At 71.3% G+C, this 57,297-nt stretch carries 49 protein-coding genes; 24 read left to right on the top strand and 25 right to left on the bottom strand.

The genetic code is table 11. From position 1 onward, the window contains the following. Positions 1-28: 28 nt before the first annotated feature. Positions 29-1,057, bottom strand: coding sequence for an LLM class flavin-dependent oxidoreductase (locus tag ABZ876_RS00245; RefSeq protein ID WP_361772153.1), 1,029 nt, complete (start codon positions 1,055-1,057; stop codon positions 29-31). Between the two features lie 221 nt (positions 1,058-1,278). Between ABZ876_RS00245 and ABZ876_RS00240 the strand changes: the two genes are divergently transcribed. Continuing rightward, positions 1,279-1,611: an ATP/GTP-binding protein gene (locus ABZ876_RS00240; RefSeq protein ID WP_361772151.1), complete on the top strand. Its 333-nt coding sequence runs from the start codon at positions 1,279-1,281 to the stop codon at positions 1,609-1,611. 16 nt (positions 1,612-1,627) lie between these two features. Here the strand turns inward: ABZ876_RS00240 and ABZ876_RS00235 are convergent, their stop codons facing one another. The 7 genes from ABZ876_RS00235 to mce all read right to left on the bottom strand — a co-directional run bounded on the left by ABZ876_RS00235 (position 1,628) and on the right by mce (position 11,358). Then, positions 1,628-2,497 carry an ABC transporter permease gene (locus ABZ876_RS00235; protein ID WP_361772149.1) on the bottom strand — a complete coding sequence of 290 codons (870 nt, stop codon included), beginning with the start codon at positions 2,495-2,497 and terminating at the stop codon, positions 1,628-1,630. Then, complete coding sequence (locus tag ABZ876_RS00230; RefSeq protein ID WP_361772147.1) at positions 2,494-3,759, bottom strand: ABC transporter ATP-binding protein; 1,266 nt, start codon at positions 3,757-3,759, stop codon at positions 2,494-2,496. The genes ABZ876_RS00235 and ABZ876_RS00230 overlap by 4 nt, the downstream gene beginning before the upstream one ends. A gap of 127 nt (positions 3,760-3,886) precedes the next feature. After that, positions 3,887-4,660, bottom strand: a complete 774-nt coding sequence (locus tag ABZ876_RS00225; protein ID WP_361772145.1) for an ABC transporter permease — start codon at positions 4,658-4,660, stop codon at positions 3,887-3,889. 3 nt (positions 4,661-4,663) lie between these two features. After that, positions 4,664-5,641 (bottom strand): ATP-binding cassette domain-containing protein, encoded by a 978-nt coding sequence (locus ABZ876_RS00220; RefSeq protein ID WP_361772143.1) that lies wholly within the window; start codon positions 5,639-5,641, stop codon positions 4,664-4,666. Between the two features lie 77 nt (positions 5,642-5,718). Continuing rightward, the gene (locus ABZ876_RS00215; RefSeq protein WP_361772141.1) at positions 5,719-6,654 is read right to left on the bottom strand and encodes a cellulose-binding protein; all 936 of its coding nucleotides are present in this window, start codon (positions 6,652-6,654) and stop codon (positions 5,719-5,721) included. A 180-nt stretch (positions 6,655-6,834) separates the two neighbouring features. Continuing rightward, positions 6,835-10,683 (bottom strand): polarized growth protein Scy, encoded by a 3,849-nt coding sequence (scy, locus tag ABZ876_RS00210; RefSeq protein WP_361772139.1) that lies wholly within the window; start codon positions 10,681-10,683, stop codon positions 6,835-6,837. Positions 10,684-10,917: 234 nt separating this feature from the next. Continuing rightward, the gene (mce, locus tag ABZ876_RS00205) at positions 10,918-11,358 is read right to left on the bottom strand and encodes a methylmalonyl-CoA epimerase (protein WP_361772137.1); all 441 of its coding nucleotides are present in this window, start codon (positions 11,356-11,358) and stop codon (positions 10,918-10,920) included. Positions 11,359-11,506: 148 nt separating this feature from the next. On the opposite strand from mce, the gene ABZ876_RS00200 reads away from it, so the two are divergent. From ABZ876_RS00200 to ABZ876_RS00190, 3 genes are all read left to right on the top strand, one after another. Next, entirely contained in the window at positions 11,507-12,709 is a 1,203-nt protein-coding gene (locus tag ABZ876_RS00200; RefSeq protein ID WP_361772135.1) for an acetyl-CoA C-acetyltransferase, read from the top strand. 47 nt (positions 12,710-12,756) lie between these two features. After that, entirely contained in the window at positions 12,757-13,713 is a 957-nt protein-coding gene (gene meaB, locus ABZ876_RS00195; RefSeq protein WP_361772133.1) for a methylmalonyl Co-A mutase-associated GTPase MeaB, read from the top strand. Between the two features lie 249 nt (positions 13,714-13,962). Then, positions 13,963-15,213, top strand: coding sequence for an MFS transporter (locus ABZ876_RS00190; RefSeq protein ID WP_361772131.1), 1,251 nt, complete (start codon positions 13,963-13,965; stop codon positions 15,211-15,213). Between the two features lie 24 nt (positions 15,214-15,237). Here ABZ876_RS00190 and ABZ876_RS00185 read toward each other — a convergent pair whose 3' ends face one another. The 4 genes from ABZ876_RS00185 to ABZ876_RS00170 form a co-directional block, all read right to left on the bottom strand. Further along, positions 15,238-15,714: a MarR family transcriptional regulator gene (locus ABZ876_RS00185; RefSeq protein WP_361772129.1), complete on the bottom strand. Its 477-nt coding sequence runs from the start codon at positions 15,712-15,714 to the stop codon at positions 15,238-15,240. Positions 15,715-15,806: 92 nt separating this feature from the next. Beyond that, positions 15,807-16,601 carry an AIM24 family protein gene (locus ABZ876_RS00180; protein ID WP_361772127.1) on the bottom strand — a complete coding sequence of 265 codons (795 nt, stop codon included), beginning with the start codon at positions 16,599-16,601 and terminating at the stop codon, positions 15,807-15,809. After that, positions 16,598-17,248, bottom strand: a complete 651-nt coding sequence (locus tag ABZ876_RS00175) for an AIM24 family protein (RefSeq protein WP_361772125.1) — start codon at positions 17,246-17,248, stop codon at positions 16,598-16,600. The genes ABZ876_RS00180 and ABZ876_RS00175 overlap by 4 nt, the downstream gene beginning before the upstream one ends. A 1-nt stretch (position 17,249) precedes the next feature. Then, positions 17,250-17,882, bottom strand: coding sequence for an AIM24 family protein (locus ABZ876_RS00170; protein ID WP_234514336.1), 633 nt, complete (start codon positions 17,880-17,882; stop codon positions 17,250-17,252). Positions 17,883-18,093: 211 nt separating this feature from the next. On the opposite strand from ABZ876_RS00170, the gene ABZ876_RS00165 reads away from it, so the two are divergent. The 5 genes from ABZ876_RS00165 to ABZ876_RS00145 all read left to right on the top strand — a co-directional run bounded on the left by ABZ876_RS00165 (position 18,094) and on the right by ABZ876_RS00145 (position 20,937). Then, a complete protein-coding gene (locus ABZ876_RS00165) occupies positions 18,094-18,438 on the top strand; it encodes a DUF3817 domain-containing protein (protein WP_361772123.1) in 345 nt (114 codons plus the stop codon). Further along, entirely contained in the window at positions 18,435-18,731 is a 297-nt protein-coding gene (locus tag ABZ876_RS00160) for an MTH1187 family thiamine-binding protein (protein ID WP_361772121.1), read from the top strand. The genes ABZ876_RS00165 and ABZ876_RS00160 overlap by 4 nt, the downstream gene beginning before the upstream one ends. A gap of 147 nt (positions 18,732-18,878) precedes the next feature. Beyond that, on the top strand, positions 18,879-19,631 hold the full coding sequence (locus ABZ876_RS00155) for a hypothetical protein (protein ID WP_361772119.1): 753 nt from the start codon (positions 18,879-18,881) through the stop codon (positions 19,629-19,631). After that, on the top strand, positions 19,628-20,308 hold the full coding sequence (locus ABZ876_RS00150; protein ID WP_361772117.1) for a DUF4166 domain-containing protein: 681 nt from the start codon (positions 19,628-19,630) through the stop codon (positions 20,306-20,308). Before ABZ876_RS00155 ends, ABZ876_RS00150 begins: the two co-directional genes overlap by 4 nt. After that, on the top strand, positions 20,305-20,937 hold the full coding sequence (locus tag ABZ876_RS00145; protein WP_361772115.1) for a TetR/AcrR family transcriptional regulator: 633 nt from the start codon (positions 20,305-20,307) through the stop codon (positions 20,935-20,937). The genes ABZ876_RS00150 and ABZ876_RS00145 overlap by 4 nt, the downstream gene beginning before the upstream one ends. Before the next feature lie 730 nt (positions 20,938-21,667). Here ABZ876_RS00145 and ABZ876_RS00140 read toward each other — a convergent pair. Further along, complete coding sequence (locus ABZ876_RS00140; RefSeq protein ID WP_361772113.1) at positions 21,668-22,099, bottom strand: SRPBCC family protein; 432 nt, start codon at positions 22,097-22,099, stop codon at positions 21,668-21,670. A 125-nt stretch (positions 22,100-22,224) separates the two neighbouring features. Here ABZ876_RS00140 and ABZ876_RS00135 point away from each other — a divergent pair, with 125 nt between their 5' ends. The 3 genes from ABZ876_RS00135 (at position 22,225) to ABZ876_RS00125 (ending at position 24,913) form a co-directional block, all read left to right on the top strand. Then, complete coding sequence (locus ABZ876_RS00135) at positions 22,225-22,734, top strand: MarR family transcriptional regulator (RefSeq protein WP_361772111.1); 510 nt, start codon at positions 22,225-22,227, stop codon at positions 22,732-22,734. 64 nt (positions 22,735-22,798) lie between these two features. Next, positions 22,799-23,137: a DUF3817 domain-containing protein gene (locus tag ABZ876_RS00130; RefSeq protein WP_361772109.1), complete on the top strand. Its 339-nt coding sequence runs from the start codon at positions 22,799-22,801 to the stop codon at positions 23,135-23,137. 75 nt (positions 23,138-23,212) lie between these two features. Beyond that, positions 23,213-24,913, top strand: coding sequence for a methylmalonyl-CoA mutase family protein (locus ABZ876_RS00125; protein ID WP_361772107.1), 1,701 nt, complete (start codon positions 23,213-23,215; stop codon positions 24,911-24,913). Here the strand turns inward: ABZ876_RS00125 and ABZ876_RS00120 are convergent. From ABZ876_RS00120 to ABZ876_RS00110, 3 genes are all read right to left on the bottom strand, one after another. Then, the gene (locus tag ABZ876_RS00120; RefSeq protein ID WP_361772105.1) at positions 24,889-29,196 is read right to left on the bottom strand and encodes a caspase family protein; all 4,308 of its coding nucleotides are present in this window, start codon (positions 29,194-29,196) and stop codon (positions 24,889-24,891) included. The genes ABZ876_RS00125 and ABZ876_RS00120 overlap by 25 nt on opposite strands. Continuing rightward, complete coding sequence (locus ABZ876_RS00115; RefSeq protein WP_361772103.1) at positions 29,193-30,095, bottom strand: antibiotic ABC transporter ATP-binding protein; 903 nt, start codon at positions 30,093-30,095, stop codon at positions 29,193-29,195. Before ABZ876_RS00115 ends, ABZ876_RS00120 begins: the two co-directional genes overlap by 4 nt. 130 nt (positions 30,096-30,225) lie before the next feature. Beyond that, positions 30,226-30,846 (bottom strand): TetR/AcrR family transcriptional regulator, encoded by a 621-nt coding sequence (locus ABZ876_RS00110; protein WP_361772101.1) that lies wholly within the window; start codon positions 30,844-30,846, stop codon positions 30,226-30,228. A gap of 260 nt (positions 30,847-31,106) precedes the next feature. On the opposite strand from ABZ876_RS00110, the gene ABZ876_RS00105 reads away from it, so the two are divergent. From ABZ876_RS00105 to ABZ876_RS00090, 4 genes are all read left to right on the top strand, one after another. Continuing rightward, a complete protein-coding gene (locus tag ABZ876_RS00105; RefSeq protein ID WP_361772099.1) occupies positions 31,107-32,081 on the top strand; it encodes a tetratricopeptide repeat protein in 975 nt (324 codons plus the stop codon). 622 nt (positions 32,082-32,703) lie between these two features. Further along, a complete protein-coding gene (locus ABZ876_RS00100) occupies positions 32,704-33,363 on the top strand; it encodes a DUF6230 family protein (RefSeq protein WP_361772097.1) in 660 nt (219 codons plus the stop codon). A gap of 127 nt (positions 33,364-33,490) precedes the next feature. After that, entirely contained in the window at positions 33,491-34,024 is a 534-nt protein-coding gene (locus ABZ876_RS00095) for a DUF6114 domain-containing protein (RefSeq protein WP_361772095.1), read from the top strand. Continuing rightward, the gene (locus tag ABZ876_RS00090) at positions 34,014-35,378 is read left to right on the top strand and encodes a hypothetical protein (RefSeq protein WP_361772093.1); all 1,365 of its coding nucleotides are present in this window, start codon (positions 34,014-34,016) and stop codon (positions 35,376-35,378) included. The genes ABZ876_RS00095 and ABZ876_RS00090 overlap by 11 nt, the downstream gene beginning before the upstream one ends. 90 nt (positions 35,379-35,468) lie before the next feature. On the opposite strand, the gene pyk is transcribed toward ABZ876_RS00090, so the two are convergent. The 3 genes from pyk to pta all read right to left on the bottom strand — a co-directional run bounded on the left by pyk (position 35,469) and on the right by pta (position 40,290). Next, positions 35,469-36,899, bottom strand: coding sequence for a pyruvate kinase (gene pyk / locus ABZ876_RS00085; RefSeq protein ID WP_361772091.1), 1,431 nt, complete (start codon positions 36,897-36,899; stop codon positions 35,469-35,471). A gap of 95 nt (positions 36,900-36,994) precedes the next feature. Continuing rightward, the gene (locus tag ABZ876_RS00080; protein ID WP_361772089.1) at positions 36,995-38,203 is read right to left on the bottom strand and encodes an acetate kinase; all 1,209 of its coding nucleotides are present in this window, start codon (positions 38,201-38,203) and stop codon (positions 36,995-36,997) included. Then, entirely contained in the window at positions 38,200-40,290 is a 2,091-nt protein-coding gene (gene pta / locus ABZ876_RS00075; RefSeq protein ID WP_361772087.1) for a phosphate acetyltransferase, read from the bottom strand. Before pta ends, ABZ876_RS00080 begins: the two co-directional genes overlap by 4 nt. Positions 40,291-40,554: 264 nt before the next feature. Here pta and ABZ876_RS00070 point away from each other — a divergent pair, with 264 nt between their 5' ends. After that, positions 40,555-41,580 (top strand): ATP-dependent 6-phosphofructokinase, encoded by a 1,026-nt coding sequence (locus tag ABZ876_RS00070; RefSeq protein ID WP_361772085.1) that lies wholly within the window; start codon positions 40,555-40,557, stop codon positions 41,578-41,580. 13 nt (positions 41,581-41,593) lie between these two features. Here the strand turns inward: ABZ876_RS00070 and ABZ876_RS00065 are convergent, their stop codons facing one another. From ABZ876_RS00065 to ABZ876_RS00055, 3 genes are all read right to left on the bottom strand, one after another. Continuing rightward, positions 41,594-42,316 carry a helix-turn-helix transcriptional regulator gene (locus tag ABZ876_RS00065; RefSeq protein ID WP_361772083.1) on the bottom strand — a complete coding sequence of 241 codons (723 nt, stop codon included), beginning with the start codon at positions 42,314-42,316 and terminating at the stop codon, positions 41,594-41,596. Positions 42,317-42,974: 658 nt separating this feature from the next. Then, on the bottom strand, positions 42,975-43,667 hold the full coding sequence (locus tag ABZ876_RS00060) for a response regulator (protein ID WP_361772081.1): 693 nt from the start codon (positions 43,665-43,667) through the stop codon (positions 42,975-42,977). Then, positions 43,664-45,337 (bottom strand): sensor histidine kinase, encoded by a 1,674-nt coding sequence (locus ABZ876_RS00055; protein ID WP_361772079.1) that lies wholly within the window; start codon positions 45,335-45,337, stop codon positions 43,664-43,666. The genes ABZ876_RS00060 and ABZ876_RS00055 overlap by 4 nt, the downstream gene beginning before the upstream one ends. A gap of 342 nt (positions 45,338-45,679) precedes the next feature. On the opposite strand from ABZ876_RS00055, the gene ABZ876_RS00050 reads away from it, so the two are divergent. Beyond that, positions 45,680-47,059, top strand: coding sequence for a cation:dicarboxylase symporter family transporter (locus ABZ876_RS00050; RefSeq protein ID WP_361772077.1), 1,380 nt, complete (start codon positions 45,680-45,682; stop codon positions 47,057-47,059). Positions 47,060-47,220: 161 nt separating this feature from the next. On the opposite strand, the gene ABZ876_RS00045 is transcribed toward ABZ876_RS00050, so the two are convergent. After that, entirely contained in the window at positions 47,221-47,829 is a 609-nt protein-coding gene (locus tag ABZ876_RS00045; protein WP_361772075.1) for a TetR/AcrR family transcriptional regulator, read from the bottom strand. A gap of 197 nt (positions 47,830-48,026) precedes the next feature. Here ABZ876_RS00045 and ABZ876_RS00040 point away from each other — a divergent pair, with 197 nt between their 5' ends. Both ABZ876_RS00040 and ABZ876_RS00035 read left to right on the top strand, forming a co-directional pair. Beyond that, positions 48,027-49,703, top strand: a complete 1,677-nt coding sequence (locus ABZ876_RS00040) for an MFS transporter (RefSeq protein WP_361772073.1) — start codon at positions 48,027-48,029, stop codon at positions 49,701-49,703. A 113-nt stretch (positions 49,704-49,816) separates the two neighbouring features. Further along, positions 49,817-50,587: a DUF2127 domain-containing protein gene (locus ABZ876_RS00035; protein WP_361772071.1), complete on the top strand. Its 771-nt coding sequence runs from the start codon at positions 49,817-49,819 to the stop codon at positions 50,585-50,587. On the opposite strand, the gene ABZ876_RS00030 is transcribed toward ABZ876_RS00035, so the two are convergent. Beyond that, positions 50,577-51,551 carry an AsnC family transcriptional regulator gene (locus ABZ876_RS00030; protein WP_361772069.1) on the bottom strand — a complete coding sequence of 325 codons (975 nt, stop codon included), beginning with the start codon at positions 51,549-51,551 and terminating at the stop codon, positions 50,577-50,579. The two genes, ABZ876_RS00035 and ABZ876_RS00030, sit on opposite strands and share 11 nt — an antisense overlap. Positions 51,552-51,606: 55 nt before the next feature. Between ABZ876_RS00030 and ABZ876_RS00025 the strand changes: the two genes are divergently transcribed. The 4 genes from ABZ876_RS00025 (at position 51,607) to ABZ876_RS00010 (ending at position 56,283) form a co-directional block, all read left to right on the top strand. Further along, positions 51,607-53,043 carry an MFS transporter gene (locus ABZ876_RS00025; protein WP_361772067.1) on the top strand — a complete coding sequence of 479 codons (1,437 nt, stop codon included), beginning with the start codon at positions 51,607-51,609 and terminating at the stop codon, positions 53,041-53,043. Between the two features lie 81 nt (positions 53,044-53,124). After that, positions 53,125-53,553 (top strand): MerR family transcriptional regulator, encoded by a 429-nt coding sequence (locus tag ABZ876_RS00020; protein WP_361772065.1) that lies wholly within the window; start codon positions 53,125-53,127, stop codon positions 53,551-53,553. After that, on the top strand, positions 53,550-53,882 hold the full coding sequence (locus tag ABZ876_RS00015) for a thioredoxin domain-containing protein (RefSeq protein ID WP_361772063.1): 333 nt from the start codon (positions 53,550-53,552) through the stop codon (positions 53,880-53,882). Before ABZ876_RS00020 ends, ABZ876_RS00015 begins: the two co-directional genes overlap by 4 nt. A gap of 118 nt (positions 53,883-54,000) precedes the next feature. Beyond that, positions 54,001-56,283, top strand: a complete 2,283-nt coding sequence (locus tag ABZ876_RS00010) for an ATP-dependent DNA helicase (protein ID WP_361773828.1) — start codon at positions 54,001-54,003, stop codon at positions 56,281-56,283. Between the two features lie 55 nt (positions 56,284-56,338). Here the strand turns inward: ABZ876_RS00010 and ABZ876_RS00005 are convergent. Continuing rightward, the coding region (locus ABZ876_RS00005) for an alpha amylase C-terminal domain-containing protein (RefSeq protein WP_361772061.1) at positions 56,339-57,297 on the bottom strand (959 nt) is incomplete at its 5' end.

The following is a 57,297-nucleotide window of genomic DNA, read 5'->3' as shown; positions in this document are numbered from 1 at the left end:
CCCGGGTGACGGGCCCGGCCCGGCGGGCTCAGCGGAGCTGGGGGAGCACCTCGGCACCCAGCCTGCGCACGTTCTCCTCCGTCGCCGCGAGGTCCCCGGAGCCCTCGACGAGCAGAGCGAAGCGGTTGATGCCCGTCCGCTCGCAGGTCGCGGCGAGCCGGTCGGCGCACAGCCGCGGGGTGCCCACCGGGTGCAGCCCGCAGAGCAGTTCGGTGTACACCAGCGGGTCCCGCATCGTCCGTGCCCGGCCGTCGACCGTCACATGCGCGTCGAGCCCCTGTTTCAGCCAGCCTGGCATCGCCTTCGTCAGCGTCTCGACCGCGTCGGTGCGGCGGTCGGCGATCTGGCAGACGCCGGCCGAGACATGAGCGGCACGGGCGATCGCGTCCCCGCCGACCCCGGCCGCGTGCGCGCAACTCCGCCACAGCGCGACCATGTCCGCCTTCTCCTCGTCGCCGACATGCATGCCGAGGAGCATCGGCAGCCCCCGCTCGGCCGCCAGCCGTACGCTCGCGGGCGAGGTGCAGGCGACGACGACCTCGGGGCCCTCGGTGTCGGTGAGCGACTCCGAGGGGCGGGGGACGACCGGGACCTCACGGAAGGTGAATCGTTCCCCCTGAGTGGCGACGGACGGTTCGCGCAGCCAGCGCACCAGCAGATCGAGTGATTCGGGGAAGTCCGTCTCGTAGGCCCGAAGACCCGTGCCGAAGACCTCCAGGTCGACCCAGGGGCCGCCGCGCCCCACCCCGAGGGAGAAGCGCCCGCCCGTGGTGAGGTGCAGCAGCGCGGCCTGCTCGCCGAGCGCCACGGGGTGGGAGGTGGGCAGGACGCTCACCGCCGTGCCGACCCGGATCCGGCGGGTACGGCCCAGCAGGAGGGCCGCCAGGGTGAGCGCGGACGGGCATGTCCCGTACGGCACGAAGTGGTGCTCGGCCAGCCACACCGCGTCCAGGCCCGCCTCCTCGGCGACCTCGGCCGACCGCACCGCGCGGTGCAGCGCCTCCCCCTGGCCCTGGCCCGGAAACTGGGCCGCCAGTACAAAACTTCCTACCTGCATGGCACTTCCTGCTTTCCTGGCTCCGACGCGGAGCTCCCCCACCCGGCATAACTGCCTGACATGTGCCCAAGTCACGGCCCCGGGGAGAGATTTGCGGATTGTCTTCAGAATCGGCCGGTGGGAGGGGGTTCTGTCAGGGTTGGAGACGTACGCGTACCCCCGTCTGCGCCGCGTAGGCTGGATAGGGCCCCTGCTCCCTGCATAGCCCTGTGAGGTGTTCCGTGTCCCCGCGTCGCAACCGCCCCAAGGGCGCAGGCTCGTCCGGCCGGAGCGCGGAGGAGGACGACAGCTCCCGCTACGGCGGCCGGCAGACCACCGAGAGCTGGCGCGGCGAGGCGTGGAGCGTGCGCCATGTCGCGGGCGCCGCGGCCGAGGGCAAGACCTACCGCTGCCCGGGCTGCGACCAGGTGATCCCCTCCGGTGTCCCGCATGTGGTGGCCTGGCCCGAGCACGCGGGCGTGGACGACCGCCGGCACTGGCACAGGGCGTGCTGGAACGCGAAGGACCGCCGCACCACGCGGGTGCAGCGGTCCCGTAACGCGCCGAGGTACTGAGGCCGGGGCAGGCGGCCTACACGTCCCGCCGCTCCAGCAGCAGCCAGGCGCCGGCGAAGACGACGGCGGTCACCACCGCCATGATCCACAGCGGGTCCCAGCCGGACGGGCCCGACCGGGTCAGGGAGTTGGAGTAGAAGACGCTGAGCTGGTTCGGGATCGAGTACTCGAACAGCGCCGTGCGCACGCCGTCGAGCGACTCCGAGAACATGAACAGCGCGATGACCAGTGGGGCCAGCACAAGGCCGATCATGATGGTGATGGCGCCGGCCGAGTGCCGGATGACCGAGCCGATGGCGAGCGACAGCAGCCCGAGCAGCGCGAGGTAGAGCGACACGCCGAATGTGCCCTTCAGCCATTCCATGCCGGAGGGCTGCCGGGCGCCGTCGAGCAGGGCCGCGTCGGCGAAGGCCACGAGACCGACGGAGAGCAGGCTCACCGTGAACGCGACGGCGAAGAACACCACCGCCTTGGCCGCCAGCACCCGGCCGCGGGAGGGGCACGCGACCATCGTGGTCCGGATCATGCCGGTGCCGTACTCGGAGGCGGTGGTCAGCACCCCGAGCGTGATGAGGCAGATGCTGCCGAGCAGCAGCCCGAACACGCCGAACGAGAGCGGGTTCTCCCCCGACAGGTCCGTGTCCCCTGACTTTGCGGCCACCAGCAGGGCGACCAGCAGACCGATGCCGACGACGAGCAGGAGGAACACGCCCAGCGTCCACATCGTGGAGCGCACCGATCTGATCTTCGTCCACTCCGAGGCGATGGCGTGCCCGAGGTGCGTGCGCACCACGGGGATCGGAGAGGTGTAGGTGGGGTACGCGGAGCCGGGGGCCGCCTGCCAGGCGGGCGCGGCCTGCGGCATCGGGGGCTGGGGCGTGCTCATCGGGCGTCCTCGGACTTGGTCAGGTCGGCAGCAGGGGCAGGGGCGGAGGCAGAGGCAGGCGCGGAGGCGGTGGGAGCGGCCGGCGTCTGCGGGGCAGCCGCAGGCGGGGTGGCCGGCGCCGGCGTCTGCGGGGCCGGCTGCGCGTAGGGGTTCGGCCCCCCGTTCGCGCCGGGCGCGCCCGGGCCGCCGTAGGGGCCCGTGGGCGGCTGTCCGGGCAGCGCGAACGGCTGACCGCCCTGCTGGGGCGGCGGCGGGGCGTACCAGCCCGGCTGGCCCTGCCCCGGCACCGGCATCGGAGGCTGGACGCCGGGCGGCAGCGGCTGCATCAGCCCCGCCTTCTGGTCGATGGTCGAGCGGTAGTCGACCGCGGCCTGCGTCATCCGCATGTACGCCTCTTCCAGCGACGCCTGGTGCGGAGACAGCTCCCACAGACGTACGTCGGCGTCGTGCGCGATGTCACTGATGCGCGGCAGCGGCAGCCCGGTGACGCGCAGGGCGCCGTCCTGCTCGGGCAGCACGTGCCCGCCCGCCTCGGTCAGCGCGGAGGTCAGCTTCTCGCGATGCTGCGGCTCGGTGTCGGGCGTGCGCACCCGCGCGAAGTCGGCGGAGTTCGCCGAGATGAAGTCCTTGACGCTCATGTCGGCCAGCAGCTGCCCGCGCCCGATCACGATCAAGTGGTCCGCGGTGAGCGCCATCTCGCTCATCAGGTGGGAGGAGACGAAGACCGTTCGGCCCTCGGCCGCGAGCGCCTTCATCAGGTTGCGCACCCAGAGGATGCCCTCGGGGTCGAGGCCGTTGACCGGTTCGTCGAACAGCAGCACCTGGGGGTCGCCGAGGAGCGCGGCGGCGATGCCGAGGCGCTGGCCCATACCGAGGGAGAAGCCCTTGGACCGCTTCCTGGCCACGTCCTGGAGCCCGACGACGCCGAGCACCTCGTCGACACGGCGGGCCGGGATGCCGGACAGCTGCGCCAGGCACAGCAGGTGGTTGCGGGCGGCCCGGCCGCCGTGCACGGCCTTGGCGTCGAGCAGGGCGCCGACCTGGCGGGGGGCGTTCGGCAGCTTGCGGTACGGGTAACCGCCGATGGTCACCTGCCCGGCGGTGGGGTTGTCCAGGCCGAGGATCATCCGCATGGTCGTCGACTTGCCCGAGCCGTTGGGCCCGAGGAAGCCGGTGACGGCACCCGGCCGCACCTGGAAGGAAAGGTTGTACACGGCCGTCTTGTCGCCGTAGCGCTTCGTCAGGCCGACTGCCTCGATCATGCTCCGCACCCATCGAAAGGTTCAGGACGTCGGGGCCCACACTGCCCCCGTAAGGGTTAGGAGGATATCCGGGCGCTGACGGTTCCACTCAAGAGAACGTAAAGCCCCGCAGGTCACAACCGGACGCTCAGGCGTCCCGTCTCCTCAGCAGGACATACCCCCCGGCCAGCGCCGCGGCCACCCACAGCACCATGATGCCGAGTCCGCCCCAGGGTCCGTACGGGGTGTCGTCGCCGAAGCTCGGCACGACCTGGAGAATCCTGCTTCCGGCCCGGTCGGGCAGGAAGCGGCCGACCTTCTTCGTCGCGGAGACGCTCGCCAGGACGTTGGAGATCAGGAAGAAGAACGGCATCAGGATGCCGAGCGACAGCATCGGCGAGCGCAGCATCGCGGCGATGCCCATGGAGAACACCGCGATGAGCGTCATGTACAGCCCGCCGCCGAAGACCGCGCGCAGCACGCCGGGATCGCCGAGCGACGCCCGGTAGGGGCCGAGCATCGCCTGCCCCAGGAAGAAGGCGACGAAGCTGGTGACCACGGACACGGCCAGGGCGAGCGCGGCCGCCACCGCGATCTTGCCGAGCAGGAACGTGCCGCGCCGGGGGACCGCGGCCAGCGAGGTGCGGATCATGCCCGTGCTGTACTCGTTCGACACCACGAGCACCCCGAAAACGATCATCGCGAGCTGACCGAGGCTCATCCCGGCGAAGCTGACGTAGGTCGGGTCGAAGAAGAGCCGGTCGGCCGGGTTGGTCCGGTCGAACTCGTTCCGGGTCAGGGCCGAGATCAGCATGCCGAGGACCACGGTGACGACCAGGGCCAGGGACAGCGTCCACACCGTGGACGCCACCGACCGGATCTTCGTCCACTCCGAGCGCAGGACCTGGGTCACCGCCGTCATCGCTCAGGCCCCCTTCCGCCGGCCGGCACCCCACCCGGCGCGCGCCGCCTGCCGCGGCCAGGAGCCGCCGGGGACATCGGAGTGCGCGTGGTACTCCACCGCCTGCGCCGTCAGCCGCATGAACGCCTCCTCCAGGGAGGCATGCCGGGGGCTCAGCTCGTGCAGCACGATCTGGTGGCGGGCGGCCAGCTCGCCGATCAGCTCCGCCTTGCCGTCGTCCACCTCCAGCGCGCCGCCGCCGCACTCGACGACCGTGATGCCCGCCTCGTGCAGCACGTCGAGCAGCCGCTCGCGCTGCGGGGAGCGGATCCGGACGTACGACCGGGAGTTCTGCCGGATGAAGTCGGCCATGGAGGTGTCGGCGAGCAGCCGGCCCTGACCGATGACCACGAGATGGTCGGCGGTCAGCGCCATCTCGCTCATGACATGGCTGGAGACGAACACGGTCCGCCCCTGCGCGGCCAGGGATTTCATCAGGGTGCGGATCCAGTGGATGCCCTCCGGGTCGAGGCCGTTGGCCGGCTCGTCGAACATCAGGATGCGCGGATCGCCGAGAAGCGCGGCGGCGATGCCGAGGCGCTGGCTCATGCCGAGCGAGAAACCCTTGGCCTTCTTGTGCGCGACGGACGTCAGGCCGACGGTGTCCAGCACCTCGTGCACGCGGGTGGTGGGGATGCCGTTGCTCTGCGCGAGGCACAGCAGATGGTTGAAGGCGCTGCGACCGCCGTGCACGTCCCCCGCGTCGAGCACGGCCCCGACGCACGTCAGCGGATCCTTCAGCTCGTCGTAGTGCCTGCCGTCGATGCGGACGTCACCGGCGGTGGGGTGGTCGAGCCCGAGCACCATCCGCATGGTGGTGGACTTCCCGGCGCCGTTCGGCCCGAGGAAGCCCGTGACCAGGCCCGGTCGGACGGTGAACGTGAGGCCGTCGACCGCCGGTTTCTCGCCGTACCGCTTGGTCAGCCCCTCGAGCTCGATCATGTGGTCACGCTAGAACGGCACAAAGCCCCCCGCCACCGGAGTGGCGGGGGGCTTCGCGGACGTGGGGACGCCGACGGTTACCGGGACTGCTGTGCCGGAACCCCGCGGGAGATCGGCTCGTCCTCGGCGGGCGAACCCGCGGCGGCCACCGCCGCGCCCGTGAGCGTCGCGAGCATCTCGCGGACGTTCGTGAGCTGGGCGTTGATGGAGTCGCGACGGTTCGTCAGCGCCGCCAGCTCGCGCTCGGATTCCGAGCGGATGCGGTCGGCCTTGGCGTTCGCGTCGGCCACGATGTCCTCGGCCTGGCGCTGGGCCGTCTCCACCGTCTGGCGGGCCCGGCGATCGGCGTCCGTACGCAGCTTCTCGGCCTCCAGGCGCAGCTGCTCGGCACGGTGCTCGATCTCGGCCAGGCGCTTCTCGGCCTTGGCCTGACGGGAGGCCAGGTCGCGCTCGGACTGCTCGCGCCGCTTGGCGAGGTTGGTCTCGAAGTCCGCGGCGGCCTGCGCGGCCTTGGCGCGGGTCTCCTCGAAGAGGGCGTCCGCCTCCTCGCGCTTGGACTGCGCGTCCTTCTGTGCCTCGGCCCGCAGCTGCGAGGCGTCGGTCTTGGCCTTCTCGACGATGCGGACGCCCTCGTCCTCGGCCTTGGACTTGCGCTCCGCAGCGAACGATTCTGCGTCGTTGCGCACCTGCTGAGCCGCCGACTCGGCCAGCTCACGGTGCTGCTCGGCGGCGCGGCGGGCCTCCTCGCGCAGGTCCTTGGCCTCTTCCTCGGCGAGTCGGAGGATCTTCTCGACGCGCGCGCCGAGACCCGCGTACGACGGCTCCGCGTCGCTTACCTGGGCCTGGGCGTTCTGCGTCTCGAGGTGGAGCTCCTCGATGCGCTTTTCCAGAGCGGTGATGCGGGCGAGAGCACTGTCACGGTCGGAGACGAGCTTGGAGATCCGTTCGTCCACCTGAGCGCGGTCGTACCCACGCCGCACAAGCTCGAAGCCGTAGGGGGAAGTGTCGCTCATGGGGTTCCTGTCGAAAGAGACCGGTGAGGTGATAGGGGAATCCTAGGGGCCGAAGCGGTGTGTCATCGAGCGGATGCGTGTTTGATCTGGAGAATGACACTCCTTTCGGGTGGCTAACTGTCTGAGCGCTTGCCAGGACCTGTGCGAAACGCCCGACAAGCACAGAATCCTCACCTCTTGCTAGCCGTCTGACGCCTTGCCACCCGAACGGGGCGCCCCCACGGCCGCTCCCGCCTTGACACCTCCGTCCTTTCCACCGGACGGGGCCTCGAAGGACTCCAGCGCCTCCAGGACGTCCTGGACCCGGGAGATCTCCGCGTTGATGTCCTCGCGCCGGCGCACCAGGATCTCCAGCTCCCGCTTGCCCTCCTCGACCGCCTTGCGGGCCTCGCGGATGGCCTCGGCCTTGATCTGCTCGGCCTCGGAGACCAGGGTGGCCTTCTTCTGCTCGGCCTCCTTCAGCAGGCCCTCGGCCTTCTTGACCGCGGCGATACGGACCTTGCCCGCCTCGGAATTGGCCTCCGAGACGGTCTCCTTCGCCTTGGCCTTGGCCTTCTCCAGCTGTTCCTCGGCGGCCCTGACCAGCGCGTCGCACCGCTCGCCCGCCGACTTCATCGCCTCGGCCGACTCGCGCCGCGCCCGCTCGTGCAGCTCCTCGATCTCGGCCGTGATCCGCTGGCGCAGCTCCTCCGCGCGGTCCCGGATCGCGGTCGCGTCCCGCCGTGCGCCGACGAGGAGTTCGTCCGCGTCCGACCGGGCCCGCTCCACCAGCGAGTTGCCCTCGACCATCGCCTCGGAGACCAGGCGCTCGGCCTCCTTGCGCGCGACGCCCACCATCGTGTCCGCCTGCGCCTCGGCGTCCGCCGTCGTCTTGTGCGCGCTCTGCTGGGACTCCGTGAGCAGCTTGTCGGCCTCGGCCGCGGTCTCCGAGATGAGCGTGTCCACCTGCTCGGCCGCCTCGGAACGCCGCTTGTTGGCTTCCCTGCGGGCCTCGTCCAGGGTGCGCTCGGCCTCCTCGCGCGCGGCCGTGGTGACCCGCTCGGCCTCCGCCTCCGCGTCGGCCTTGAGCCGCGCGGACTCGCTGCGGATGCGCTCGGCGTGCGCCTGCGCGGACCCGACCGCCTCGGCGGCCTCGGCGCGCAGCCGCTCCGCCTCGTCGGTGGCCTCCGCGAGGAGCGCGTCGGCCTTGGCCACGGACTCGGCCCGGACCCGCTCGGCCTCGGCGGCGGTCTCGTTGGCCAGCCGTTCGGCCTCCGCCGTCGCCTCGGTGATGAGGGTGTCGGCCTGCGAGGCCGCGTCCGAACGGATCCGGTTCGCGTCCTCGCGCGCCTCCGCACGCGTGCGTGCCGCGTCCTGCTCCGCGTTGGCGATGGCGTCCGAGGCCTCCGTCCGCACGCGCTGGGCGTGCTCGGCGGCGTCGGAACGCATCCGTTCGGCCTCGGCGATCGCCTCCGTGACCGTCCGCTCGGCCAGCGCCTTGGCGGCCTCGGTCTCCTCGGCGGCATCCCGGCGGATGCGGCCCGCGTCCTCGGAGGCCCGTTCCCGCTCCGCGTAGGCGTCGGCGCGGACCCGGTCGGCCTCCTCCTGCGCCTCGGTGCGCGTACGCTCCGCCGCGTGCTCGGCGGCCGAGCGCAGCCCGGTGATCTCCTCCTGGGCCTGCTCGTGCAGCCCGGCCACGGACTCCCGCACCTGCTGGGCGTGGAGCTCGGCGGCCGACACCATCTCGGTGGCGCGCCGGTCGGCCTCCTCCACCAGGCGTACGGCCTCGGTCTGGGCCTCCTCGACCCGGGCGCGCGCCACGGCGAGCAGTTCCTCGCTCTGCTCACGGGCCCGTTCGCGCTCCTGGTCGGCCTCCTGGCGCGCGGAGCCGAGCAGCTCCTCGGCCTCGCGACGGCGCCGGAGGGCCTCCTCCTGTGCGGCGGCAAGCGTCTCCGTGGCCTCCGCGGCCAGCCGCTCGGCGGCGGCCTGGGCCTCGGCCCGCACCCGGTCGGCGGTGTCCTGCGCCTCCGACTTCAGCCGCTCGGCCTCGGCCGCGGCGTCCGAGCGCAGCCGGACGGCGATGGCCTCGCCCTCCGCGCGGGAGGCGGACGCGTCGGCGGCGGCCTCCGTGCGCAGCCGGTCGGCCTCGGCCTCGGCCTGCGCCTGGAGCGTACGAATGCGCTCGGTGGCCTCCGTGCGCAGCCGGTCGGCATCCTCGACGGCCTCGCGGCGGGTCCGTTCGGCATCCGCCCGCGCGTCGGCGAGCGCCTGCTCGGCGGAGACGAGCCGCTGCTCGGTCTCGGCCTGGAGGCGGCCCAGCTCCTCGGCCGCCTCCGTCCGGCGGGCCTCGACGGCCCGGTCGGTCTCCTCGCGCAGGGCGCGAGCCGCCCGCTCGGCCTCCTCCTTGATCGCCTCCGCCAGCTCGACGGCTTCGGCGCGCTGGGTCTCGGCCTCTTTGCGGGTGCGCTCCAGGGCCTCCTCGGCCTGGCGGCGCAGCGTCGAGGCGCGCTCGATGGCCTCGGTACGCACCTTCTCGCTGTCGCTGGTGGCGCTCTGGCGCAGTTCGTCCGCGTCGGCCTTCGCCTTGGCGAGCAGCTCCTCGGCGGTCTTGGCCGCCTCCTCGATCTGCTGGACGGCCTCTCGCCGGGCCGCGGAGCGGATCTTCTCGCCCTCGGCGACCGCCTCGGAGCGCAGCTGCTCGGCCTCGCCGCGCAGCCGCCGGGCCTCCTCCTGAAGCTCGACGGTCTTGGCCCGGTACTCCTTGGTGTCGTCCTTCGCCGCGCCCTTGAGCTGCTCGGCGATGTCGTGCGCCTCGCCGCGCAGCCGGTCCGCCTCGGCCTCGGCCTCCCGGCGGATCCGCTCGGCCTCCTCGGCGGCGGCCTTGATGGTCGCCTTGGCGTCCTCCGACGCCTTGGTGAGGACGTCCTCGGCCGTACGGGCGGTCTTGGCGAGCTGGGAGGCGGTCTCCTCGGCGGTGATGCTGCGGGCCTTCTCGGAGGCCTCGGCGACGATCTTCTCGGCCTCGGCGCGCGCGTCCGCGACCACCTGCTCGGCCTCGGCCTTGGTGGACTCCGCCTCCTTGGTGGCCTCGCCGACCAGCCGGGCGACCTGTTCCTTGGCGGTGCGGGTGCGCTGCTCGTTGGTCGACTCGGCGTTGGCGAGCGCCTTGGCGGCGGCCTCCTTCGCCTCGGCGACGACCTTGTCGGCCTCGGCGCGCGCCTCGCGCAGCGCCGCCTCGGCCTCGGTCATCCGCTGCTCGGCCGCCCGGCTCAGCTCCGCCGCCTGGCGGCGGGCGGTGTCCGACTCGCTCGCGGTGGAGGAGCGCAGCTGCTCGGCGTGGTCGGTGGCCTCCTGGGCCTGGGTGGACGCCGCGTTCAGCAGCCGCTCGGCGTCCGCGCGGGCCCGGCGCAGGATCTGGTCGGCCTCGGCGCGGGCGGCCTCGGCGTCGCTCTGGAGCCGCTGCCGGGCCTCGGCGGTGAGCCGCTCGGCCTCGGCGCGGGCGGCGGCGAGCGCCTGTTCGGCCTCGGCGCGGGACTCCTCGACCAGCCGGCGGGCCTGCGACTCGGAGCGGGCGCGCAGCTGTTCGGCCCAGGCGACGTTCTCGTTGACGTGCGACTCGACGGTGGTCCGGCGCTCGGCGAGCTCCTGGTCCAGCTGCTGGCGGCGCGCGACGGCCTCCGCGTGCAGTTCGGCCTGGAGGCGGGCGGCCTGCTCGGCGTGCTCCTGGAGGATGCGCTGGGTCTGCGCGCGGGCCTGGCTCAGCTCCCGCTCGGCGTCCGCCCGCAGCTGGTCCGCCTGCATCTGCGCCGTACGGAGCATCTGCTCGGCCTGGTAGCCGATGTCGGCCCCGTCGTAGGCGGGACGGGTCATGAGCGTGCGCCGCGCCTCGTGCAGCTTGGCGCGCAGCACCTCGACCTGGTAGCCGAGGTCCTCGGCGTGCTGGATCGCCTTTTCCCGCTCGGTCTTCAGCCGCTCCATCTCGGCCTCGAACCGAGAGAGGTGGTCGACGTCAGCCGCCGGCTCTCGCTCCTGGCGTTCGTAGCCCCGCACTGCGCGGTCCCATCCGTCCCCTGGTCGCAAGTCTCTCCAAACGAGCTCCGTCCATCCGCCGAACGGTGCCCCCGGGGAATGGTGTCAGATCAACGGCGGAGCATGGGCTGCTGCCCCGACGCTCGTCCCCCGAAACCCGGACCCCGGTCACGTGTCCCGCCGGTTACGGGGGGACACGGTCGCCCTGGTGGAGCGGCGACCGCCCCCAACCCTACCGGCCCTTATGTACGGGAGTCAGTGCTCAGGCGACTCAACGGCCGCCGATGTGACGAGTTCCGTGAGCACACCGTGGCAGTCCTTGGGGTGCAGGAAGGTGATCCGCGACCCCATGGAACCACGTCGCGGCTCCTCGTACAGAACGCGTACGCCCTTGTCCCTGATGGTCTCGGAGTCCCCGTCGACATCCGCCGTACCGAAGGCGATGTGGTGCACGCCCTCGCCGTTCTTGGCCAGCCACTTGGCCACGGTGGAGTCCTCGCGGACGGGTTCGAGCAGCTGGAGGTAGGAGGCGCCGCCGTCGTCCGTGTTGTTGATCTTGAGCATGGCCTCTCGCACGCCCTGCTCTTCGTTGACCTCGGTGTGGAACACGGTGAAGCCGTACGTCGAGGTGTAGAACTCGACGGTCTTCTCCAGGTCGAAACAGGCGATTCCGATGTGGTCGATTCGCGTCAGCATGGAATCAGTCCAGCGCTCCGGGCGTGGTTACGCAACGTGCGCGCGATCACACTGACGGCCCGATGACGGGGTGCACTACCCCTCAGTACATTCGAAGTAAACCCTCGTTCACTCCTCGGCTGTGCAAGCCGGAAGGGGATCGCCGCTCATGTCTGGAACGAACAGCTCGACCTCCGTCATCGTCGCGGGTGCCCGCACCCCGATGGGGCGGTTGCTCGGCTCGCTGAAGTCTTTCTCCGGAGCCGACCTCGGCGGCTTCGCCATCAAGGCCGCCCTCGACCGTGCGGGGATCGGTGGCGACCAAGTGCAGTACGTGATCATGGGGCAGGTGCTCCAGGCCGGGGCGGGGCAGATCCCGGCGCGTCAGGCCGCGGTCAAGGCGGGCATCCCGATGAACGTCCCGGCCCTGACGATCAACAAGGTGTGTCTGTCGGGTCTGGACGCGATCGCGCTCGCCGACCAGCTGATCCGCGCGGGTGAGTTCGACGTGATCGTCGCGGGTGGCCAGGAGTCCATGACCAACGCCCCCCACCTGCTGCCGAACTCCCGCGAGGGGTTCAAGTACGGCGCCGTCGAGATGCTCGACGCGATGGCCTACGACGGCCTGACCGACTCCTTCGAGGGCGTCGCCATGGGCGAGTCCACCGAGCGTCACAACACCCGTCTGGGCATCGGCCGCAAGGAGCAGGACGAGATCGCCGCCCTGTCCCACCAGCGGGCCGCGGCCGCCCAGAAGAACGGCATCTTCGAGGCCGAGATCACCCCGGTGGAGGTGCCGCAGCGCAAGGGCGAGCCCGTCGTCTTCAGCAAGGACGAGGGCATCCGCGGCGACACGACGGTGGAGACGCTGGCGAAGCTGCGCCCGGCCTTCAGCAAGGACGGCACGATCACGGCCGGCTCCTCCTCGCAGATCTCGGACGGTGCGGCGGCCGTGGTCGTGATGAGCAAGGCCAAGGCGCAGGAGCTGGGCCTGGAGTGGATCGCCGAGATCGGCGCCCACGGCAATGTGGCGGGCCCGGACAACTCGCTCCAGTCGCAGCCGTCGAACGCGATCGTGCACGCGCTGAAGAAGGAGGGTCTGGAGGTCTCGGACCTCGACCTGATCGAGATCAACGAGGCGTTCGCGGCGGTTGCCGTGCAGTCAATGAAGGACCTGGGAGTTTCCAACGAAAAGGTGAACGTCCATGGCGGTGCGATTGCCCTGGGTCACCCGATCGGCATGTCCGGCGCCCGGATCGTCCTCCACCTCGCCCTGGAGCTGAAGCGCCGCGGCGGAGGCGTCGGCGCCGCCGCGCTGTGCGGTGGCGGCGGTCAGGGTGACGCGCTGATCGTGCGGGTACCCAAGGCCTGAGCGCACTCGATCCGACCTCTTTACGCGAGCACGTGAACGGAGCTGTGATGCAGGACGTCTCCTCGCTGGTGGCCCAGGCCAGGGAAGGCCGGCCGCGCGCCGTGGCCCGGCTGATCTCCCTGGTGGAGGGGGCGTCCCCGCAGCTCAGGGAGGTCATGGCGACACTGGCCCCGCTGACGGGCAACGCCTATGTCGTGGGCCTCACCGGTTCTCCGGGCGTCGGCAAGTCCACGTCCACGTCGGCGCTCGTGACGGCGTACCGCAAGCAGGGCAAGCGGGTCGGCGTGCTGGCCGTGGACCCGTCCTCGCCCTTCTCGGGCGGCGCGCTGCTCGGCGACCGGGTCCGGATGTCGGAGCATGCCTCCGACCCCGGCGTGTACATCCGCTCCATGGCCACGCGCGGCCATCTGGGGGGCCTCGCGTGGGCGGCCCCGCAGGCGATCCGGGTGCTGGACGCGGCGGGCTGCGACGTGGTCCTGGTGGAGACGGTGGGCGTGGGCCAGTCGGAGGTGGAGATCGCCTCCCAGGCGGACACCTCGGTCGTGCTGCTGGCCCCCGGGATGGGCGACGGCATCCAGGCCGCGAAGGCGGGCATCCTGGAGATCGGTGATGTGTACGTGGTCAACAAGGCCGACCGCGACGGTGCGGACGCGACCGCGCGCGAGCTGAACCACATGCTGGGGCTCGGGGAGGCGCGGGCTCCGGGCGACTGGCGCCCGCCGATCGTGAAGACGGTCGCGGCGCGCGGCGAGGGCGTCGACGAGGTCGTGGAGGCGCTGGAGAAGCACCGGGCGTGGATGGAGGAGCGGGGCGTGCTGGCGGAGCGCCGGCTGGCCCGCGCCGCCCACGAGGTCGAGACGATCGCGGTGACGGCCCTGCGGGAGCGGATCGGCGACCTGCACGGCGACCGCCGGCTCAGCGCGCTGGCCGAGCGGATAGTGGCGGGCGAGCTGGATCCCTACCGGGCGTCGGACGAACTGGTGGCGGGGCTGACGAACGGCTGACGGGCCGCGCCCGGGCCGGGGACCCGTGCGGGAATCCCGGGCCGGGGACTCGTGCGGGAAACCCGTCCCGCAAACCGTCCCGGGTGCCGGAAATCCCATGGCCCGCTCCGGCACCCGCTGATACCTTGATCCACGTGTTCCTCCTCTTGGCATAGGACCCGCCCCGGTCCGCGATCGGCATACGGCAGTCGGCCGTGACCCGTCGCGGCACTCAGGCGTCCCGTCCGTGCCTCACGCCGAGGAATTCCCGTGTCTGCGCCCTCTTCCGCGCGGCCTTCCTATGCCGCCGTTCTGCGTGTCCCGTATGCCCGCCGCACTTTCGTCGCCGCGCTGGCCGGCCGGCTGTCGTACGGGACGGTGCCCCTGGCCGTCATGCTGTCGCTGACCCGGGCGACCGGGTCCTACGCCCTGGCCGGTACCGTCATGGCGCTCTTCGGGGCCATGACGGTCCTCCTGTCGCCGCCGCGGGCGGCCCTCGTCGACCGCTACGGGCCGCGGCGGGCCCTGATACCGATGGCGCTGATCCATGCCGGGCTGCTGGCGGCGCTCGCCGCCGCGAGCCTGCGGTCCGGGGCGCCGCCGCTGCTGCTGGGTGCCCTGGCCGTCGCCGCGGGCGCCTTCCCGCCCCCTCTGGGTCCCACCATGCGCGCCGTGTGGAGCGAACTCGTCGACGACCCGCGGCTGCTGCGGCGTGCGTACGGTCTCGACGGGGTGGCCGAGGAGCTGCTGTTCGTGTCCGGCCCGCTGCTGGTGGGCGCGGTGGTGCGATGGGCTCCGCCCGCGGCCGCGGTGGCGCTCGGCGCGCTGCTGGTGGCTGCCGGGACGGTCGCCTTCGTCTCGTCCCCTGCGGTGGGCGGGGCGCGTCCCGAGGCCGGGAAGCCGGAACGTCCCACGGGAGGGTGTCGGCAGGGGCGGGTCCTGGCGGGGCCGGTGCTCGCGGCCGCCGGGGTGGGAATCGCGGTAGGCGCGCTCGAACTGCTGGTCCTGGCCTTCGCCGAGGAACGGCGCTACGGCGATGACGCCGCGGCGTGGGTGCTGGCGGCGCTGTCCGCGGGCAGCGCGCTCGGCGGTCTGGTGAACGGGGCGTTGGACTGGCGCACCAGCGCCCGGGTCCGGCTGCCGCTGCTCGCCGTGGCCCCCGGGGTGACGCTCGCCGTGGCGGGACTGGCCTCCGGCCTGGCGTTTCTCACCGTGACCGTGGTCTGCGCGGGCCTGTTCATCGCCCCGGCGCTGACGACGGCGTATCTGCTCGCGGACGAGTCGGCCTCGCCGGGCATGCGCACCCGTGCCGGGGCCTGGGTCAACATGGCGGTCAACGCGGGTGGTTCGGCCGGTTCGGCGGCGGTGGGGGCGCTGGTGGGCCGACTGCCGCTGGGGCTCTGCTTCGTGGTGTCCGGGGTGGTGACCTGTGCGGCGGCGCTGGCCGCCGTGCCCTTCGGGCGCCGCCGGGGGTGGTCGGCGGCGCCGCAGCAGTCGCCGGCCGCCCCCGCGGCACCGTGAGGCGAGGCGTGCGCCGGGGCAGCCCTACGGCTTACCCCGCTGCCCTCTGAGGTGTTCCGCGATCGGGCGCAGGGACTTGTGCAGCTGCTCCAGATCGTCCGGGGAGAGCAGATCGATGAAGTGCCTCCGCACGGCCCCCACATGGTGGGGCGCAACCTTCTTCATCGTTTCCATGCCGTGGTCCGTGAGGACGGCGAACAGGCCCCGTCGGTCGGACTCGCAGTTCTCGCGCCGTACCAGATTCGCGTTCTCCATGCGGGTGATCTGATGCGAGAGGCGACTCTTGGACTGGAGGGTGGCGGCGGCGAGGTCGCTCATGCGCATCCGCAAGCCCTCCGACTCCGAGAGGTTCACGAGGATCTCGTAGTCGTTCATCGTCAGGCCGAACGGCTGCAGGTCCCTTTCGAGTTGGTACGTCAACAGCCTGTTGACCTCCAGGTGGGTGCGCCAGGCGCACTGCTCCGCATCGGTCAGCCAGCGCGTGGCCGTCTCGGTCTCCATGAATGAAGTCTACCTAAAAGGTTGAAAGGCTAACTAGTGAGGGTGGTGTGACAGTGCGCACGCGTTCGACGTCACACTCCGCAGACTACCGCTCACAGCCCGAAGCGACGCTGGAGGTCCCCCAGCTGTCCGGGAAGGCGCGGTGTCCCCGGCTGTCCCTGATGACCGGGTACCCCTCCGCCGCCCGGTACGCCGGGCTCGTGTGGAACCGCTCCCGTGGCCTGCTCCGCCATCAGTGTCTCCGAGGACTGGAGCAGGACCGTACCCGCCCCGGCGAACTCGAACTGGTGCTCCTCCCCGGAGGCCCCGCCAACGCCCGTCAGTGCACGTAGACCGCCCCATACGCCCGTCAGGTACCCGTGGTCGTAGTGATGGCACGGGGACGGGCAGTCGGCCCAGCCGACCAGGGCCTGGGGGTCCACCCGGATCGGGGGTTCCATGAACACCACCGGGCCGTTGGACGCGGCCACGAACTTGCCGGTTCCGATCAGCGTCAGGAAGCCCGGAATGATCGATTGCTTGAGTGCGAGACTTGGCTGAAAAGCGAGCAGGTTGCCCGAGCGAATGGTCAGATTGCCGTCGTCCAGGTCGTAGGAATTCACATCGAAGGCCCGGTCGGCGAGGAGCATCTTGCCGGAGCCGTCGGCCACCACCCAGTCGCTCGCGTGCAGTGGCGAATGGAACGACGTACGGACCAGACGGTCGAGCCGGCCGTGCCCGATGCCGTTGAACTCGATCGAGCCGTAGTACGCGATCATCTTTCCCTTCTGCAGGAACCACTGGCTCCCCTTGAGCTCCACGCAGAAGGTGTATTTGTCGACGTTGTCGTCGGCCGGCAGCGTCATCGGGTCGTGCACGACGGGGCCGGCGCCCGGGTAGGTGGTCACAGCTTCTCCTCCGACGCCTGCACGTACACCGCACCACTGCCGCTCAGCTCCAGCTGGAACGCCTCGCCGGAGCCGCGGCCCACCATGTCGCGCCAGCCGAGCGCCGTGGACAGCTTGTTGCGTACGTCACCGTGGTGTGCGACATACGCCTGAGGGTCGACGTGGACCGGGCGCTGCGGGGTGATCGGCACCTCGAAGACGCCGCCGTGCGCCATCACGGCGACGGCGCCGTGCCCCGTGAGGGTGGTCGTGAACAGGCCCTGGCCCGTGACCTGGCCCCGCACCAGCCCCATGACACCGCCCTGTGCGCCCAGGAACACGGTGCCCTGCCGGAGAGTGCCCTCGAAGGCGAGCAGCCGGTCCGCCTCGACGTAGAGCGTGTCTCCCGTGAGGTTGATCACCTGAATGTGGTGGCCGCCGTGCCCGAAGAGCACCGTGCCGCTGCCCTCGACCGTCATCAGGGGTGTCGCCTCGTTCGCGACGCGGCGGCCGATCATCGACATGACGCCGCCCTGGCCGCCCTGGATGTTCGGGGTGAAGGACACCTCGCCCTTGTAGGCGAGCATCGCGCCCCGCTGGCTGTACAGCCGCTGTCCGGGCGTGACCGTCGCCTCGATCATCTTGGAGTTCACCTCGCGGAAGCCCATGTCAGAGGTCCCCCGCGATCGTGTTGCGCTCGCTGGGCTGGACATAGACCAGTCCGTCCCCCTCGAAGCGGATCTGGAAGGCCTCGCCGCCGCCCTCGCCGAGGAACGTGCGGAACGTCACGCCCGACTGGAACGACTGCCGCAGATTCCCCTGGTGCGCCACATACGCGCCCGGGTCGACGGTCAGCGGGTACTGCGCGCTCACCCGCAGCACCACCGCGGGGCCGTCCGACATGATCGCGGCCTGGCCGTGGCCCTCGACGGTCGTCGTGAACAGGCCGTTGCCCTGGGAGGCGCCGCGCAGGCCGGTGAACGACGTGCCGGTGCGCAGCCCGGCGTCCGTCGCGAGAAGGTTGCTCGACTCGACGTACAGCTTGTCCCCCTGGAGATTGACGAGGTTGATCTCGGAGGCCCGGTCAGCGAACCAGCAGGTTCCGTGTCCCTTCACCTCCATCACGGTCATCTGCTCGCCGGTGAGCCTGCGGGTCACCATTCCCCGGATCCCCTCGCCGCCGCCGGTGAGCTTCTTGAAGGCCATCTGTCCGTCGTACGCGACCATCGAGCCGTTCTTCGCCTTCACGGCGTCCCCGGTCATGTCGACGGCCAGCACCTTGCTGCCTTGGAGTCGGAACATCGCCACGGTGCGAAGGTAGCGGCCGGGCGGGTGGAGCGGACAGGGCCTGGGGGTGGACCGAACCCTGACCGGACCCCTAGGCGCAGGACCCGTCGCCGACACCCCGCCCCCGCTCCCGGCCCACTGCGCCCCTGATGTCACAATGGGGGCGCTTGTGCATGCGTTCACAAAGCGGCTGCGTCGTCAGTGAATCTCCCACCGAAGGTGACCCGTGGACATAAAGACCGCCACCGCCCTCCGCCGGCTCCGCCTGGTCTCGGCCCCCGAGGCCGTCTCCTTCCTGCTGCTGCTCGTCTGCTCGGTACTCAAGCGCACCACGGACTTCGACGCGGTGCCCATCATGGGTTCGATCCACGGCGTGCTCTTCATCCTGTACGTGATCTTCTGGGCGGACGCCTGGAACCGCACCAAGTGGTCCGTGAAGACCGCCGCCGTCTACTTCGTCCTCTCCGTGCTGCCGACCGGCGGCTTCTTCGCCGAGCGCAAACTGCGCCGTGAGGCCGAGGACGCCGTGATCGCCGCCCGCGCCCGCAAGGAAGGGATCGTGAACGCATGATCGTCGCCTTCTCCGTGACGCCCTTGGGTGTCGGCGAGGACGTGGGGGAGTACGTCGCCGAAGCCGTGCGGGTGGTGCGGGAGTCCGGTCTGCCGAACCGCACCGACGCGATGTTCACCTCCGTCGAGGGCGACTGGGACGCGGTGATGGACGTGGTGAAGCGCGCCGTGGCGGCGATCGAGGAGCGCGCTCCACGTGTGTCCCTGGTGCTGAAGGCGGACATCCGCCCGGGCGTGACGGACGGCCTGACCTCGAAGGTGGAGACGGTGGAGCGGCATCTCTCCGCCGGCTGAGGAACCCCCAGACGACGGAGAACCCCGGCCCGGGCGGCCGGGGTTTTCGCGTCCCGGCGGTTTGAGCGATCGCTCAAATCGCGGTACCGTCAGGCCAGTTGATTTGAGCAGTCGCTCAAACAGGGCCGTTGACATGGGGGATCGGCAATGGGGCTCTACGTGGAGGCGCACATACGGGGCGACCTCGACGAACTGTGGGCGCGGACGCAGGACCCCGCGCAGCACCAGCGCTGGGACGTCCGCTTCACCGAGATCGACTATCTGCCGGACGTGGAGGGCGAACCGCACCGCTTCCGGTACGCCACGCGCGTCCTGCCGTTCCTGACGGTCTCCGGGACGGGGGTGTCGGCCGGGGAGAAGACGCGTCCGGACGGGACGCGCACCTCCGCACTGCGGTTCTCCTCGCCGCACCCGCTGTCACTGATCGCCGAGGGCAGCGGCTACTGGCGGTACGTGCCCGACGGCGACGGTGTCCGCTTCCTCACCGGGTACGACTACCGGCCGCGCTGGGGCGCCTTCGGCTGCTTCGCCGACCGGCTGGTCCTCCGCCCCCTCATGGGCTGGGCGACGGCCTGGTCCTTCGACCGCCTCCGCCTGTGGGTGGAGCGGGGGGTGGCACCGGAGCGCGCGTTGGCGAACTGGTGTACGGAGCTGGCCGTCCGCGGCCTGGTCCTCACCGTCGCTTGCATCGGTCTGGGACTCGGCTCCTCCCTCCGTCTGCTCGGCTCCCTCGCGGCGACGACGGCGTATCTGTGCCCGCTGCTGCTGGCCCTCGCCATCTGCCTGGCCCTGTTCAAGGCACCGCTGGCCTGCACCCCGGCGGCGCGCCGCTGTCTGCGCACCCCGCCCACGCGGGTGCGCGCGCCGCGCCTCCTCGGGGCCCTGGAGCGGCTGTCATGACCTCGATCTTCCGTTCCGTCATGGGCGCCGACTTCGAGCGGCTGCACCCCCGGCTCCAGCACCGCTTCTCCGTGGGGACGGCGAGCGGTCAGGTGTGCACGGGGCGCGGGGTGATGGACCGCGTCTGGCACGGCAGGAGCTTGGTGAAGCCGTTCCTCGCGCTCGGCGGCACCCGCAACATCCTCGTCCCCCGTCAGGGCCGCGATGTGCCCTTCGTCATCGAGAACGTGCCCTACACCGACTCGTTCGGCCGCGAGACGGTGTCGTTCGTGCGTACCTTCCACTTCCCCGGGCGGGAGCGCCGGTTCGACGCCCAGATGGTGCTGAGCCCGAAGGGCGACCGCGTCCTGGACTACCTCGGAACCCATCAGCACCTGGCGAGCGAGCTGCACTTCCGTGCGGAGCCGGACGGATCGCTGCTGATCCGTTCCGGCGAGCACCGCTTCCGGGAGGGGCCGGTGGATGTGCGGGTGCCCGAACTGCTGGGCGCCGAGGCGGAGGTGCGGGAGTCGTTCGACGAGTCGACCGGACGCTTCCGGATCCGGGTGCGCGTGGTGAACCGGTACCTCGGGCCGCTGTTCGGCTACGAGGGGCAGTTCACCGTGACCTACGCGGACGTCGGTGTGTGCGGGGTGCGGCCCGGGCTGCGGCCCGTCCGGGAGGAGGCGCGGGCGTGAGCGAGGCGACGAAGGTGAAGCTGCTGGAGGGGGCGTTGCGGACGCTCACCGAGCAGGGGATCGCCAAGACGTCGGCGCGCACCGTCGCGGCGACCGCGGGCGTCAACCAGGCACTGGTCTTCTACCACTTCGGCTCGGTGGACGAGCTGCTGGCGGCCGCGTGCCGCTACGGCACGGAGCAGCGGGTGGCGCGCTACCGGGAGCGGCTCGACGGGATCGGCACCCTCGGGGAACTCCTCGCGTTCGGCCGCGAGGTGCACGAGGAGGAGAAGGCGGCGGGGCATGTGGCGGTGCTGGGCCAGCTGCTGGCCGGTGCCCAGACCCATCCCCGGCTCGCGCCGGCCACGGCGGCGGGGCTCGACCTGTGGATCGCGGAGATCGAGCGCGTGCTGGTACGGGTGCTTGCGGCGACACCGGTCGGCGAGTTCGCGGACCCGGCCGGCCTCGCCCGCGCGGTGTCCGCGTCCTTCGTCGGCATCGAGCTGTACGAGGGCGTGGACGCGGCGGGGGCACGCGAGGCCCTGACCGCCCTGGACCAGCTCGCCTCCTTGGTGGCAGCACTGGACGACCTCGGCCCGGTCGCACAGCGGGCGGTACGTCATGCCCTACGGCGGGCCTCGCGCGGATAGAGCGGTGTGCGTGCGGGGCGTGCGCGCGGCGCACGCCGGCTGCGCCTGCCGTAAGTGGGGCAGCAGCGCCAGACCCCCGCGGGGTCGCGCTTCCCGCGCAGGGCCGCACCTCTCGCGCTGAGGACGGTGCCTGCCGTGGGAGGGACCCACGCCTGCCGGACGCGGGGCGGCTGCTCGTCGCAGGGGCGTCTCCCACCTCGGGCAGCGTCTTCCGCCCGATGGGGCCGTGCCGGCCGGGCTGGGCCGCAGCGCCTGCCCGGCGCAGGGCCGGCAGGGCCGTGCCTCCCGGGCTGTGGCGCGCCGTGCCCCCGTCGGGACGCGCCGCCCACATGTGGGGTCGGGGCTTCCGCGCAGAGCCGCGCGTCTGGCGCTGAGGGCTACGCCTGGCGTGCGTGGCGTCCGGGGCCGTGCCGGTCGGGTGCGGGCGCCTGCCCGGTGCGGGGCGGCGCTTGTCGGGAGTCGGGCTGCGTTGCCCTCCCGGCAGGGCCGGTCTCTCCGCCCGTGGGGTCGCGCTTTCCGCGCAGGGCCACGTCTCGTGTTGCGGACGCTGCCGGTCGCCTCTCTCGCGCCGCGGTGCCTGCCGCGCGGTGGGGTCGTGCCGGTCGGGCGCGGGGCGGTGCCTGCCCGGCAGGGCGGTGCGTGGGGCTGCGTCTCCCGGACCGTGGAGTGCCCCGCGGCCGGTGGGTGTGCTGTCGCTGGGAGGCTGACTGGGCAGCCTCCCGGGCGGGGCTCAGCGTTGCTGTTCCAGGTACTCCTTGAAGTGCTCCAGGTCACCGCGGACCTGGCGTTCGATCGCGTTGGCCTGGGCGAAGCCCTTCGGCCCGCCGAAGGCTTCCCTGACGACGCCGGGGTCGTACTCCAGCCGCGCCTGGACGCGGGTGTGGCCCTGGTCGATCGGCTGGAGCGAGAACGACCCCGCCAGCCGGGGATCGCCCGTGGTGCGCCACTCCATCACGCGTCGGTCGCCGTGGTCGGAGACCTCGGCCTCGAACGACCGGGACCGGCCGCCCGCCTCCACGTCCAGGTGCGCCCGGCCGCCCGCCTCCGCACGGGCGTCGCGCACCCCGTCCAGGAAGCGCGGATAATCCTCCACGTCGTGCAGCCTCTCCCAGGCCGCGTCGATCGGGACCGCGATGTCGACGTGTTCCTCGAGGGTGCTCATGGCTCACCTCCACGTTCGGCCCGCGCACGGGGCCCTCTGTCTCCAGTGTGCGCCCGGTGCCCAAGGGCCGACCGAAGGGCGAGACGGGGCTGACCACCATGTGACCGGCCGGTAAGGTCGGTGGCGTGCCGAAGCCGCTCAGCCTGTCCTTCGATCCCATCGCCCGCGCCGACGAACACTGGAAGCAGCGGTGGGGAAACGTGCCGTCCATGGCCGCCATCACCTCGATCATGCGGGCGCAGCAGATTCTGCTCGCCGAGCTCGACGCGGTCGTGAAACCGTACGGATTGACCTTCGCGCGGTACGAGGCCCTGGTGCTGCTGACCTTCTCCAAGGCGGGCGAGCTGCCCATGTCCAAGATCGGCGAGCGGCTCATGGTCCACCCCACGTCCGTCACCAACACCGTCGACCGTCTGGTGAGGTCCGGCCTGGTCGCCAAGCGGCCCAACCCCAACGACGGCCGCGGCACCCTCGCCTCCATCACCGACAAGGGCCGCGAGGTCTGCGACGCCGCCACCCGTGAGCTGATGGCGATGGACTTCGGGCTCGGCACGTACGACGCCGAGGAGTGCGCCGAGATCTTCGCGATCCTGCGCCCGCTGCGCGTCGCCGCGGGCGACTTCGCCGGCGAGTAGCGGGCGGCCGGGCGTCCCGGGGGCACCCGAAGACCGCCCGATACGTGCCGTTACGCTCGTAGCCATGAAAAAGAGCGTGCTGACCCGCTACCGCGTCATGGCCTACGTCACCGGCGTGCTGCTGGTCCTGCTGACCCTCGGCGTCATCGCCAAGTACGTGCTCGACGTGAACGGTGCCGCGGACTTCACCCGTGTCGTCGGCATCGCCCACGGCTGGCTGTACGTCATCTACCTGGTCTTCGCCTTCGACCTGGGCTCCAAGGCCAAGTGGCCGGTCGGCAAGCAGCTGTGGGTGCTGCTGGCGGGAACCATCCCCACCGCCGCCTTCTTCGTGGAGCGCAAGGTCACGCACGAGCTCGAGGCGCGGGCCGCGGAGGACGCCCCCGCGGTCGCCAAGGCGTAGCGGATACCGCCGTACGGAAGCCGTACGGCGGTCTGCCATCGACATTTACTTGGACGTCCTAGTAAATTCGTAGGTATGGACGCTGACGCCATCGAGGAGGGCCGCCGACGCTGGCAGGCCCGCTATGACGCCTCACGCACGCGCGAGGCCGACTTCACCACGCTCTCCGGCGACCCCGTGGAGCCGGTGTACGGGCCGCGGGCCCATGACACGTACGAGGGCTTCGAGCGGATCGGCTGGCCCGGCGAGTACCCCTTCACCCGCGGTCTGTACCCGACCGGCTACCGAGGGCGTACGTGGACCATCCGGCAGTTCGCCGGCTTCGGCAACGCCGAGCAGACGAACGAGCGCTACAAGATGATCCTGGACGCCGGTGGCGGCGGCCTGAGCGTCGCCTTCGACATGCCCACCCTCATGGGCCGCGACTCCGACGACCCGCGCTCGATCGGCGAGGTCGGGCACTGCGGGGTCGCGATCGACTCGGCCGCGGACATGGAGGTCCTGTTCAAGGACATCCCGCTGGGCGATGTCACGACCTCGATGACGATCAGCGGTCCGGCCGTCCCCGTCTTCTGCATGTACCTCGTGGCCGCCGAGCGGCAGGGCGTCGACCCCGCCGTGCTGAACGGGACGCTCCAGACCGACATCTTCAAGGAGTACATCGCGCAGAAGGAGTGGCTCTTCCAGCCCGAGCCGCATCTGCGCCTCATCGGCGACCTCATGGAGTACTGCGCGGCTGGCATCCCCGCCTACAAGCCGCTGTCCGTCTCCGGCTACCACATCCGCGAGGCCGGAGCGACGGCCGCGCAGGAGCTGGCGTACACGCTGGCGGACGGGTTCGGCTACGTGGAGCTCGGTCTCAGCCGCGGCCTCGACGTCGACGTCTTCGCCCCCGGTCTGTCCTTCTTCTTCGACGCGCACGTCGATTTCTTCGAGGAGATCGCCAAGTTCCGGGCCGCGCGCCGCATCTGGGCGCGGTGGATGCGGGACGTGTACGGGGCGAAGACCGCCAAGGCGCAGTGGCTGCGCTTCCACACCCAGACGGCCGGGGTCTCGCTGACCGCGCAGCAGCCCTACAACAACGTCGTCCGTACGGCGGTGGAGGCGCTGGCGGCGGTGCTGGGCGGAACCAACTCGCTGCACACCAACGCGCTGGACGAGACGCTGGCGCTGCCCAGCGAGCAGGCCGCGGAGATCGCGCTGCGCACCCAGCAGGTGCTCATGGAGGAGACCGGCGTCGGCAACGTCGCCGATCCGCTGGGCGGTTCCTGGTACGTCGAGCAGCTGACGGACCGGATCGAGGCGGACGCCGAGAAGATCTTCGAGCAGATCAAGGAACGGGGGCTGCGGGCGCACCCCGACGGGCAGCACCCCATCGGGCCGATGACCTCCGGCATCCTGCGAGGCATCGAGGACGGCTGGTTCACGGGCGAGATCGCCGAGTCCGCGTTCCGGTACCAGCAGGCACTGGAGAAGGGCGACAAGAAGGTGGTGGGCGTGAACGTCCACACCGGATCGGTCACCGGGGACCTGGAGATCCTGCGGGTCAGCCACGAGGTGGAGCGCGAGCAGGTGCGGGTGCTGGGCGAGCGGAAGACCGGGCGGGACGACGCGGCGGTGCGCTCGGCGCTGGACGCGATGCTGGCCGCCGCGCGCGACGGCTCCAACATGATCGAGCCGATGCTGAACGCCGTACGCGCGGAGGCGACGCTCGGCGAGATCTGCGGGGCGCTGCGCGACGAGTGGGGGATCTACACCGAGCCCGCAGGGTTCTGACCTGCGCGTTCCAGGACGATGACCTCGTAGCCGGATCCGACCACCAGCTCGTCCGCCGGGCCGAAGGCCACCGCATGGGCGGGGTGCGGCAGGACGTGCTGGTGGACGAGCCGGGTCGTGGTCAGATCCCAGAGGCTCAGGACGTTGCCGCCGACGGCAGCCGCCGTCGGCACGCCGTCCAGCACCGTGCACGCAAGGTCGTGGGCCCACGCAAGCCGCGTATCCATGGCGGATCGCAGGGAGAACGTCGACATGTCCCAGATCTGGACTCCCTTGTGGTTCGTGGCCAGCAACGCGACCGGCACGCCTCCGACGGTCGTGCAGGCGATCGCGACCACGTAGTCGTCGCATCCCTCGAACGACCCCAGGTGGCTCATGGTGGTGAGGTCCCACACCTGGACGCAGGGCTCCGCGGCCCGGCCGGCATTACGGGGGTCTTCGTCTCTGCCCGCGATCACCGCGGTGGGCCGACCCCCCACCGTCGTGCACGCCAGGGCCGTCACTTTGGGGAAGGCCGCCGCCAGCGGGCCACTGCCGTCGAGGACTTCGAGCGAGGAGGCATTGCGGACCACCAGGCCGTCGGGTGTCGGTGAACGATAGGCGAACTCGGAACCGATGAGTAGCGCGGGCACCCCCTCGACCCTGCTCGTGGCGACATAGTTCCAATGCCGGCCCTGGTCCACCGCGGTCGAGACCTCCTCGCAACGGGGGAGGGACCACAGCCGCACCGAGTCGTCGTGGCCGCTTGTGACCGCCACGGGGACCCCGTCGAGGACGGTGTGGGCGACGGACATGATGCGCTCGCTGTGACCTGTGCCGATGCCCAGTGCCGCGCCGGTGCCCAGATGCCAGGACCGGACCGACAGGCCTCCGCCGCTCACGGCGATCGGCATCCCGTCCGCCACGAGGCACGTCAGTGCGTAGACCTGGCTCGTGTGGCCGGTCGTATCGGGGGCGGTCTCCTCGGGCAGGTCCCACAGACGCAGCGTGCCGTCGCTGCTGGACGAGACGATCACGGGGGATCCCTCCACGACCGTGGTGGACAGGGCATGCACCCACTGGTCGTGGCCGCTCAGTCGCCCGAGGAGGGCACCGCTTTGGGCTTCACAGAGATGGATCATTCCGTCCGCGTGACCTACGACGACGACATCGCCGCTCCGGCGCGGGACGACCGCGACGGCGGTGACCCAGCTGCCGTGGGCGGGGAAGAGACTGCGCACGTTCCCCGTGGCGGGATCCCAGTGGAGCAGGCCGTCCTGTTCGTCACCCAGAAATCCGGTGAAATGCCCGTTCACCGTGCCGGCCCAGTGGACAGTGGCATCCGCGGCACCCGTGTCGGGGACCCTGCGCAGGTCGCCGGTCAGCAGATTCCAGGCCAGAGCCGGTCGCTTCCCACTGGTCACGATGGCGTGGGCGGTTCCGCCCAGCTCCGTGCAGCCGATCATGGCGTTGACGCTGAGCGTCCCCGGCGAGGTGTCCACCTGCCGTATCAGTTCGCCCGTGCGCAGATTCCACAGCCACGCCGTGCCGTTGAAGCCGTAGCCGGCCACGGCCGGTACGCCGTCCAGCACGGCAGGGGCCAGGGAGACGGCGTAGTCGGGATAGGTCTTGTTGTCGGCAGAGGTTGAGATGACCCGTCCTCCGCCGGAGCGGCGTCGCTCCCGTTCCCCGGCGGGCTGCGGCACGCCGAAACGGAGCCTGGTCGTTCCCTCGGCGATGTCCCAGACCCGTAGCTCGCCCTCCGTGTCGGCCGTCACGGCCACCGGCACACCGTCCACTTCGGTGCAGCACAGTGCCGACACGTCCCCTCGATGCCCGTTCCAGGAGGAGTGGAGGGACTCGGTCCGGAGGTCCCACAGCCATACGGCCTGTGCGGGACCGGAGGTCGCGAGCAGCGGAACTCCTTCGACCGTCAGGCAGTCCATGACGGAGAAGCTGCCGCTGTGACTGTCCATCGTGGCCCGTAGCGCATTGCTTGTCTGGGCCTTGGTCGCCCAGCGCGGTGCCCATTTCCGGCCCCGACTCAGGGCCTGCCGGTGTTCCTCTTCGCCGAACCGTGAGGCGTCGATGGCGAGGAGCTGCGCCCGCTGCTCGCTGGAGCAGCCCTTGTGCAGATGGGCCGAGGCCCGGTACATGGCGCAGACTCGTCTGACCGCGGGATCGGCGCTTCCGTCCATGGCGGAGAGCAGGGCGTCCGGTTCGGCGTGCGGGAGAAAGAAGGAATCCTCCAGCACTCTTGCCAGTTCGCCGGCCGCCGCCGCGTGTCCCGCCAGGTGCCGCAGGATGTACGGGTGCGCACGAGCCCAGTCGCGCTCCCCGCCCCAGCGGTGCGGGACCGCCACCAGCAGGGTCTCCGTGAGGCGCCGCTGGTTCTCGGTGTCGCGGCGCGGGTTGCGCAGGTGCTCCGCCAGGGCCTCGTGGTACAGCCGGAAGACCGACCGCTCATCACCGCAGGGCACCTCCACGACGTAGGCCCCGGCATACCGGAACAGCCACTCGATGTCGTCGTCGGAGCACGGTACCCCCGACAGCGCCGTCGCCAGCGACGCCCACAGCGAGTCCCAGGGCAGCCCGTCCCCTTCCGCGTACGCGAGCGGAGCGAGAAGACGCCTGACCTTGGCCTCGTCCGTGCCGTAGCGCGCCAGGTACGCGTCGAAGGCCTGCCCCGCCTCCGTCGGCAGCCGCTTTTGCCAGTCCGGGTCGGTGAGGTCGACCGTCAGATCGCCGTGCGCCACCGCCCGCACGGTCATCCTGGCGACCAGGAAGGACTGCCCGGCCCGTGCGGCCACGGCGGCCGCGATCGTTCTCAGGGTGCCGGCCGCGTACCCGCGCCCGGACAGACCCGATGCCCGCAGAAAGCCGTACGCGTACTCCTCGACGTCCACCTGCCGGGAGTAGCCCTCGGTGTCCAGATCGATGACCTCCACCGCGCTGCCCAGCGCGGGCAGTGTCTCCCGACGGGTGCCCACGATCAGCCGCAGACGGGGCAACGTGGTGAGAGGACGCAGCAGTTCACGGGCGATGCGCAGTGGCTCGGTGCCGCTCACACCGGTTCCGGCCTCGTCCAGGGCGTCGATGAGGACCGTGTGCGAGGTCGTGCGGTCGGCGAGCTCGGCGAGCAGCTGGTGCGGGGTGTCCGCGTCGATGTCCACGGCCGCGGCCAGCCGGCTCGTGAGCGATTCGAGGTTCGTACCGCGTGCGTGGATCGCGGTGGTGACACACCCGGCCGGCGGCACCATGTACTCCGGAGTGGAGGAGCGTGCCGTCGCGTCAGGATCGGACAGTGCCAGCAGGCGGCCCAGTAACGCGGACTTGCCGGACCCGGGACTTCCCGTGACCACGCGGGCCCGGCCGTCGTGCTGCGGTTCGCGCAGCCATCCGGCGAGGGTGGCCAGGGCCTGGTGCCGTCCGGTGAAGAAGTCGCCCTTTTCGCTGGCGTATTCGACCCCGCGGCTTCGCGGATCGAAGTGCGCGGTCCACTCGCGAGCGGTCTGCACGTCCACCAGGGACGGGGACAAGTCCGGCCGGTGGTCGGGGTTCGGGAAGAACGGCGGCGGCGTGCGCACCTCCGCGGCATGGCAGCGGGCGCTCTGATGGGGGTGATGCTCGTGCAGATAAGCGTCGATGCGGTTGGTGATGTCCAGGAAGTCCAGATGGGGCTGGCGCATTCCGGCCCGGCTGTGGCGGACGGCTTCCTCCAGGGCCGAGACGAAGGCGTGATCCACGGCCTCCTCCCGGGCCCGCGCCGAGGCGAGAAGCCACAGACCGTCACTGTCGTCTCCTCGCAGCGCCGTCAAGTCGAGTGCGGCCGCGCCCATTTCGGCGGTGCCGGCGCCGGCATGACAGGTGTCGAGGATCAGCAGGGCATGCCCGACGGGTGAAGCGGTGACGATACCGGCGAGGTCGCTCGACCGGATCGCCGTGCCCTGAGGACGCTCGATGCGGCTGCCCCCGCACATGAGGTAGTGGTCGCGCCGCCGAGGGTGCCTCATGCCGTGCCCCGCGTAATAGACGACGAGCACGTCCCGGTCGGAGCGGTCCGGGTGCTCCAGCCAGTCCTCCAACTCGCCGAGCAGATGCTGTGAGCGGGGCGCGGAGCTCAGATGCGGCAGGATCCGTGTGTAGCCGAAGCCCTCGAACAGGGCTGCGACACGTTCGACGTCCTCGTCGACCCCCGGGAGTTCCATGAGGTGAGGGTCGTCGGGGTAGTGCCGGGTGCCCGCCACGAGGATGTGGCGGCGGAACCCCGGTTCGCGGTGCGGTGCCTCGCCGGTGCCGTTCACCGCGCCAGGCCGCCCGCGATCGCCGTACCCGTCTCCACCGCGGTCAGATATGCCGTCATCTCGTGCATGGTCGTCCCGTTGTGCACCAGGTGGTCCACGACTCGGGGGCCGAAGCGCGGGGCGAGTTCATGGACGAGGGCGACGATGTCGGAGGCGTCGGCGACGTTGTGCCAGTGCCCCACGGCCCTCGGCCAGACGCCTGTGCCATCGGCAGGTGCCGGGTCGAGACGGTCGAAGGCGAGATGGCGGATGCCCAGCGGGGAACCGAGCGTCACCAGTGTCAGCGGCTGTTGTGCGGTCAGGGAGCACAGGGCCTCGTAGGCGACAACCGAGCCCAGCGAGTGGGCGACCACGACACGGGTGTCCGGGGCGATGAGTTCGAGGACCCGCGAGCGTGCCTCCTTGCGGAGAGCCGGTTCCTCGAAGTACCGGCGGAACTGCTTGAGCGCGGCGATCAGGAACGTGTCCGAGACCGACCTGAAGAAGCGGGTGCGGGTCAGCGCGTCCAGTGCCCGCCGAACGGCGGCGATCCGTAAGGGCCGCGAGGCCGCGTAGCCGAGCACGCCGCGTCCGGAGTCCTGTGGGCCGAGGACCGCGGGGTCACGTCGGGAAGCCTCCTGCCACCAGGCGAGAAGCAGATCGGTCTCCAGCCCCTCGGCGACGTCCTCCGCCTCGTACTGGAGTGCTCCGCCACGGGCGCCGGGCCGTCGGAACAGGTCCCCGTAGCCCGCGCACAGGACGTCGTCCGGCGTCAGGGGGGTGATGTGCGCCGAGAGTTCGCCGTCTCCCCGCAGTGCGAGGTTCACCCCGCCCGTGAGGGCCGGAGCCAGTGAGGTGTGCAGCGTCTCTCCGGTTTCCAGATGCTTGCCGACCCCATGCACCACTACGACACGTGCCACTCTCGCCCCCGCACCCTCCTCGACGAACCGCCCGATCACCATAGGTCCACGGCGCCGCGGTCGTGGCGGGATTCACCGGACCGAGGGCGACCCGGGCCCGTTCCGGCGCGGGGTGCCGGGTCGCGCGGGGTCAGGTGCCGGCCGCGGCGAGGCCGCCGAGCACGATCGCGGCGAAGCGTCGCGCCCAGTCCTCGTCGACGGGCTCGGCGCTGACCAGGGTGCGGTGGACCACCGCACCCGCGACCACGTCGAAGATCAGGTCGGCCGTGCGCGAGGCGGCTTCCGGGTCTGTCTCGGGGGGCAGCTCGCCGCGTTGCGCGGCGCGTGCCCGGCCCTCGACGACCAGGCACTTCTGGCGGTCGACGATCGAGGCGCGGATGCGTTCGCGCAACGCCTCGTCCCGGGTCGACTCCGCCACCACCGCCATCAGGCCGCTCTTCGCCTCCGGGCGGTCCAGGATCGCCGCGAACTGCAGCACCACTCCCTCGATGTCCGCGGCGAGGCTGCCCCGGTCGGGCAGCTCCAGCTCGTCGAACAGGGCCGCCACCGCGTCCACCACCAGCTCGTTCTTGCCCGCCCAGCGGCGGTACAGGGTCGTCTTCGCGACTCCCGCGCGGGTCGCGACATCCCCCAGCGTGAGCTTCGACCAGCCCAGCTCGACGAGTGCTTCCCGGGTCGCCGCCAGGATCGCGGCGTCCGCGGCGGCGCTGCGAGGGCGCCCGGTGCGGGCGGCGGACGTGCGGCTCTCCATGTCAGTGACCTTATCCGGCGTTGTGTTCCCGCCAATATCCGTGCGTTGTGTGAACTCGTGAGGGAGATCACCGGTGTACTGGTCACAGAGACCCCCGCGGACAGTTACGCTACGACTCGTAGCGAAAGCGCGTCCAAGTGGCGCGCCGATGAGCGACGACCACGTGCGCCGGGTGGGGACCCGGCGCGGACCACGACCGGCCCGGTACGGCTTTCACAGCGCTTTTCACAGCGGCGTTTCGGAGGGGGGAGGATGTACTCATGCAGCCACGGAACATGTCCATGAGCGGAGTCGTCGACCTCGCCGCGGTGAAGGCCGCCCAGGAGGCCAAGACGAAGGCGGAGCAGGCGCGCGCCGAAGCGGCCCGGCAGGGCGGGGGAGGGGCGGTCTCCCCGGCCGACCTCGTCATCGACGTCGACGAGGCGGGGTTCGAGCGTGACGTCCTTCAGCGCTCCACCGAGGTGCCGGTCGTCATCGACTTCTGGGCCGAGTGGTGCCAGCCCTGCAAGCAGCTGAGCCCGGTCCTGGAGCGGCTGGCCCGCGAGTACAACGGCCGCTTCGTCCTCGCCAAGATCGACGTCGACGCCAACCAGATGCTGATGCAGCAGTTCGGCGTCCAGGGGATCCCGGCGGTCTTCGCCGTCGTCGCCGGTCAGGCGCTTCCCCTCTTCCAGGGTGCCGCCCCCGAGCAGCAGATCCGGGCGACCCTCGACCAGCTGGTCCAGGTCGCCGAGCAGCGCTTCGGCCTGACCGGTCTGGCCGTCGACCCCGACGCCGAGCCGGGCGAGACCCCGGTGGCCGCCGAGGTGCCGGCGGGTCCCTACGACGCACTGCTCGAAGCGGCGGTGCAGGCCCTGGACGCGGGCGATCTGGGCGGTGCGATCCAGGCCTACAAGAACGTGCTGAGCGACGACCCGGGCAACACGGAGGCCAAGCTGGGGCTCGTCCAGGCCGAGTTGCTCAAGCGGGTGCAGGATCTGGACCCGCAGCAGGTGCGCAAGGAGGCCGCGGAGAAGCCCGCCGACGTGCCGGCGCAGATCGCCGCGGCGGACCTGGATCTCGTGGGCGGACACGTGGAGGACGCGTTCGGGCGGCTCATCGACACCGTGCGCCGTACGGCGGGGGAGGACCGGGACGCCGCGCGGCTGCGGCTGCTGGAGCTCTTCGAGGTGGTCGGCGCCGAGGACCCGCGTGTGACCGCGGCGCGACGGGCACTCGCGAGAGCCTTGTTCTGACCAGTCGTTAAACGCCCGGCCATGTGATGCCCGGGTGAAAGATTCGCCGCCAGAGGCGCACAGCGGCCGCGCTTTACCAAATCTTGGTAATCGCGGCCGCTGTTACTGCGAGTAAGTCGCACCCCTTTTTCTGTCGGGTTCTGTCCGTACTTCAACCGTTTCGTCATCTCCTTTTGTGGCACTCAGAGTCGCCGGACGAGACCAGGAGGTCGTTGTTCGGTTATCCGGCCGTTACTAGTGAGTAACGAACCCCCTTGCGGGGGCGGCGAGAATGCACCACGATCGGCCACGCTCGGTCCATCGCCGTACCCGACAACCAGCCGGGGCAACGGGTTTCTCGTGGGTCCCCACCGAGCAGGAGCCGGCGGCAGTGGCGTCGGCTCCTGGACAGGGGGGTCTCCGCTGCGGCGGAGCCTGTCCGGCAGGTTGTGCGTGATGCGTGTCAGGCGCGACCAGTGGTTGTCGCTCGGGGGTGATCGCCGGTGATTCGGGCGCAGTTCGCGCCGCCGAGCGCAGGCGCTCTCCTTCCCGAGGACGTAGCACTTCTCCCATCCCTGCCCGGCTGAGCCGCCGAGAGGTAGCGAGCTGGGGCCAGGAGATGTACGTCCGAGAAGGAGGAAATATGGAGTCCCAGGTGCGTGGCGGGACCAGATGGAAGCGGTTCGCTGTGGTCATGGTGCCCAGCGTTGCCGCGACGGCAGCGATAGGTGTGGCCCTGGCGCAGGGTGCTCTGGCCGCTTCGTTCAGCGTGTCGGGCCAGCAGTTCAAGGTGACCGCCACCCAGCTCGAGGGCTGGGGCTTCGAGCAGTACGGAGCGGTCGACAGCGGCTACACGCTCGACGGCAAGAAGACGGCTCACCCCGTCGCCGTCTCGGCGTTCAAGAAGGCCGAGATCACGGACCTGTGCCAGTCCGTGGTCACCCCGATCCCGGTGCTCGGTGACGTCACGCTGACGCTGACGGCCGGCGGGGCGGGCCACCCCAAGGTCGAGGCGCAGAACATCTACATCGATGTCAACGACCTCAAGGCCGACGCCAGGTTCGACGACATCGACATCGGTGTGGCCGCCGGCGACACGGGTGCCGACAAGGGTGGCAAGGGCCCGGGCATGAAGGGCGGCGGCGAGCAGTCCAACCCGTACGGATTCGCCCAGCAGGCGAAGCACGCGGTGCTGAGCGACGTCGACCAGCACGCCTGGGCGACCACGGCAGGCACCTTCACGCTGAGCGGGCTCAACATGAGCCTGTCGAAGGGCGCCAACGAGTGCCAGGTCAAGCACTGAGTACTCGGTGACGGGCGGGGGAGCCGACGGCGCCCCCGCCCGTTCCACCTTCAACCGCTCCTTCACACACCCCCCACACCCCTCGCACCACCACCCACAGCAACGCTGCACCAGGGAGCTGTTTTCCATGAGCGCCGAGACTTCTGCTGCCGAGCCCGGTCAGTTCACCCACCGGAGGCTGCAGTTCCGCGTCTGGCGGGGCGCGAGGCCGTTCTGGGCCGGACTGTTCGTCCTGCTTGGTGGCTTCCCGATCCTCTACTTCCCGTACGCGCACCTGCAGCTCGGTCACCTGACGCTGGCCATGGCCACCACCGGGGGCGCCGGTTCCCTGATCATCGGTGTGCTGCTGATAGTCCTCGGCATCAGCCTCTGGTTCCAGAAGCACGTCCGCACGTTCGCGGGTGTCGCGGCGATCCTGCTGGCGCTGGTCTCCCTCCCCGTGTCCAACTTCGGCGGCTTTGTCGTGGGCTTCCTGTTCTCCCTGATCGGCGGAGCCATGGCCGTGTCCTGGGCGCCGGGCGTGCCGCCCGCGGAGCAGCCGGTGCAGGCGGCGGGTGACGGCGATGCCCCCGAGGCTGTCCCGGGCGGGGTGAACGAGCCGCAGGACCTGACCAAGACGACCCCGGTCAACGGGACGAACGGGAGGCACAGTGCCGGCTGACGAGGTGACCCACGGGACGGACGTGGACGCGTCCCGTGCGAGAACCGGGCCGCGCCACGCGGCCCCCAGGAAGCCGCTGTTCACCAGGTTCCACGTGCCGGCAGGCAAGGCGATAGCGCTGGCGGCGATGCCGACGGCGGTCCTCATGGGGATGGGGCTGACGCCGACGCTCGCGCGCGCCGACGACCACCCGTCGTCGAAGACCTTGACGGCCGACGAGTACCAGAAGTGTGTCGAGGTCCTGGACAAGTCCAAGGACTCGAAGGACTCCAAGGACGCGTCGGCCACGCCGTCGCCGTCCGCCTCGGCGAGCACGTCGAAGCCCGCCGACACGGCGGAGCCGGAGCCCTCGGCCTCCTCGGACAAGGCGTCGGACAAGACGTCCGAGAGCACGTCGGGCAAGCCCTCTTCGTCGGATTCAGGTTCCGACGACAAGGCCGCGCCCGCACCGTCCGCGTCCTCCGCGAGCGGCTCCGGTACGTCGTCGGGCGGCGGCTCCACGCCCAGCCCGTCGGCCTCCGCGAGCCATGGGGGTTTGCTGGACGGCATCGGCAGCGCCCTCAAGGACGTCCTCACGCCCGGCGGCACCTCGTCGGGAAGCGAGGCTGCGAGCTCCACGCCGTCGCCGTCCGCCTCGGCGTCCGCGACCCAGGACACCAAGGACACCACGGGAACCAAGGACAGCAGCGGCACGTCCGAGTCGTCCTCCGTCACCAAGACGGCGGAGAAGGTCACCGACACGGTCAAGGACACCGTGAAGGACACGACGGACACGGCGACGAAGGCGGCGTCCGAGGCCACCAAGGCGGCCGACGACGCGGTGAAGGCGGCGGAGTCCGCGACTCCGAGTCCGTCCGCGAGTTCCAGTCCCCCCGCGGACTGCGTCGCGGCCACCGACGACGAGGGCGGCGTCGAGAAGACCCTGGCGCTGCCCGACAAGCCCTGGCACCTCGAGGCCAGCTCGCTGCTGCTCAACGGCGCCGACTACCAGGGCATCGTCAAGGTGCGCACCGCCAACGGCACCGTCAAGAGGGTCCTGAAGTACGTCATCTCCAACGGCACCGACATCGGTGATCTGCATCAGCTCGTCGACGGCCAGAAGGGCGAGACGTACCACGTCCAGGCCGCCAAGGGCTCGAAGTCGACCATCCGTGACGGCAAGACGGTGATGTACACCGAGAGCATCTCCGGCAATCTGCTGGGCCTGATCCCGGTCACGTTCAGCCCGGACAACCCGCCGCCGCTGAACATCCCGATCATCTACTTCACCAACGTGAAGGTCACCCAGGCCGGCCAGTTCGGCGGCACGCTGACCGTTCCCGGCATGCACCAGTACATCACCGGCGCGAGCTGAGCACCTCTCAAGACCATTCCGGGAGCCGCAAGAGACGAGGGCGCCCCCTGTCACAGGGGGCGCCCTCGTCGTCGTGCCGTTGGCGGGACGTCAGCGGCGGCCGTCCTCGCCCAGGTGGTGGACGCGGACCATGTTCGTGGTGCCGGGGACGCCGGGCGGGGAGCCGGCGGTGATGACCACGATGTCGCCGTCGTTGAACCGCTTGAGCCGTACCAGGTGATGGTCGACCAGGTCGACCATCTCGTCGGTGCTGTTCACGAACGGCACGACGTGCGACTCCACGCCCCAGCTCAGCGTCAGCTGGTTGCGGGTGGACTCGTCCGTGGTGAATGCCAGGATCGGCTGGCAGGCCCGGTAGCGGGACAGCCGGCGGGCGGTGTCGCCGGACTTGGTGAAGGCCACCAGGCCCTTGCCGCCCAGGAAGTCCGCGATCTCGGCCGCCGCACGCGCCATCGAACCGCCCTGCGTCCGCGGCTTCTTGCCCGGGACCAGCGGCTGGAGACCCTTGGAGAGCAGCTCCTCCTCGGCGGCCTGGACGATCTTCGACATCGTCTTGACCGTCTCGACCGGGTACGCGCCGACGCTGGACTCGGCCGACAGCATGACCGCGTCGGTGCCGTCGAGGATGGCGTTGGCCACGTCGGAGGCCTCGGCGCGGGTCGGACGGGAGTTGGTGATCATCGACTCCATCATCTGGGTCGCCACGATCACCGGCTTGGCGTTGCGGCGGCACAGCTCGATGAGCCGCTTCTGCACCATCGGGACCTTCTCGAGCGGGTATTCGACGGCCAGGTCGCCGCGGGCGACCATCACACCGTCGAACGCCATCACGACGTCCTCCATGTTCGCCACCGCCTGCGGCTTCTCCACCTTGGCGATGACCGGGACGCGGCGTCCCTCCTCGTCCATGATGCGGTGGACGTCCTTGACGTCGTTGGCGTCCCGCACGAAGGAGAGCGCGACCATGTCGCAGCCCATGCGCAGCGCGAACCGCAGGTCGTCGATGTCCTTCTCGGACAGCGCCGGGACGTTCACCGCCGCGCCGGGCAGGTTGATGCCCTTGTGGTCGGAGATGACGCCGCCCTCGATGACGATCGTCTTGACCCGGGGGCCCTCGACGTTCACGACCCGCAGCTCGACGTTGCCGTCGTTGATCAGGATCTGGTCGCCCTTGGAGACGTCGCCCGGCAGGCCCTTGTAGGTGGTGCCGCAGATCGACTTGTCGCCCGGCACGTCCTCCGTGGTGATGGTGAACTCGTCACCGCGCACCAGCTCGACGGGACCCTCCGCGAAGGTCTCCAGGCGGATCTTCGGGCCCTGAAGGTCGGCGAGGACGCCGATGGCCCTGCCGGTCTCGGCCGAGGCGGCACGGACGCGGTCGTACCGGCCCTGGTGCTCTACGTGGGTGCCGTGGCTGAAGTTGAAGCGGGCCACATTCATGCCGGCTTCGATCAGCGCGACGAGCATTTCGTGGGAGTCGACCGCGGGGCCGAGAGTACAGACGATTTTCGAACGGCGCATGGGGCGATCCTATCGGTTTGTTTCGGCGCGGAATATTCCGTCTGGCGGAAAATACAAATGGGCGGGTCGGCGCTCAGGCGAGACCGCTCGAATTGCTAGTCGACCTTTCCGACCAGTGCGTAGGTCTGCGTGGCGATCTCCAGTTCCTCGTCGGTCGGCACCACCGCGACCGCCACCCGCGCGGACGCGGGCGAGATCAGCCGGGGCGCGTCGCCGCGTACGGCGTTCAGGCCGTCGTCCACCGCCAGGCCCAGCTCCTCCAGGCCCGCCACGGCGGCCGCGCGCACCGCGGCCGCGTTCTCTCCCACACCCGCCGTGAAGGCGACCGCGTCCACCCGGCCGAGTACCGCGTAGTACGCGCCGATGTACTTCCTCAGCCGATGGATGTAGATGTCGAAGGCGAGCCGTGCCTCCTGGTCGCCCTCGTCGATCCGGCGCTGAATCTCCCGCATGTCGTTGTCGCCGCACAGGCCGAACAGACCGCTCCTTTTGTTGAGAAGAGTGTCGATCTCGTCCATGGACATTCCGCCAACGCGCTCCAAATGGAAGATGACGGCGGGGTCCAGGTCGCCCGAGCGCGTCCCCATCACCAGCCCCTCCAGGGGGGTGAGCCCCATGGAGGTCTCCACGCACCGTCCGCCCCGGACCGCCGAGGCGGACGCCCCGTTGCCCAGGTGCAGCACGATGACGTTGACCTCCTTCGGCGCCTTGCCGAGCAGCCCGGCGGTCGCCCGGGACACATACGCGTGCGAGGTGCCGTGGAAGCCGTACCGCCGGATGCGATGCCGGTCGGCGATCTTCGGGTCGATCGCGTAGCGCGCCGCCGACTCGGGCATCGTCGTGTGGAACGCGGTGTCGAAGACGGCGACCTGCGGCAGGTCGGGCCGCAGCGCCATGGCCGTCCGGATGCCGGTCAGGTTGGCCGGGTTGTGCAGCGGCGCCACCGGGATCAGCCGCTCGATCTCGGTGAGCACGGCGTCGTCGATGACGGTGGGCTCGGTGAAGAACATTCCGCCGTGCACCACCCGGTGGCCGATGGCGGCCAGCTCGGGAGAGTCGAGCCCCAGCCCGTCCCTGTCCAGCTCCTCGGCGACCGCCTTCAGCGCGGACTGGTGGTCGGCGATCGGCCCGTGGTGCTCGCGGGTCTCGCCCGTGGTGAGCGCCGTGTGCTTGAGCCGGGACGTCTGCTCGCCGATGCGCTCGACGAGGCCCGCGGCCAGCCGGCTGCGGTCGCGCATGTCCAGCAGCTGGTACTTCACCGACGACGAGCCGGAGTTGAGGACGAGGACGCGGGAGGGGCTCACTGGGCGGTTGCCTTCTCGTGCGGGGTCTGGGCCTGGATCGCGGTGATCGCGACCGTGTTGACGATGTCCTGGACGAGGGCGCCCCGGGACAGGTCGTTGACGGGCTTGCGCAGGCCCTGGAGGACCGGGCCGACGGCGATCGCGCCGGCCGAGCGCTGCACGGCCTTGTAGGTGTTGTTGCCGGTGTTGAGGTCCGGGAAGACCAGCACGGACGCCTGCCCGGCGACCTCCGAGTCCGGCAGCTTGGTCGCCGCGACGGAGGGCTCGACCGCGGCGTCGTACTGGATCGGGCCCTCGGTCTTCAGATCGTCGCGGCGCAGCCGCACCAGCTCGGTGGCCTTGCGGACCTTGTCGACGTCGGCGCCGGAGCCGGAGGTGCCGGTGGAGTACGACAGCATCGCGATCCGCGGCTCCACCCCGAACTGCTCGGCGGTCGCGGCCGACTGGATGGCGATGTCGGCGAGCTGCTCGGCGTTCGGGTCGGGGTTCACCGCGCAGTCGCCGTAGACGAGCACCTTGTCGGCCAAGCACATGAAGAACACCGAGCTGACGATCTTCGTATCGGGCTTGGTCTTGATGATCTCGAACGCGGGCCGGATGGTGGCGGCCGTGGAGTGCACGGAGCCGGAGACCATGCCGTCGGCGAGGCCCTGCCGGACCATGAGGGTGCCGAAGTAGTTCACGTCGGCGACCACGTCGTACGCCAGCTCCACGGTCACGCCCTTGTGGGCGCGCAGCTTCGCGTACTGCTCGGCGAAGGTGTCCCGCAGCTCCGAGGTGGCCGGGTCGATCAACTGGGAGTCGCCGAGGTCGATGCCGAGGTCGGCGGCCTGCTTGCGGATCCGGTCGACGGGTCCGAGCAGCGTCAGGTCGCACACGCCACGGCGCAGCAGCACCTCGGCGGCGTGCAGCACGCGCTCCTCGGTGCCCTCGGGGAGGACCACCCTGCGCTTGTCCGCGCGGGCCCGTTCGAGCAGCTTGTGCTCGAACATCATCGGCGTGACCCGGTCGCTGCTCGGGGCGGACACCCGGGTCAGGAGGCCGGCGGTGTCGACGTACCGCTCGAAGAGCCCGAGCGCCCGTTCCGCCTTGCGCGGGGTGGCCGCGTTCAGCTTGCCCTCCAGGGAGAAGAGCCGGGCGGCGGTGGGGAAGCTGTTGCCGGCCACCGCGATCACCGGGGTGCCCGGGGCGAGGCGCGCGGCCAGGGTGAGGATCTCGTCGCTGGGCACCTCGTCCAGGGTGAGCAGCACACCGGCGATCGGCGGGGTGCCGGCGCTGTGGGCGGCGAGCGAGCCGACGACGAGGTCGGCGCGGTCGCCCGGGGTCACCACCAGGCAGCCCGGGGTCAGGGCGCTCAGGAAGTTCGGCAGCATGGCGCCGCCGAAGACGAAGTCGAGGGCGTCGCGGGCCAGCCCCGATTCGTCACCGAGCAGCACCCTCGCGCCGAGGGCGTGGGTGATCTGGCCGACCGTCGGGGCCGAGAGCGCGGGCTCGTCGGGAACGACGTAACAGGGCACCGGGAGGCGGGAGTCGAGCCGCTCGGCTATCTCGTCCCGGTCCTCGCGGGCGACCCGGTTGGCGACCATCGCGAGCACGTCGCAGCCCAGTCCCTCGTAGGCGCGGTAGGCGTTGCGCACCTCGGCACGCACCGACTCGGGGGTCTGCTTCCGCCCGCCGACGACGGGGATCACCGACGCGCCGAACTCGTTGGCGAGCCGGGCGTTGAGGGACAGCTCGTCCGGGACCTGGGTGTCGGCGAAGTCGGTGCCGAGCACGAGGACGACGTCGTAGTCGCGCGCCACCGCGTGGAACCGGTCGACGAGGGCCGACACCAGCTCGTCCGTGCCCCGTTCGGCCTGGAGCGCGGACGCCTCCTCGTAGTCCATGCCGTACACGGTCGCCGGGTCCTGGGACAGCCGGTACCGGGCGCGCAGCAGCTCGAAGAGGCGGTCGGGGCCGTCGTGGACGAGTGGGCGGAACACGCCCACCCGGTCGACCTGCCGGGTCAGGAGCTCCATCACCCCCAGCTCGACGACCTGGCGGCCGTCGCCGCGGTCGATCCCGGTCACGTACACGCTGCGCGTCACGTGGGCTCTCCGTTTCGTCTCTCGGGTGGGGGTCCTTGACCGTTCCTGGGTTGATTTGTGGGGTTCTGTGAGGCGAGGAAAGTCCTCCGTGAGGGTGAGCAGAACCCTCTTGACAATACCCCTGCGCCTGGATTAGGCGCCCGTCAGGACTCGGGAGTGGACGGGCGGTTCGAGGCGGGCGGGGCGGGCGCGGCACCGGCCTGTGACCCGTGAAACAATCGGATTGGCTCACCGGTATCGACAGCGAGCAGGAGACACAGCACGATGCGCATCGGAGTCCTCACCGCGGGCGGCGACTGTCCCGGCCTGAACGCAGTGATCCGGTCGGTCGTCCATCGAGCGGTAGCGCAGTACGACGACGAGGTCATCGGCTTCGAGGACGGCTACCGGGGCCTCCTCGAGGGCCACTACCGTGCCCTCGACCTCGACGCCGTCAGCGGCATCCTGGCGCGCGGCGGAACCATTCTCGGCTCCTCCCGTCTGGAGCGTGACCGTCTGCGCGAGGCGTGCGAGAACGCCTCCGACATGATCCGTGACTTCGGGATCGACGCCCTCATCCCGATCGGCGGCGAGGGCACGCTCACCGCGGCCCGGATGCTCTCGGACGCGGGTCTGCCGGTGGTCGGTGTGCCGAAGACCATCGACAACGACATCTCGTCCACGGACCGCACCTTCGGCTTCGACACCGCCGTGACCGTGGCCGCCGAGGCCATGGACCGCCTGAAGACGACGGCCGAGTCCCACCAGCGGGTGATGGTCGTGGAGGTCATGGGCCGCCACGCGGGGTGGATCGCGCTGGAGTCGGGCATGTCGGCCGGCGCGCACGGCATCTGTCTGCCCGAGCGCCCCTTCGACCCCGCCGACCTGGTCAAGATGGTCGAGGAGCGCTTCGCCCGCGGCAAGAAGTTCGCGGTGATCTGCGTCGCCGAGGGCGCGCACCCCGCCGAGGGCACCATGGACTACGGCAAGGGCGAGATCGACCAGTACGGCCACGAGCGCTTCCTGGGCATCGGCACCGCTCTGGCCTACGAGCTGGAGAGGCGGCTCGGCAAGGAGGCCAAGCCGGTCATCCTCGGCCACGTCCAGCGCGGCGGCACGCCGACCGCCTACGACCGGGTGCTCGCGACCCGCTTCGGCTGGCATGCCGTCGAGGCGGCGCACCGCGGCGAGTTCGGCATGATGACGGCGCTGCGCGGCACGAATATCGTGATGGTGCCGCTGGCGGAGGCGGTGACCGAGCTGAAGACGGTGCCCAGGGACCGGATGGACGAGGCGGAGTCGGTGTTCTAGCCGCCCGGCGGCGTCAGGAGGTCCTCTCGACCGTGGACCAGAAGGTCCCGACGATGTGGTCGAGGTAGTCCCGGCCGGCCTCGCCGGAGTCCGTCGCGGCGGCCGTGGCGCCCCAGTTGAGCGTGGCGACCATCTGCCCCTGGTAGTCGGCGTGCATCTCCTCGAGGACGTCCTCCAGCAGGTGCCGGTCCAGGGACAGCAGCTTGCCGAGCGGGCGGACGTACGCCCGCCAGCGGGTGGTGACCGCGCTGCGCAGCAGTTCGGCGAGCCGGCCGTCGCGTCCGGTGACGGTGATGAAGTCGGGCAGGGTCAGTTCCAGCACGCCGGCGAGGGCGGCGGACTGCCGGTCGTTGCCGCGCCACTCGCCCGCCTCCTCCATCCTCACGTAGGCGAGGAGTTCGATCCCCACGGCGCGCGCGACGTCCTCCGGGGCGAGCCCGCGCGCGACACGGTGCTCGCGCAGGGTACGTGGCGCGCCGATGAGTTCGGCGGGAGAGCACCACAACATGCCCGCCAGCGCGGTGAGTTCGGGGACGCTCGGGGCGGTGATCCCGCGCTCCCAGGCGATCACCAGGTCGACGGTCACATAGGGGAGCCCGTACGAGGAGCGCATGCCGTAGGCGACGTGCTCGGGGCTCATTCCGAGCGCCGCCCGCAGTCTCCGGGCGGCCAGGGCGTTGAACGGGGGAGTGGGGGGAGTGGGCTGCTGAGCCTGCGGTCGGTGCACGCGGCACAACGTAGGGGCGCGGGGCTGCGATGACTACGGTCTGTTCGGCCACACTCACGGATTGTAGGAACATACGGTTTCGGTCGTCCGGGGTTTGACGGCCGCGGCTCGTGGCCGGCGGGTCCGGGAAGGCCGGGGAGGCGGGACGCTCTGGGCAGGGCGGCACTCCCGCGGGCGGCGCGGACGACGTCGGGCAAGGTGACGGGGCATATGCGCATGCGGCGCGGCGGTGACCGGCGTCCCGCACCGCTCGCGCCGGGTGACGACGGGACCGGACGGGACGGCCCGGGGAGGCGGGGTCGGGCGGGATTGAGCGGACACGGGGAGCCGGTACGTCAGGCCGGAGGCGGGGGACAAGGGGCGCGGGCGAGCGGCGCGGGCGGCGCGAACCCGTCGGTGCCGCGCCGTGCCGGGCTGCGGGACCGCCTCGATACCGCCGCCAAGTGGTGACTGGGTCAGCGCGATCTCCGCTGACCCCGCTCTGTGAAGAGCGGCCGGGGCAGCTGACCCCCGCCCCGCCCTCGCGACCGTAAGGCGGGACGGCGTGCATGACGCCCTCCCATGGACGCCCTTCCCCCCGGCTCCCCCGGCTCCCCCGGCTCCCCCGGCTCTCCCGGCTTCTGCGGCGAGTCGGGTCGCTCGGCTCCCCGGGCGTTCGCCGTCCCGCTCACCGCGTCCCTCCCGCCGCCCGGACCCACCGGTACACCAGCTCCGGTCGCCCCACCTGCCCGTACAGCGGACTGCGCCCCGCCCGGCCCGCCTCCACCAGATGCTCCAGATAGCGGCGGGCGGTGATCCGGGAGATGCCGACGGCCTCGGCGACCCCCGCGGCCGTGAGCCCCTCCTCGCAGTCCCGCAGCGCACCGGTCACCCGCTCCAGCGTCGGGGCGCTCAGTCCTTTGGGCAGCGCCGCCGGTGCCGGCGCCCGCAGCGTGGCCAGTGCCCGGTCCACCTCCTCCTGGCCGCTCGCCTCACCCGCCGCGCCCCGGAACTCCGCGTACCGCACCAGCCGGTCCCGCAGCGTCGCGAAGGTGAACGGCTTCAGCACGTACTGGACCACTCCCAGCGACACCCCTTCCCGCACCACCGCCAGGTCCCGCGCCGACGTCACCGCGATCACGTCCGCGTGGTACCCGGCGGCCCGCAGGGAACGCGCCAGCTGAAGGCCGTGCACATCCGGCAGATGGAGGTCCAGCAGGAGCAGGTCGACGGGCGTCCGGTCCAGCATGCGCCGCGCCTCCGCGCCCGTGTGCGCCTTGCCCACCGCGGTGAAGCCCGGCACCCGGCCCACGTACATCACATGGGCGTCGGCGGCGACCGGGTCGTCCTCCACGACGAGGACGCGGATGGGCACGCTCATACGTCACCTCCGGGCAGGGCGGGCTCGGCGCAAGCCCCGGGAACCTCCTCGGTCTCCCCCGAGGCCGCCCCCACGGTAGGCAACGGGATCCGCGCCTCGAACTCGGCCCCGCCTCCCGCGGCCCCGGACACGGTCAGCGTGCCCTCGTGGCGGCGTACCGTCTGGCGGACCAGTGCCAGGCCGAGGCCCCGGCCGCCGGTCACGGTCGCCGGCTTGGTCGACCAGCCGCGCCGGAACACCGCCTCCGTGTGCGCGGGATCGACTCCGGCCCCCGTGTCCGACACCCGCAGGACCAGCTCCGCATCCTCCGCGCAGGCGGTCACCGTGACCCGCGCTCCCCCGGAGCCCTGCGCCGCGTCCACCGCGTTGTCGATCAGGTTGCCGAGGATCGTGACCAGGTCCCGGGCCGGGAGCGACGCAGGCAGCAGCCCGTCGTCGATACGGCTGTCCTGCGATATCACCAGCTCCACGCCCCGCTCGTTGGCCTGCGCCGCCTTGCCGAGCAGCAGGGCCGCGAGCACCGGCTCGTTCACGGCGGCGACCACCTGGTCCGTGAGCGCCTGCGCCAGTTCCAGTTCGGCCGTGGCGAAGTGGACGGCCTCCTGCGCGCGGCCCAGCTCGATCAGCGAGACGACGGTGTGCAGACGGTTGGCCGCCTCGTGCGCCTGGGAGCGCAGGGCCTGGGTGAAGCCGCGCTCCGAGTCCAGCTCACCCGTCAGCGACTGGAGCTCGGTCACATCGCGCAGGGTGACCACGGTGCCCCGGCGTTCGCCGCCGGAGACCGGGGAGGTGTTGACGACCAGGACGCGTGCCGCCGTCAGATGGACCTCGTCGACCCGGGGCTCGGAGGACAGCAGCGCGCCCGTCAGTGGGGACGGCAGGCCCAGCTCGGCCACGGAGCGGCCGACCACCTCGCCGGTCACCCCGAGCAGCTCCCGGCCGCCGTCGTTGATCAGCGCCACCCGGAACCCGCCGTCCAGCATCAGCAGGCCCTCGCGCACGGCGTGCAGCGCGGCCTGGTGGTAGTCGTGCATACGGCTCAGCTCGGTGGCGTTCATGCCGTGCGTGGAGCGGCGCAGCCGGGCGTTGATCACATAGGTGCCGACGGCGCCCAGGGCCAGGGCCCCGCCCGCCACCGAGACAAGGGTCGTCACCTGTTCCCGGAGCCGGGCCGAGACGGTCTCGACCTTGATGCCCGCGCTCACCAGGCCGACGATCCGGCCGCCGTCGCGGATGGGCGTGACCGCGCGCACGGACGGGCCCAGGGTGCCGGTGTAGGTCTCGGTGAACGACTCGCCCTTCAGCGCGCGGGCGGTGTGGCCGAGGAAGCGCTCGCCGATCAGCGCCGGATGAGGGTGGGTCCAGCGGATGCCCTCCGGGGTCATGATCGTGACGAAGTCGACGCCCGTGTGCCGCTGCACCTGGGACGCGTAAGGCTGGAGCGCCCGCGTCGGGTCCGGGGTGCGGATCGCCATCCGCACGGAGGGGGCGTCCGCGACCGAGCGGGCCACGGCCATCGCCTGCCGGACGGCCGCGTCCCGGGCCTGGCCGCGGTCGCTGACGTAGGAGAAGAGGGCGTACCCGGCGACGAGCACCGCGATCAGCACGGCCTGCATCGCGAAGAGCTGGCCGGCCAGGCTGCGGGGTCTGGGGAGTCTGGGCGGGCGCATGCGTTCAGTCTGCCTTGCGGTCCCGGATCGTCGTATCGCCGTACGGCGGCTCAGCTCGCCGAAGCCGTACGGCGGCTCCGCTCGCCGAAGCCGTACGGCGGCTCCGCTCGCCGAAGCCGTACGGCGGCCTCCGCTCGCCGTATCGCCCCGCAGCCGTTCCGCTCGCCGTATAAGCGCGAACTAAATGAACGGAAGGGTGACCGCCCTCACAGGGCGGGAGATAGTCACCGCATCCCCCGGGAGCATGCAGCCTCCCGGTCACCGGGAGGACGCCTCCCGGTTTTCCCCGGACGTGAGCCGCACGCCGGATCGATCCGACAATGTCGTCGAGGAGGGGCAGCCGTGGCCAGCACAGCCCGAACGGCACCTGCCGCGCCCGCAGCAAGGCGGGACCGCACCCACTATCTCTACCTCGCGGTGATCGCCGCGGTGGCCCTCGGTATCGCCGTGGGCTTTGCCGCGCCCGATTTCGCCAAGGAGCTGAAGCCGCTCGGCAAGGGCTTCGTGAGCCTGATCAAGATGATGATCTCGCCGATCATCTTCTGCACGATCGTGCTCGGTGTCGGCTCCGTCCGGAAGGCGGCCAAGGTCGGCAAGGTCGGTGGGCTCGCCCTCGGCTACTTCCTCGCGATGTCCGTCGTCGCGCTCGCCATCGGCCTCGTCGTCGGCAATGTCATCCACCCCGGCAGCGGGATGCATCTGACCGAGGCCGTGAAGGGCGTCGGGCACGAGCAGGCCAAGGCCGCCGCCGAGGGACCGGTGGACTTCCTGCTCGGCATCATCCCGACCACCCTGGTGTCGGCCTTCACCCAGGAGCAGGTCCTCCAGACGCTGCTCGTCGCGCTGCTCGTGGGCTTCGCGTTGCAGGCCATGGGGCGCTCCGGCGAGCCGGTCCTGCGCGGGGTCCAGCACATTCAGAAGCTGGTCTTCCGGGTGCTCGCGATGATCATGTGGGCGGCTCCGGTCGGTGCTTTCGGCGCCATGGCGGCCGTGGTGGGCGAGACCGGTGTGGACGCGCTGAAGGCGCTGGCCACGATCATGATCGGGTTCTATGTCACCTGTCTGCTGTTCGTCGGCATCGTGCTCGGCGCGCTGGTACGCGTGGTGGCCAAGGTCAACATCTGGTACCTGCTGAAGTACCTCGGCCGTGAGTTCCTGCTGATCGTGTCCACCTCCTCCTCGGAGTCCGCGCTGCCGCGGCTCATCGCGAAGATGGAGCACCTGGGTGTGGGCCGTCCGGTCGTCGGCATCACGGTGCCGACCGGCTACTCCTTCAACCTCGACGGCACGATGATCTACCTGACGATGGCCTCCCTGTTCATCGCGGACGCGCTGGACCAGCCGATGGGGATCGGGCAGCAGATCGGTCTGCTGCTGTTCATGATGGTCGCCTCGAAGGGCGCGGCCGGTGTCTCCGGTTCCGGTATCGCGGTACTGGCCAGCGGTCTTCAGTCGCACAAGCCCGCCCTGGTGGACGGCGTGGGCCTGATCATCGGCATCGACCGGTTCATGAGCGAGGCCCGTGCCGTGACGAACTTCGCGGGCAACGCGGTCGCCACCCTCCTCATCGGCACCTGGACGGGTGAGGTCGACAAGGAGCGGGTGCAGCGGGTGCTCGCCGGTGAGATCCCCTTCGACGAGCGGACGCTGGTGGACGAGGACGGCGACGCCCGCGCCTCGATGCCCGAGCAGGGTGGCGAGAAGGAGCCGGCCAAGGCCTGAGTCTTCCGCACCCCCGTACTCCGGGCGGCTGGACCGTTCCCCCGTCGACCAGCCGCCCGGTCCGCGATTCACGGATCCCGGAGGGCCGGGCCCCCTGTGGGCCCGGCCCTCCGGTTTCCTCAGGGCCGCCGGGCAGCCGGTCACGGCGCCCGAGGGGGCCCTCAGCCGGTGAGCTTCGCCACCAGCTCGGTGGCCCGGGGGGCGGGTACGCCCACCGCGCTCAGCAGGGTGAGAGCGGCCGAGGGTCCCGCCTCCCGGGCCGGGAGCAGTCCGTCGTTCACTGCCTCCATCAGGGCGAACAGCATCTGCTCGTGCACGTAGGCCAGCGCCTCGGGTGGCAGCGGCGAGACGAACACGCCCTGCTCCAGGCCGTCGGCCAGAACCGCGGCGCACGCCGCGCGGACCGGCGCGAGACGGTCGCGGATGCCCTGCACGGTGACGCTGCGCTGGGCCAGCGCGACCAGGATCCGGTAGCGGTCGGCGACCTCCCACACCGCCAGCGTCGAGCGGGCCACCGCCTCCACCGGGTCCGCCACGCCCACGCGGCCCGCCGCGTGGGCCGCCGCGACCGCCTCCACGGCGCCGTCGACGAGCGTGCCGATGAGCGCCTCACGGCTCGGGAAGTGCCCGTAGACCGTGCGCCGCACGACACCGGCGGCCCGGGCGATCTGGTCCATGGACGCATCGGGGTCGCGCAGCAGCTCGGTGAGCGCGACCTCGAGGATGCGACGGCGGTTGGCATCGGCCCGGCTGGGGTTACCCGTGGTCATGGCTGCCATTCTGCACGGCCCCCGGGCGCGTCCGCGCGCCTGGACGGGCCTTCACCTCCTCCATTTGCACAGCGGTGTGCAACACCGTACATTGCACATGGTTGTGCAACTGCACAGCTCTGTGCAAGTCATCGGCGTGTGAAGTCGCCGACCTGCGCACGCCACTCGGCAACGGAGAAAGAGAAAGGCCCGCACCCATGCGTCTCGTCATGAACGAACCGGTCGAGAGGATGGACCGGCCCTACGCCCGGCGCTGGTGGGCGTTGCTGGTGCTCTGCCTGAGCCTGCTGATCATCGTGATGGCGAACACCGCCCTCACCGTCGCCGCGCCCGACATGACCCAGGACCTCGGCCTGTCCAGCGCCGACCTTCAGTGGGTCATCGACGGCTACACCGTCCCGTACGCGGCCCTGATGCTGCTGCTCGGCGCGATCGGCGACAAGTACAGCCGGCGCGGCGCGCTGGTCCTCGGGCTCGTGGTCTTCGGCGGCGGCGCCGTCTTCGGCTACCTCGCCGACAGCGCCGCGACGGTCATCGCGGCCCGCGCCGTGATGGGCGTCGGCGCCGCGCTGATCATGCCCGCCACCCTCTCCCTTCTCGCCGCCACCTTCCCGCGCGCCGAGCGGGCCAAGGCGATCACCCTGTGGACCGCCACGGCCGGTCTCGCCATCGCGGCGGGTCCGCTGGTCGCCGGGGCGCTCCTCAAGGATCACGGCTGGTCGTCCACGTTCCTGATCAACGTGCCGGTCGCCGCGGTGGCGCTCGTCGCAGCCTTCGTCCTCGTCCCGCCGTCCCGGGCCGCGCACCACGAGCGCATCGACTACGTCGGCGGAGCGCTGTCGGTCCTCTGGGTCGGCTCCCTCGTCTACATGATCATCGAGGGGCCGCACTTCGGCTGGGGCGCCAAGGCCGTCACGGCGGCCGTCGTCGCGGGCGTCGCGCTCGTCCTGTTCATCGCCTGGGAGCTGCGCCACCCGCGCCCGGTCCTCGACGTGCGCCGCTTCGCCCACCGCCGCTTCGCCGGCTCCAACCTCGCCGTCGCCCTGTTCTTCCTCGCCGTCTTCGGCGCCTTCTACTACCTCACCCAGCACCTGCAGTTCGTGCTCGGCTACGACGCCCTCCAGACCGGCGTGCGGATGCTGCCGCTCGCCGGCGCGGTGTTCGTCGGCTCGGCGCTCACCGGCTACCTCACCCCCCGCATCGGCATGAAGATCACGGTGACCGCGGGCATGGTCGGCGGCACGGCCGCGCTCGCGCTGCTCACCCGGATCGACTCCGCCTCGTCCTACGGCGACTTCGTCCTGCCCCTGGTGATCCTGGGTCTCGCGATCGGCCTCGCGCTCTCGCCCTGCACAGACGCGATCATGGGCGCGTTCCCGGAGTCCGAGCTGGGCGTCGGCGGCGCGGTGAACGACACCTCGCTGGAACTCGGCGGCTCGCTCGGCATCGCCATCCTCGGCTCGGTCCTCGCGAACGCGTACTCCTCGCACCTGACGGACGCCACGGCCGGCAGCGGGCTCCCGGCGCGCGGTCTGTCCACCGCCCAGGACTCCGTCGGTGCCGGATACGCGGTCGCGCAGGGCATCGGGGACAAGGCCAGGCAGCTCGCCGAGCAGGCCGCGCACGCCCAGAACGCCCGGCAGGCCGCACAGCTCAAGGCCCAGGCCGATCAGCTCGCCCACGGCGCACGGCAGATGGCCGACGCCGTCGGCTCCTCCTTCGCGGACGCGGTCGCCCACACCAGCCTGGTCGGCGCGGTGGTCCTCGGCGTCGGGACCGTGCTGGTCGGTGTGCTGCTGCCGGGCAAGCGGGGTGCGGCCGTCGCCGAGGAGCACAATGAGGAGCCGGAGCTGGTGGACGCCGGAACCCGCTGACCTTCCGCGGAACCCCTCCCGCCGCACCGGCGTCTCGTAGGGCATGCACGGCCGTGCCGTGCCGGATCCGACCGGCACGGCACCCTGGTTCGGAGGCACGGGAGCATGAAGGCATGAAGATCGACTGGGACCGGCGCACGTGCGCGCGCCGCGGGCATGTGACCTACGCGCCCGACGACCCCAGGCTGCGGATGCGGCTGCACGCCCGGACGGCACTCGGGGACGTGTGGCGCTGCCTGCGCTGCGGCGACTTCGTGCTCGGCGAGCCGCACGGCACCGGACCGGCCGACGACGCGCCGCTCGTACCGCGCGGGAAGGTGCTGCGCGACCTGTTCGTCCTGCGCTTCCTGGCGGTCGAACGGGCCGTGCGCGGCGTCTTCATCGTGCTGGTCGCGGTGGCGGTGTGGAAGTTCAGCAACAGCCAGGACGCGGTGCGGCGGCTCTTCAGCGAGTACCTCGACGTGTTCCGGCCCGTCTTCCGGCACTTCCACTACGACCTCGACCACTCACCGGTGGTCGGCACCATCCAGAAGACCTTCGGCTACCGGCACTCCACGCTGCTCCTGGTGGCCGGGCTTCTCCTGGTGTACGCGCTGATCGAGCTGGTCGAGGCGGGCGGGCTCTGGTACGCCAAGCGCTGGGCGGAGTACCTGACCGTCGTGGCCACCGCGGCCTTCCTGCCGCTGGAGATCTACGAACTCACCGAGCACATCAGCGCGCTGAAGATCGCCACGCTGGTCCTCAACATCCTCGCCGTCCTCTACATCGCCCTCACCAAACGGCTGTTCGGGCTGCGCGGCGGCCGCAGGGCGTTCGACGAGGAGCGGCACAGCGCCTCCCTCATCGAGGTGGAGGAGTCGGCGGGCCTCGCGGTCACCTCCTGACCCGCGCCGGCGCCGGACCCAGTGGGCCCGCGCCCTTGACCGTGCGCAGCACCGGCGCGGATTCCAGCGAACGGATCGCGTCCAGAGCGCCCAGACGCCGGGTCAGATAGGCGTGCAGCGCCGCCGGGCCGGGGCACAGCGCCTGGGCGACCAGGTTCGTGGGGCCGGTCGTCGCAGCGACGAACGCCAGCTCGGGGTGGCCGGCGAGGGCGCGCGCCACCTCGTCCAGGCGGGCGGGCGCGACCGACATCCACAGCAGCGCCTGCGCGGTCGCGCCCAGCACCGTGTCGTCCAGGTCGACATCGAAGAAGAGCGCCCCGGAGGCCTGGAGCTCGGCCAGCCGGCGCGCGACCGTGGCGGGCGACCAGCCGGTGGCCGCGGCCAGTTCGGCATGGCTCGCCCGGCCGTCCCGCCCGAGCGTCTGAAGCAGGGGCAGATCGGTATCGGCGAGCGGGCGTACGGTAACCGGTCCCTCGCGGCCCGGCCGCAGCAGCCGCACCTGATCCGCCGTCAGCACCGCCTCCCGACCCCGCCAGCCCGTCGGCCCGCCCCGGTAGACGTGCAGCAGACAGTGCGCCGAGACCGCGGTGATCCCGTTCGTGCGCGGCAGGTCGTGCAGCAGCAGTGTGTGCCCGTCGTCCGCGGGGGTCTGCACCACGGCCAGGATCTCCGTGCCGCCCGAGGCGAGCCGTACCCAGGACGTGTCCGGCCGCCGGGCCAGCGCCCGCGCCAGGTCCTGGGCGGTGTGCGGGCCCGCGCCGAGCCGCAGCAGCCACTGGGTGCGCCCGGCGCGCCCCGGCTCCGCCAGCCCCACGACTCGCAGCGACGACTCGGCCGCCAGCCGCCGAAAGCGCCGTGCCACCGTCTGCGTCGACACCCCGAGCACCGACCCGATGCGGCTGAACGGGGCCCGGCCGTCGACGTGCAGCGCGTGCACCAGTGCCCGGTCGAGCGCGTCGATCATGGACGGATCCCTCAACAGTCGTCTCTGCATGGAAGAAATCCGCAGTCTAGGCGCCGTGAATGGAATACACCGGGCGCCCGCCTCCACGCTCGTCGGCATGCAGAACAGCCACTCCCCTCGCTGGGCGGCGCTCGCCGTCCTTCTCGTCGCCGAGGCGATGAACCTCCTGGACGCCACGATCACCAACGTGGCCGCGCCCGCCGTCCACGCCGATCTGGGCGGCCCGGTCTCCGCGATCCAGTGGTACGGCACCGCGTACACCCTGCCGTTCGCCGTGCTGCTCGTCACCGGTGGCCGCCTCGGCGACATCGCCGGCCGCCTGCGGGTCTTCCGGGCCGGGACGGCGGCCTTCGTCCTCGCGTCCATCGTGTGCGCCTGCGCGCCCGCCACCGGAGCGCTCCTCGCCGCGCGGGCCGTGCAGGGCGCCGCCGCCGCGCTGGTGATCCCACAGACCATCGGACTGATACGCGCCCTGTTCGACGGGGACGAGCTGGCCCGTGCCATGGGCTGGATCGGCCCGGTGATGGGCCTGGCCTCGGTCTGCGGGCCGGTGCTCGGCGGGGTGCTCATCCATGCCGCGTCCTGGCGGGCGGCGTTTGTCGTCAATGTCCCGCTCGGCATCGGGGTGCTGCTCGCCACCCCGCTGCTGAGGGAGGACCGGTCGCTGCGGCGCCCCCGGCTGGACCCGCTCGGCACGGCCTTGGCGACCGCCGCCGCCGGGCTGGTCACCTATCCGCTGATCGAGGGCGCCGGCCCGCTGCGGTCCACCGTGACCTGGACCGCGGGCCTCGCTCTGAGCGCCGTCTTCGCCCTGCACCAGCGGCGCCGGGACCGCCTCGGCCGCAGCCCTCTCGTCGAGCCCGGCCTCTTCGCCGACCGCGGCTTCCCGGCCGCGCTGCTGTGCTCCGTGCTGTTCTTCGCGGTGGTGACCGGGCTGACGCTGGTCGTGGTCGTCCAGCTGCAACTAGGACCGCACGTCGGGGTGCTTCCCGCCGGTCTGACCCTGCTGCCCTGGTCGTGCGGGATGGCCGTCGCGTCCTGGACCGCGGGGGCGCGGCTGGTGCCGGCGTACGGGGCGCGGGTCCTGCACATCGGGCTCGGTGTGCTGCTCGCCGGGGTCCTGGGCGCCGTCGCCGTGTACGCCGTCGTCCCGGACGGTCGTTACCCATGGCCGCTGCTGCCCGTGCTCGCCGTGTGCGGGGTGGGTCAGGGGCTGTTCGCGGTGCCGTTCTTCACCACGGCGCTGCACCGGGTGCGCCCGCACGAGACCGGTTCCGCGGCCGGGCTGCTCAACGCGGTGCAGCAGCTCGGGGCGACGCTTGGGGTCGCCCTGCTCGGCAGCGTGTTCTTCGCCCGGGGCGCCGGGGCCGCGTTCGCCGCGGCGGCCGGGCTGCTGCCGGCCGCCGGGGTGGCCGGTGTGTCGATGACGTCCGGGCCGCGCGGCGCCGGACGACGGCGTGCGGCCCGGCGGGCGGCGCGGTCGCGCGGCTGACCGGGTTGCCCGGCGCGGACGCTGCCGCCGCCCTGCTGACGCGTTGCCTTGACGTCGGCGTCAAGGGCTACGGTCGGGTGCATGCGAATCGGCGAGCTGGCGGCGCGGGCCGGAACCACCACGCGGGCCCTGCGGTACTACGAGTCGCGGGGGCTGCTGACCGCGCGGCGCACAGGCAACGGGCACCGCGCCTACGACGAGCGCGATCTGAAGCTGGTGCGGCAGATCCGTACGCTCCGGGACTTCGGGTTCGACCTGGAGGAGACGCGGCCCTTCGTGGAGTGTCTGCGAGCCGGGCACCCCGAGGGCGACTCGTGCCCGGCGTCGCTCGTGGTCTACCGGCGCAAGCTGGACGAACTCGACGCGCTCATCGACGAGTTGCGCGCGGTGCGGGCGACGGTCGGGGCGCAGCTGGCGAAGGCGGAGGAGGCGCGCGACGCGCTGGCGGCCGAGGCGGGGGTTCCGGGCGGTCCGGAACCGGTGTGCGAACTGGGAGGGCGACAGCGGTGATCAGGGCGGCAGGCGTGGCCGAGGTGACGGACGCGGACTTCGAGGGGGAGGTGATCGGGGCGGAGCTGCCCGTCCTGGTGGAGTTCACCGCCGACTGGTGTCCGCCGTGCCGCCAGATGGGGCCGGTGCTAGGTGCGCTGGCGGCGGAGCAGGAGGGCCGGCTCAAGGTGGTGCAGCTGGACGTGGACACCAATCCGGCGACGACGAACGCGTACAAAGTGCTGTCGATGCCGACCTTCATGGTGTTCCGCGGCGGCGAGCCGGTGAAGGCGATGGTGGGGGCCAGGCCCAAGCGACGGCTCCTCGAGGAGCTGTCCGACGTGCTCTGAACGCGTCCGCACGAAGAAATCCCCCGGGCAATTGCGCCCGGGGGATTTCTTTGCGTATATTCAATGATTCGCGACTTCACGGTAATCGGGTCGCGAAGAAGTCCAGTGAGCAGAGTATATCGGGTCGGGAGCGGAATTGTCAAACACCGAATTTCCGGACGATGAATTGCGGCATGAGCAGGAATTCATCGACGGGCTGTACGCGCGCGTGGACGTGCTGCGCGGCGACACCGAGGGTTCCGTGGCGGACGCGCTCGCCCAGGGTGACAAGCCCATGCAGGCCCGACTGGAACGGGACATCCTCGTCGCCGAACGCTCGGGACTGCTGGCGGCGCTGAACGCCGTGGACGGTTCGCTCTGCTTCGGCCGCATCGACCTCGTCTCCGGGCCGAGCCATCACATCGGCCGCATCGGCCTGCGTGCCGACGACGCGGACCGTACGCCGATCCTCATCGACTGGCGGGCCGAGGTGGCGCGCCCCTTCTATCTGGCCACCGGCCACACCCCGTTGGGCCTGCGCAGGCGCCGGCACATCGCCACCGACGGGCGCCGTGTCACCTCCCTGCACGACGAGATCCTCGACCTCGCCGATCACGAGCGCACCGGCCACGAGGACCCGTCCGGTGACGCCGTGCTGCTGGCCGCGCTCACCTCCGCCCGCACCGGCCGGATGAGCGACATCGTGCAGACCATCCAGGCCGACCAGGACCGCATCATCCGCGCACCGCACCGGGGCGTGCTGGTGGTGGAGGGCGGCCCCGGCACCGGCAAGACGGCCGTCGCCCTGCACCGGGCGGCCTATTTGCTCTACGAACACCGGGAGTTGCTCGCCCGTCGTGCCGTCCTCATCGTCGGGCCGAACCCGGCGTTCCTCGGCTACATCGGGGAGGTGCTGCCCTCGCTGGGCGAGACCGGCGTGCTGCTGGCGACCGTCGGCGAACTGTTCCCCGGGGTCAGGGCCACCGCGACCGACACGCCAAAGGCGGCCGCCGTCAAGGGCCGCGCGGAGATGGCCGACGTACTGGCCCAAGTCGTGCGCGACCGTCAGGCGCTGCCCGACCCGGTCATCGCGATCGAGCACGACCGGGACGTCCTGCTGCTCGACGACGGGCTGGTGAACATGGCCCGCGAGCGCACCCGCGCGGCGAAGCTGCCGCACAACGTGGCGCGCGAGCACTTCGAGGGCCATATCCTCAACACCCTCACGGACATGGTCGCCGAGCGGATCGGGACCGACCCGTACGACGGCTCGAACCTCCTCGACGCGAGCGACATCACCCAGATCCGTGACGAACTCGCGGAGAACCCCGAAGTCTGGTCGGCGATCGACCGGTTGTGGCCGCGGCTGACCCCGCAGCGGCTGGTCGCGGACTTCCTCGCCGACCCGGAGGGGTATGTGCCCGACGAGGACGCCGCCGCCATCCGCCGCCCGGTCACGCGGGCCTGGACCGCCGCCGACGTGCCGCTGCTCGACGAGGCGGCCGAACTCCTCGGCGAGGACGACCGGGTGGCGCGCGCCCGCGCCGAACGTGAGCGCGAGGCACAGGTGTCGTACGCGCAGGGCGTGCTCGACGTGTCGTACGCCTCCCGGACCTACGAGTTCGAGGACAAGGAGGACAGCGACCCCGACGCCTCCGAGGTGCTGTCCGCCCACGACGTCATCGACGCGGAACGGTTCGCCGAGCGGCACGAGGAGGCGGACCACCGCAGTGCCGCCGAACGTGCGGCGGCCGACCGCACCTGGGCGTTCGGGCACATCATCGTCGACGAGGCACAGGAGCTGTCACCGATGGCGTGGCGGCTGCTGATGCGGCGCTGCCCGACCCGATCCATGACACTGGTCGGGGATCCGGCGCAGACGGCCGAGGCTGCCGGTGTCGGCTCCTGGTCGCGGATCCTCACCCCGTACGTGGAGGACCGCTGGGAGCACACGCGTCTCGGTGTGAACTACCGCACGCCCGCCGAGATCATGGAGGTCGCGGCTGCGGTGGTACGGGCCGAGGACCCGGACTTCGAGCCGCCCAGCTCGGTGCGGTCCACCGGGGTACGGCCCTGGGTGCGCGCCACCGACGACCTGCCCGGCGCCGTGGCCGAGGCGGTCCGGGAGCTGACCCCCTCCGAGGGCCGCCTCGCGGTGATCGCCCCGCGCGATCTGCACCGGTCTCTCGCCGCACGGCTGGACGGGGTGACGGCGGGCGCGGAGCCCGACCTGACGCGGACCGTCGTCCTGCTCGACCCGCGCCAGTCCAAGGGGCTCGAGTTCGACTCCGTCCTGGTGGTCGAGCCCGGCCGGTACGGCACGAGCGACCTCTATGTGGCCCTGACCCGGGCGACACAGCGGCTGGGAGTCGTGCACCGGGCACCCCTGCCACGGGCCCTGGCCGAGGCGCCGACGGCATAGCGGTGGCCGCCTCCGGGGGCCGCCGCCCCCGGAGGCGAGGCGAGGGCGGAGCGTGTCAGGCGGGCCGCAGCCACACCGTCGCCAGCGGCGGCAGCGTCAGCCGGATGCTCGCCGGGCGGCCGTGCCAAGGGGCGGGTTCCGGTTTCAGCGGGTCCGGATTGTGGACGTCGCTGCCGCCGTAGCGGGCCGCGTCGGTGTTGAGGACCTCGTGCCAGGCCGGCACGTCGTCCGGTACGCCCAGCCGGTAGTCCTGGCGGACGACCGGCGAGAAGTGGGACACCGCCAGCAGGGGCGTGCCGTCCGCGTCGAAGCGCAGAAACGCCAGCACGTTGTCGTCGGCCGCGTCCCCCACCACCCACTGGAACCCGGACGGTTCGGTGTCGAGCTGCCACAGGGCGGGAGTTTGGCGGTAGACCGTGTTCAGTTCGCGGACCAGGTCGCGCACGCCCCGGTGGTCGGCCGCGGCGCCGTAGCCCGTGTCCAGCAGCCACCAGTCGGGGCCGTGCGCCTCGGACCATTCGGAGCCCTGGGCGAACTCCTGTCCCATGAAGAGGAGTTGCTTGCCCGGGTGGGACCACATGAAGCCGAGGTAGGCGCGGAGGCCGGCACGCTGCTGCCACCAGTCGCCGGGCATCTTCGACACCAGCGACCGCTTGCCGTGCACCACCTCGTCATGGGAGATGGGCAGCACATAGTTCTCGCTGTAGGCGTACACCATCGAGAACGTCATCTCGTGGTGGTGGTACTTGCGGTGCACCGGCTCGTGGCCCATGTACTGGAGCGAGTCGTGCATCCAGCCCATGTTCCACTTCAGGCCGAAGCCCAGGCCGCCGAAGCCGCTCGGGCCCCGATGGTGGGTGGCACGGGTGACGCCGTCCCAGGCGGTCGACTCCTCGGCGACGGTCACCACACCCGGGTTGCGGCGGTAGACCGTGGCGTTCATCTCCTGGAGGAAGGCCACGGCGTCCAGGTTCTCCCGGCCGCCGTGCTCGTTCGGCCGCCACTGGCCGTACT

The sequence above is a fragment of the Streptomyces sp. NPDC046931 genome (genome assembly GCF_040644655.1).
Lineage (GTDB): Bacteria > Actinomycetota > Actinomycetes > Streptomycetales > Streptomycetaceae > Streptomyces.
This window is presented reverse-complemented; position numbering and strand designations above follow the sequence as displayed.

Excerpts from the sequence above, each read along its gene's own strand:
- ABZ876_RS00110 (WP_361772101.1), bottom strand. The coding sequence starts at position 30,846 with ATGGAGAGCCGCACGTCCGCCGCCCGCACCGGGCGCCCTCGCAGCGCC.
- ABZ876_RS00040 (WP_361772073.1), top strand. The coding sequence starts at position 48,027 with ATGCGTCTCGTCATGAACGAACCGGTCGAGAGGATGGACCGGCCCTAC.
- ABZ876_RS00185 (WP_361772129.1), bottom strand. The coding sequence starts at position 15,714 with ATGGAGACCGAGACGGCCACGCGCTGGCTGACCGATGCGGAGCAGTGC.
- ABZ876_RS00055 (WP_361772079.1), bottom strand. The coding sequence starts at position 45,337 with ATGCGCCCGCCCAGACTCCCCAGACCCCGCAGCCTGGCCGGCCAGCTC.
- ABZ876_RS00175 (WP_361772125.1), bottom strand. The coding sequence starts at position 17,248 with ATGGGCTTCCGCGAGGTGAACTCCAAGATGATCGAGGCGACGGTCACG.
- ABZ876_RS00160 (WP_361772121.1), top strand. The coding sequence starts at position 18,435 with ATGATCGTCGCCTTCTCCGTGACGCCCTTGGGTGTCGGCGAGGACGTG.
- ABZ876_RS00225 (WP_361772145.1), bottom strand. The coding sequence starts at position 4,660 with ATGACGGCGGTGACCCAGGTCCTGCGCTCGGAGTGGACGAAGATCCGG.
- ABZ876_RS00170 (WP_234514336.1), bottom strand. The coding sequence starts at position 17,882 with ATGTTCCGACTCCAAGGCAGCAAGGTGCTGGCCGTCGACATGACCGGG.
- ABZ876_RS00035 (WP_361772071.1), top strand. The coding sequence starts at position 49,817 with ATGAAGATCGACTGGGACCGGCGCACGTGCGCGCGCCGCGGGCATGTG.
- ABZ876_RS00020 (WP_361772065.1), top strand. The coding sequence starts at position 53,125 with ATGCGAATCGGCGAGCTGGCGGCGCGGGCCGGAACCACCACGCGGGCC.
- ABZ876_RS00215 (WP_361772141.1), bottom strand. The coding sequence starts at position 6,654 with ATGAGCGACACTTCCCCCTACGGCTTCGAGCTTGTGCGGCGTGGGTAC.
- ABZ876_RS00100 (WP_361772097.1), top strand. The coding sequence starts at position 32,704 with ATGGAGTCCCAGGTGCGTGGCGGGACCAGATGGAAGCGGTTCGCTGTG.
- ABZ876_RS00130 (WP_361772109.1), top strand. The coding sequence starts at position 22,799 with ATGAAAAAGAGCGTGCTGACCCGCTACCGCGTCATGGCCTACGTCACC.
- ABZ876_RS00030 (WP_361772069.1), bottom strand. The coding sequence starts at position 51,551 with ATGATCGACGCGCTCGACCGGGCACTGGTGCACGCGCTGCACGTCGAC.
- ABZ876_RS00095 (WP_361772095.1), top strand. The coding sequence starts at position 33,491 with ATGAGCGCCGAGACTTCTGCTGCCGAGCCCGGTCAGTTCACCCACCGG.
- ABZ876_RS00220 (WP_361772143.1), bottom strand. The coding sequence starts at position 5,641 with ATGATCGAGCTCGAGGGGCTGACCAAGCGGTACGGCGAGAAACCGGCG.
- meaB (WP_361772133.1), top strand. The coding sequence starts at position 12,757 with ATGCAGGACGTCTCCTCGCTGGTGGCCCAGGCCAGGGAAGGCCGGCCG.
- ABZ876_RS00150 (WP_361772117.1), top strand. The coding sequence starts at position 19,628 with ATGACCTCGATCTTCCGTTCCGTCATGGGCGCCGACTTCGAGCGGCTG.
- mce (WP_361772137.1), bottom strand. The coding sequence starts at position 11,358 with ATGCTGACGCGAATCGACCACATCGGAATCGCCTGTTTCGACCTGGAG.
- ABZ876_RS00060 (WP_361772081.1), bottom strand. The coding sequence starts at position 43,667 with ATGAGCGTGCCCATCCGCGTCCTCGTCGTGGAGGACGACCCGGTCGCC.
- ABZ876_RS00200 (WP_361772135.1), top strand. The coding sequence starts at position 11,507 with ATGTCTGGAACGAACAGCTCGACCTCCGTCATCGTCGCGGGTGCCCGC.
- pyk (WP_361772091.1), bottom strand. The coding sequence starts at position 36,899 with ATGCGCCGTTCGAAAATCGTCTGTACTCTCGGCCCCGCGGTCGACTCC.
- ABZ876_RS00045 (WP_361772075.1), bottom strand. The coding sequence starts at position 47,829 with ATGACCACGGGTAACCCCAGCCGGGCCGATGCCAACCGCCGTCGCATC.
- ABZ876_RS00235 (WP_361772149.1), bottom strand. The coding sequence starts at position 2,497 with ATGAGCACGCCCCAGCCCCCGATGCCGCAGGCCGCGCCCGCCTGGCAG.
- ABZ876_RS00245 (WP_361772153.1), bottom strand. The coding sequence starts at position 1,057 with ATGCAGGTAGGAAGTTTTGTACTGGCGGCCCAGTTTCCGGGCCAGGGC.
- ABZ876_RS00125 (WP_361772107.1), top strand. The coding sequence starts at position 23,213 with ATGGACGCTGACGCCATCGAGGAGGGCCGCCGACGCTGGCAGGCCCGC.
- ABZ876_RS00155 (WP_361772119.1), top strand. The coding sequence starts at position 18,879 with ATGGGGCTCTACGTGGAGGCGCACATACGGGGCGACCTCGACGAACTG.
- ABZ876_RS00140 (WP_361772113.1), bottom strand. The coding sequence starts at position 22,099 with ATGAGCACCCTCGAGGAACACGTCGACATCGCGGTCCCGATCGACGCG.
- ABZ876_RS00070 (WP_361772085.1), top strand. The coding sequence starts at position 40,555 with ATGCGCATCGGAGTCCTCACCGCGGGCGGCGACTGTCCCGGCCTGAAC.
- ABZ876_RS00230 (WP_361772147.1), bottom strand. The coding sequence starts at position 3,759 with ATGATCGAGGCAGTCGGCCTGACGAAGCGCTACGGCGACAAGACGGCC.
- ABZ876_RS00105 (WP_361772099.1), top strand. The coding sequence starts at position 31,107 with ATGCAGCCACGGAACATGTCCATGAGCGGAGTCGTCGACCTCGCCGCG.